The organism is Paraburkholderia strydomiana (assembly GCF_031456815.1).
GTDB classification, from domain to species: domain Bacteria; phylum Pseudomonadota; class Gammaproteobacteria; order Burkholderiales; family Burkholderiaceae; genus Paraburkholderia; species Paraburkholderia caledonica.
In genome coordinates this window covers 514739-572116 of sequence record NZ_JAVDVL010000004.1, presented here as the reverse complement: position 1 = coordinate 572116, position 57378 = coordinate 514739, and the positions used below count along the sequence as shown (strand labels likewise).

At 63.2% G+C, this 57378-nt stretch carries 48 protein-coding genes (2 of these 48 only partly in view); 23 read left to right on the top strand and 25 right to left on the bottom strand.

The genetic code is table 11. The features are described 5' to 3' along the window. The 3 genes from J2W46_RS15025 to msbA form a co-directional block, all read right to left on the bottom strand. Window positions 1–58 carry the beginning of a glycosyltransferase family 9 protein gene (locus tag J2W46_RS15025; RefSeq protein WP_310354674.1) on the bottom strand. It extends 1070 nt beyond the left edge of the window, so only the first 58 of its 1128 coding nucleotides appear in the window; the start codon lies at window positions 56–58; its stop codon lies beyond the left edge, outside the window. A 361-nt stretch (window positions 59–419) separates the two neighbouring features. Further along, window positions 420–1496 carry a glycosyltransferase family 4 protein gene (locus tag J2W46_RS15020; protein ID WP_310354708.1) on the bottom strand — a complete coding sequence of 359 codons (1077 nt, stop codon included), beginning with the start codon at window positions 1494–1496 and terminating at the stop codon, window positions 420–422. Between the two features lie 129 nt (window positions 1497–1625). Then, window positions 1626–3419 (bottom strand): lipid A export permease/ATP-binding protein MsbA, encoded by a 1794-nt coding sequence (gene msbA / locus J2W46_RS15015; RefSeq protein WP_020065342.1) that lies wholly within the window; start codon window positions 3417–3419, stop codon window positions 1626–1628. A gap of 249 nt (window positions 3420–3668) precedes the next feature. Between msbA and J2W46_RS15010 the strand changes: the two genes are divergently transcribed. Then, window positions 3669–4433, top strand: a complete 765-nt coding sequence (locus tag J2W46_RS15010) for a glycosyltransferase family 2 protein (protein ID WP_020065341.1) — start codon at window positions 3669–3671, stop codon at window positions 4431–4433. A 52-nt stretch (window positions 4434–4485) separates the two neighbouring features. On the opposite strand, the gene dnaE is transcribed toward J2W46_RS15010, so the two are convergent. Then, the gene (dnaE, locus tag J2W46_RS15005; RefSeq protein ID WP_310354671.1) at window positions 4486–8076 is read right to left on the bottom strand and encodes a DNA polymerase III subunit alpha; all 3591 of its coding nucleotides are present in this window, start codon (window positions 8074–8076) and stop codon (window positions 4486–4488) included. Between the two features lie 361 nt (window positions 8077–8437). On the opposite strand from dnaE, the gene J2W46_RS15000 reads away from it, so the two are divergent. Together J2W46_RS15000 and gluQRS are read left to right on the top strand one after the other, a co-directional pair. Beyond that, window positions 8438–9301: a sulfurtransferase gene (locus tag J2W46_RS15000; RefSeq protein ID WP_310354669.1), complete on the top strand. Its 864-nt coding sequence runs from the start codon at window positions 8438–8440 to the stop codon at window positions 9299–9301. Between the two features lie 20 nt (window positions 9302–9321). Then, window positions 9322–10218 carry a tRNA glutamyl-Q(34) synthetase GluQRS gene (gene gluQRS, locus J2W46_RS14995; RefSeq protein ID WP_310354667.1) on the top strand — a complete coding sequence of 299 codons (897 nt, stop codon included), beginning with the start codon at window positions 9322–9324 and terminating at the stop codon, window positions 10216–10218. A 134-nt stretch (window positions 10219–10352) separates the two neighbouring features. Here gluQRS and J2W46_RS14990 read toward each other — a convergent pair whose 3' ends face one another. The 6 genes from J2W46_RS14990 to purT all read right to left on the bottom strand — a co-directional run bounded on the left by J2W46_RS14990 (window position 10353) and on the right by purT (window position 17526). Continuing rightward, entirely contained in the window at window positions 10353–11813 is a 1461-nt protein-coding gene (locus tag J2W46_RS14990) for a DEAD/DEAH box helicase (RefSeq protein WP_087751231.1), read from the bottom strand. A 371-nt stretch (window positions 11814–12184) separates the two neighbouring features. After that, window positions 12185–13621, bottom strand: coding sequence for an aldehyde dehydrogenase family protein (locus J2W46_RS14985; RefSeq protein ID WP_310354665.1), 1437 nt, complete (start codon window positions 13619–13621; stop codon window positions 12185–12187). Between the two features lie 60 nt (window positions 13622–13681). After that, the gene (locus tag J2W46_RS14980) at window positions 13682–15334 is read right to left on the bottom strand and encodes an acetolactate synthase large subunit (RefSeq protein WP_020065334.1); all 1653 of its coding nucleotides are present in this window, start codon (window positions 15332–15334) and stop codon (window positions 13682–13684) included. 270 nt (window positions 15335–15604) lie between these two features. Beyond that, window positions 15605–15961 (bottom strand): MliC family protein, encoded by a 357-nt coding sequence (locus tag J2W46_RS14975; protein WP_310354663.1) that lies wholly within the window; start codon window positions 15959–15961, stop codon window positions 15605–15607. A gap of 22 nt (window positions 15962–15983) precedes the next feature. Beyond that, on the bottom strand, window positions 15984–16211 hold the full coding sequence (locus J2W46_RS14970; RefSeq protein ID WP_310354706.1) for a DUF6726 family protein: 228 nt from the start codon (window positions 16209–16211) through the stop codon (window positions 15984–15986). A 91-nt stretch (window positions 16212–16302) separates the two neighbouring features. Next, window positions 16303–17526: a formate-dependent phosphoribosylglycinamide formyltransferase gene (purT, locus tag J2W46_RS14965; RefSeq protein ID WP_310354661.1), complete on the bottom strand. Its 1224-nt coding sequence runs from the start codon at window positions 17524–17526 to the stop codon at window positions 16303–16305. 239 nt (window positions 17527–17765) lie between these two features. On the opposite strand from purT, the gene J2W46_RS14960 reads away from it, so the two are divergent. Then, on the top strand, window positions 17766–18305 hold the full coding sequence (locus tag J2W46_RS14960; RefSeq protein ID WP_310354659.1) for an META domain-containing protein: 540 nt from the start codon (window positions 17766–17768) through the stop codon (window positions 18303–18305). A gap of 154 nt (window positions 18306–18459) precedes the next feature. Further along, window positions 18460–22485 carry an FtsK/SpoIIIE family DNA translocase gene (locus J2W46_RS14955; protein WP_310354657.1) on the top strand — a complete coding sequence of 1342 codons (4026 nt, stop codon included), beginning with the start codon at window positions 18460–18462 and terminating at the stop codon, window positions 22483–22485. 173 nt (window positions 22486–22658) lie between these two features. On the opposite strand, the gene J2W46_RS14950 is transcribed toward J2W46_RS14955, so the two are convergent. Next, the gene (locus tag J2W46_RS14950) at window positions 22659–23963 is read right to left on the bottom strand and encodes a lactonase family protein (RefSeq protein ID WP_310354655.1); all 1305 of its coding nucleotides are present in this window, start codon (window positions 23961–23963) and stop codon (window positions 22659–22661) included. 277 nt (window positions 23964–24240) lie between these two features. Between J2W46_RS14950 and J2W46_RS14945 the strand changes: the two genes are divergently transcribed. Further along, window positions 24241–24393 (top strand): DUF3096 domain-containing protein, encoded by a 153-nt coding sequence (locus tag J2W46_RS14945; protein WP_007175701.1) that lies wholly within the window; start codon window positions 24241–24243, stop codon window positions 24391–24393. 259 nt (window positions 24394–24652) lie between these two features. Here the strand turns inward: J2W46_RS14945 and J2W46_RS14940 are convergent, their stop codons facing one another. Beyond that, window positions 24653–24898 (bottom strand): hypothetical protein, encoded by a 246-nt coding sequence (locus tag J2W46_RS14940; protein ID WP_006048362.1) that lies wholly within the window; start codon window positions 24896–24898, stop codon window positions 24653–24655. A 237-nt stretch (window positions 24899–25135) separates the two neighbouring features. Here J2W46_RS14940 and J2W46_RS14935 point away from each other — a divergent pair, with 237 nt between their 5' ends. Next, window positions 25136–27016, top strand: coding sequence for a glycoside hydrolase family 15 protein (locus tag J2W46_RS14935; RefSeq protein ID WP_310354652.1), 1881 nt, complete (start codon window positions 25136–25138; stop codon window positions 27014–27016). 181 nt (window positions 27017–27197) lie between these two features. Continuing rightward, complete coding sequence (locus J2W46_RS14930; protein WP_020065325.1) at window positions 27198–28475, top strand: polyhydroxyalkanoate depolymerase; 1278 nt, start codon at window positions 27198–27200, stop codon at window positions 28473–28475. Window positions 28476–28682: 207 nt separating this feature from the next. Here J2W46_RS14930 and J2W46_RS14925 read toward each other — a convergent pair whose 3' ends face one another. Further along, complete coding sequence (locus tag J2W46_RS14925; protein WP_020065324.1) at window positions 28683–29315, bottom strand: TetR/AcrR family transcriptional regulator; 633 nt, start codon at window positions 29313–29315, stop codon at window positions 28683–28685. Between the two features lie 234 nt (window positions 29316–29549). On the opposite strand from J2W46_RS14925, the gene rsxB reads away from it, so the two are divergent. The 3 genes from rsxB to J2W46_RS14910 all read left to right on the top strand — a co-directional run bounded on the left by rsxB (window position 29550) and on the right by J2W46_RS14910 (window position 31774). Next, window positions 29550–30482 carry an electron transport complex subunit RsxB gene (gene rsxB, locus J2W46_RS14920; RefSeq protein WP_310354649.1) on the top strand — a complete coding sequence of 311 codons (933 nt, stop codon included), beginning with the start codon at window positions 29550–29552 and terminating at the stop codon, window positions 30480–30482. Between the two features lie 19 nt (window positions 30483–30501). Next, entirely contained in the window at window positions 30502–31146 is a 645-nt protein-coding gene (gene nth, locus J2W46_RS14915) for an endonuclease III (RefSeq protein ID WP_310354647.1), read from the top strand. 193 nt (window positions 31147–31339) lie between these two features. Then, window positions 31340–31774 carry a DUF1841 family protein gene (locus tag J2W46_RS14910; protein WP_020065321.1) on the top strand — a complete coding sequence of 145 codons (435 nt, stop codon included), beginning with the start codon at window positions 31340–31342 and terminating at the stop codon, window positions 31772–31774. 174 nt (window positions 31775–31948) lie between these two features. Here J2W46_RS14910 and J2W46_RS14905 read toward each other — a convergent pair whose 3' ends face one another. Together J2W46_RS14905 and J2W46_RS14900 are read right to left on the bottom strand one after the other, a co-directional pair. Then, the gene (locus J2W46_RS14905) at window positions 31949–32332 is read right to left on the bottom strand and encodes a c-type cytochrome (protein WP_020065320.1); all 384 of its coding nucleotides are present in this window, start codon (window positions 32330–32332) and stop codon (window positions 31949–31951) included. Between the two features lie 58 nt (window positions 32333–32390). Further along, the gene (locus J2W46_RS14900; RefSeq protein WP_013338619.1) at window positions 32391–32759 is read right to left on the bottom strand and encodes a c-type cytochrome; all 369 of its coding nucleotides are present in this window, start codon (window positions 32757–32759) and stop codon (window positions 32391–32393) included. A gap of 265 nt (window positions 32760–33024) precedes the next feature. Between J2W46_RS14900 and J2W46_RS14895 the strand changes: the two genes are divergently transcribed. The 5 genes from J2W46_RS14895 to J2W46_RS14875 all read left to right on the top strand — a co-directional run bounded on the left by J2W46_RS14895 (window position 33025) and on the right by J2W46_RS14875 (window position 38314). Continuing rightward, the gene (locus J2W46_RS14895) at window positions 33025–33867 is read left to right on the top strand and encodes an AAA family ATPase (protein ID WP_310354644.1); all 843 of its coding nucleotides are present in this window, start codon (window positions 33025–33027) and stop codon (window positions 33865–33867) included. 36 nt (window positions 33868–33903) lie between these two features. After that, window positions 33904–35079, top strand: coding sequence for a vWA domain-containing protein (locus J2W46_RS14890; protein ID WP_310354643.1), 1176 nt, complete (start codon window positions 33904–33906; stop codon window positions 35077–35079). A 40-nt stretch (window positions 35080–35119) separates the two neighbouring features. Then, complete coding sequence (locus J2W46_RS14885) at window positions 35120–36340, top strand: benzoate/H(+) symporter BenE family transporter (RefSeq protein WP_310354641.1); 1221 nt, start codon at window positions 35120–35122, stop codon at window positions 36338–36340. A gap of 293 nt (window positions 36341–36633) precedes the next feature. Beyond that, window positions 36634–37587 (top strand): transaldolase, encoded by a 954-nt coding sequence (gene tal, locus J2W46_RS14880; RefSeq protein WP_087752976.1) that lies wholly within the window; start codon window positions 36634–36636, stop codon window positions 37585–37587. A 310-nt stretch (window positions 37588–37897) separates the two neighbouring features. Beyond that, a complete protein-coding gene (locus tag J2W46_RS14875; RefSeq protein WP_020065315.1) occupies window positions 37898–38314 on the top strand; it encodes a VOC family protein in 417 nt (138 codons plus the stop codon). Between the two features lie 55 nt (window positions 38315–38369). On the opposite strand, the gene J2W46_RS14870 is transcribed toward J2W46_RS14875, so the two are convergent. The 6 genes from J2W46_RS14870 to J2W46_RS14845 all read right to left on the bottom strand — a co-directional run bounded on the left by J2W46_RS14870 (window position 38370) and on the right by J2W46_RS14845 (window position 44024). Beyond that, window positions 38370–39539, bottom strand: coding sequence for an FUSC family protein (locus J2W46_RS14870; protein ID WP_310354638.1), 1170 nt, complete (start codon window positions 39537–39539; stop codon window positions 38370–38372). A 160-nt stretch (window positions 39540–39699) separates the two neighbouring features. Continuing rightward, on the bottom strand, window positions 39700–41250 hold the full coding sequence (gene mctP, locus J2W46_RS14865) for a monocarboxylate uptake permease MctP (protein ID WP_310354635.1): 1551 nt from the start codon (window positions 41248–41250) through the stop codon (window positions 39700–39702). Beyond that, the gene (locus tag J2W46_RS14860) at window positions 41250–41489 is read right to left on the bottom strand and encodes a DUF3311 domain-containing protein (protein WP_020065312.1); all 240 of its coding nucleotides are present in this window, start codon (window positions 41487–41489) and stop codon (window positions 41250–41252) included. Before J2W46_RS14860 ends, mctP begins: the two co-directional genes overlap by 1 nt. A 443-nt stretch (window positions 41490–41932) precedes the next feature. Further along, window positions 41933–42844: a class I SAM-dependent methyltransferase gene (locus J2W46_RS14855; protein ID WP_310354633.1), complete on the bottom strand. Its 912-nt coding sequence runs from the start codon at window positions 42842–42844 to the stop codon at window positions 41933–41935. Further along, on the bottom strand, window positions 42841–43314 hold the full coding sequence (locus J2W46_RS14850) for a DNA-deoxyinosine glycosylase (protein ID WP_020065310.1): 474 nt from the start codon (window positions 43312–43314) through the stop codon (window positions 42841–42843). The genes J2W46_RS14855 and J2W46_RS14850 overlap by 4 nt, the downstream gene beginning before the upstream one ends. Next, window positions 43314–44024, bottom strand: coding sequence for a chorismate--pyruvate lyase family protein (locus tag J2W46_RS14845; RefSeq protein ID WP_310354631.1), 711 nt, complete (start codon window positions 44022–44024; stop codon window positions 43314–43316). The genes J2W46_RS14850 and J2W46_RS14845 overlap by 1 nt, the downstream gene beginning before the upstream one ends. A gap of 238 nt (window positions 44025–44262) precedes the next feature. Between J2W46_RS14845 and J2W46_RS14840 the strand changes: the two genes are divergently transcribed. Further along, window positions 44263–44769, top strand: coding sequence for an OmpA family protein (locus tag J2W46_RS14840; protein WP_087751296.1), 507 nt, complete (start codon window positions 44263–44265; stop codon window positions 44767–44769). A gap of 102 nt (window positions 44770–44871) precedes the next feature. On the opposite strand, the gene J2W46_RS14835 is transcribed toward J2W46_RS14840, so the two are convergent. Both J2W46_RS14835 and J2W46_RS14830 read right to left on the bottom strand, forming a co-directional pair. Beyond that, entirely contained in the window at window positions 44872–46617 is a 1746-nt protein-coding gene (locus tag J2W46_RS14835; protein WP_310354629.1) for a tetratricopeptide repeat protein, read from the bottom strand. Then, window positions 46617–48509: a tetratricopeptide repeat protein gene (locus J2W46_RS14830; RefSeq protein ID WP_310354627.1), complete on the bottom strand. Its 1893-nt coding sequence runs from the start codon at window positions 48507–48509 to the stop codon at window positions 46617–46619. Before J2W46_RS14830 ends, J2W46_RS14835 begins: the two co-directional genes overlap by 1 nt. 280 nt (window positions 48510–48789) lie before the next feature. On the opposite strand from J2W46_RS14830, the gene J2W46_RS14825 reads away from it, so the two are divergent. Continuing rightward, entirely contained in the window at window positions 48790–49059 is a 270-nt protein-coding gene (locus J2W46_RS14825; RefSeq protein WP_020065305.1) for a hypothetical protein, read from the top strand. A gap of 140 nt (window positions 49060–49199) precedes the next feature. Here J2W46_RS14825 and htpG read toward each other — a convergent pair whose 3' ends face one another. Both htpG and J2W46_RS14815 read right to left on the bottom strand, forming a co-directional pair. After that, the gene (gene htpG, locus J2W46_RS14820) at window positions 49200–51098 is read right to left on the bottom strand and encodes a molecular chaperone HtpG (protein WP_310354625.1); all 1899 of its coding nucleotides are present in this window, start codon (window positions 51096–51098) and stop codon (window positions 49200–49202) included. A gap of 149 nt (window positions 51099–51247) precedes the next feature. Then, a complete protein-coding gene (locus tag J2W46_RS14815; RefSeq protein ID WP_020065303.1) occupies window positions 51248–52699 on the bottom strand; it encodes an aminotransferase-like domain-containing protein in 1452 nt (483 codons plus the stop codon). A gap of 453 nt (window positions 52700–53152) precedes the next feature. Between J2W46_RS14815 and J2W46_RS14810 the strand changes: the two genes are divergently transcribed. The 5 genes from J2W46_RS14810 to J2W46_RS14790 all read left to right on the top strand — a co-directional run. After that, window positions 53153–53857, top strand: coding sequence for a VOC family protein (locus J2W46_RS14810; protein ID WP_310354620.1), 705 nt, complete (start codon window positions 53153–53155; stop codon window positions 53855–53857). A 75-nt stretch (window positions 53858–53932) separates the two neighbouring features. Then, complete coding sequence (locus J2W46_RS14805; RefSeq protein ID WP_310354618.1) at window positions 53933–55129, top strand: aminotransferase-like domain-containing protein; 1197 nt, start codon at window positions 53933–53935, stop codon at window positions 55127–55129. A gap of 55 nt (window positions 55130–55184) precedes the next feature. Continuing rightward, window positions 55185–55649, top strand: a complete 465-nt coding sequence (locus J2W46_RS14800) for a RidA family protein (RefSeq protein WP_020065300.1) — start codon at window positions 55185–55187, stop codon at window positions 55647–55649. 166 nt (window positions 55650–55815) lie between these two features. Further along, complete coding sequence (locus J2W46_RS14795) at window positions 55816–56718, top strand: PhzF family phenazine biosynthesis protein (RefSeq protein ID WP_310354616.1); 903 nt, start codon at window positions 55816–55818, stop codon at window positions 56716–56718. A gap of 587 nt (window positions 56719–57305) precedes the next feature. Next, window positions 57306–57378, top strand: the beginning of a protein-coding gene (locus J2W46_RS14790; RefSeq protein ID WP_020065298.1) for a bifunctional diguanylate cyclase/phosphodiesterase. It continues 2279 nt past the right edge of the window; only the first 73 of its 2352 coding nucleotides appear in the window; the start codon lies at window positions 57306–57308; its stop codon lies beyond the right edge, outside the window.

The window sequence follows — 57378 nt, the reverse complement described above, 5'->3', positions numbered from 1 at the left end:
CGAGCAGTCGCGGAATAGCCGACCTGAAGGTAAGAAGACGCCCGGCAAGCCGACTCATAGGCTCATCGGCGCGTTTATTTCCGCCGCGATCTTGCTGTACGCCGATACCCGGCGCGAGGTCGCGTTCGCCATGCACAATCTCCAGCGTATTCTTTTCGACAGATCAGTGCGGCGGCTGCGGCCCCGTCGTGACGGGTAGGCGCGCCCCGGCGACGGCGCTGCTGGCCCGCCGCCTGTCCTCGCGGGCATCGAAGCCCGGTGAAGTAAAGGGGGTGTTCGGCTCGAATGAGATCAAGCCGAATTCAAGCGTTAATTTCAAGCGTCGATATCGCAAAATTATAACATGTGGCCCTCGCGCAAAACGACGCCAGACCGTGCCTGGCGGCGCGCGCGCGCCGTCCCGCAAAGAGTGGCGAGACCTACGAGGCCGGTGCGATCTGCTTTGCCAGGCTCAGCAACGCATCGACGTGAGCGGCCACGCTCGGGTCATAGCGGACCGCGGCGGCGTCGGTGAGTTCGGGCGGCGCGAGGCGCGCGTGGTCGCGATGTGCCGCGACCGCTCGCGCCAGCGTTGCCCGCAGGTCGGCCACGTCGCCCGGCTCGAAGACAAACTTTGCATGTGAGGCGATAGCGTCGCAGCAACCGATGTTCGACGGGAAAATCACCGGCGTGCCGCACATCACCGATTCGATGCCGACGAGGCCGAAGGGCTCGTACGTCGATGCAAGAATAGTGAAATCGGCGGCCTGATAACACTCCGCGAGTTCCTTGACGTAGCCGATGTAGCGCAGCCGTTCCGAAGTGCGCGCGGGCGGGCGCCCCGCCACCGCCACCACGATCGGCAGCGACGTATCCCGCAACGCCGCTTCGATGAGCGGCAACCCCTTGCGCTCGTGACTGCTGGATGGAAACAGCAGAACGATCTCGTCATCTGCAAAACCGTATTTACGCCGCAGGGCGGCGCGACTGGCCGCATCGGTCGGCTTGAAACGTGTTCCATCGACGGGCGGATACAACACACGGATTTTTGCTTCGTCGACCTCGTACAGTCCGCGCAATTCGTCGTGCATGAGTTGCGAATGGGCGACGACGACTTTGGAGCGCGCGTATTGGCGCCGCTCAAGTTCGATCTGCCAATGGTCCGAGCGCTTCTGCGTGCGCCCCGTCGCCTGAAGAAAACCAAGATGCGTACCGCCGCAGATGGCGATATCCGACGAGTCAACGCGGTTGCAGCCAATCAGCAAGTCGACGTGCGCCGCTCGGCGCGCCGAGCGCAAACGCCATGAGAACCAGCGGTCGCGCAGTTTGCCCGGCAGGAACGACACATTGATGCGGTGCCGTTCGACCATGCCGCTTTCGGGCAGAGACGTATCGAAACGACGCGCAAAAAATGCAAGCTCGACGCCGCGTGCCGCGAAGCCTCGCACGAGATCCATCGCATAGCGCTCTAGGCCGCCGCTGTGCTGCAATGCGTTGCTGGAAAGTCCAAGTTTCATCATTCAGACAGCGCGCGCGAGCGCCTCGTCAAACGTTATCGGAGATGGGGCGCGGTCCGGCAAAACGGACCGCCTGGTGGCGGACCGATTCGTGGCAGACAAGACCGCCGGAGGCTGACGTCGTGCGCGTTACGCCGCGCTCTGCTGAAACTGAATGCGATGCAGATGTGCATACAGTCCGTTTTGCGCGAGCAACTCGCGATGGCTGCCGCTTTCGGCGATTCGCCCCGCCTCCATCACGAGAATCCGGTTTGCGCGCTCGATGGTCGACAGACGGTGCGCAATGACGAGCGTCGTGCGGCCTTTCATGAGCGTTTCGAGCGCGGCCTGCACGTGGCGCTCAGACTCGGAATCCAGCGCTGAAGTTGCTTCGTCGAGAATCAGGATGGGCGCGTCCTTGTAGATGGCACGCGCGATTGCGAGACGTTGCCGCTGGCCGCCGGAGAGCATCATGCCGTTGTCGCCCACGAGCGTGTCTATGCCGTTGGGCATAGCCTCGACCGTGTCCCACAAATTGGCCGCCCGGAGCGCCGCGTTGACCTTGTCCCGATCTGCGGTCTGGCCGTAGGCGACGTTGTTGGCCACGGTGTCGTTGAAGAGCACGACGTCCTGGCTAACCATTGCGATCTGGCTGCGCAGCGCGTGAAGGTCGTAGTCGCCAATCGGAACTCCGTCGACCAGAATCTCGCCGCCGGTCGGATCGAAAAAGCGCGGCAGCAAATTCACCAAGGTAGTCTTGCCGCTGCCCGACGGGCCCGCGAGCGCCACCATCTCGCCTGGCGCAACCTTGAACGACACATGGTCGAGCGTGTGACGGTTATGCGTGGCGTTGGTGCTGTACATAAACGAGACGTTGCGGAACTCAACTTCGCCGCGCGCGCGTTCGAGCGGCTTGCCGCCGCCCGCAGGCTCCGCAGGCTCGTCGATCAGACCGAAGATCAGCTCGGCCGCCGTCATGCCGCGCTGCAGCGGCTGGTTCACATCCATGAGGTGTTTGAGCGGCGAGATGATCAGCAGCATTGACGTGACGAATGCGACAAAGCCGCCGACCGTGGTCTGATCCGACGACGACTGCACCACCGCGATCGTAATCACGACGGCGAGCGCGATAGACGCGAGGAACTGTGTCAGCGGTTGAGCAAGGCCGCCCGACACGGTCATGCGCATTGCATAGCCACGCAGGCGCTTGCTCATGGACGTAAAGCGGTCCATTTCGTACTTTTCGCCGTTATGAACCTTGACGACCTTGTAGCCGCCCACGGTCTCCTCGACGATATAAGACAGCTCGTTCGTGAGCAGCTGATGCTCGCGGTTCAGACGCCGCAGCCGGCGGTTGATCTTGCCGACCAGCCAGCCGATGCCCGGCAGCAGTACCGCCACGATCAGCGTCAGACGCCAGTTCAGATAGAACAGATAGCCGAGCAGGAAGATCACAGTGAGCGAGTCGCGCACTAACGTCACCATCACGCCCAACAGCACGTTGAGAATCTGGTTGACCTCGAAGACGATCGCGTTGATCACCGTGCTCGCGGTTTCGCGCTGAAAAAACGCGACGCTCGTGTGAATCATGCGGTCGAACATTCTCAGGCGCAGTTCGAGCAGAATCTTGTTAGATACGTATGCGAGCAGGTAGCCCGACGCATATTGCGATACACCGCGGATCAGCGCGAGGCCGATGACAGCGGCCGGCACGAACCATTTTGCGTTGTCGCTCGCATGCGCGCCAAAGCCTTTGTCGAGCAGCGGCTTGAGCAACGCGGGGATGGCCGCGTCGGTGCCGGCGCTGACCGCCATTGCGACGATCGCCCCGACGATCACCCACAGGAGCGGCTTGATGAACGGCCACAGGCGGCGGAAAACGACGGCGGGGGACGACGCCTCACCTTCACCGATGGGTTTGCTTAACGTTGGCTTCGCGCTCAAGGAATCCTCTGGGAATGCGGTACGAGATTCGCGCCGGCAACGGGCCGCCCGCCGCGCGAAGATCGAAAAGAAGCATTGTAAACGGTTGGAGTTGACGGTCGGCTGACGTTTTGGCGCGACGATCCCGGTTAGCGAAGGATCGGACAGGCTGTGTATACTTCCGCGACCCGTTGCGCTCCATCGCGCGCTTTTGCGCGATCCGTCCGGTCATTCCGCCTCCAGTCCATTCCGCGATCAGGCAATTCAGGTATGCAAGAAATCACCCTCGGCGTCGCCATCATCACCAGAAACGCGGCGGCGCGGCTGGCCGAATGTCTGCAGTCCGTGGCCTTTGCCGATCAGATCGTCGTGATCGACGGCGGCAGCACCGACGGCACAGCTGAAATCGCGCGGGCACACGGCGCGCAGGTGATCGAACAAACGGACTGGCCAGGGTTCGGCCCGCAAAAGAACCGCGCGGTGGACGCGCTCACCACCACATGGATTTTGTCGCTCGACGCCGACGAAATCGTTTCGCCGGAACTCGCGGCCGCTATCCGTGCAGCGCTCGCAGCACCCACCGCGGACGTTTATGCAGTGGACCGACTGTCGAGTTTTTGCGGGCACTGGATTCACCACAGCGGCTGGTATCCGGACTGGATTCCGCGTCTCTTCAAACGCGGCACCGCGCGTTTTTCCGACGATCTGGTTCACGAACGTCTGGTGTTCGATACACCGGCGCAACGCCTCGCCGGCAAGCTGATGCACTACTCGTACGAAAACTTCGAGGGCGTATTACGCAAGCTCGACGCCTATTCGACCGCCGGCGCGCTGCAGCGTCACGCCGCGGGTCAACGCGGCAGCTTCGGCAAGGCGCTTGGCCGCGGCGCCTGGGCGTTCGTGCGAACCTACCTGTTGCGGCGCGGTTTTCTGGACGGCCGCGCCGGCTTCATGATCGCCGTGTTCAACGCCGAGACGGTGTACTACCGGTTCCTCAAACTCGCGAGGCTCGGCGAAGAGCGGCGCTCGCAGTAGCGCCTGCAGGGCGTACGCGGCGGCGCCCGCATCGGCGCCAGCGGCGCTTGCATCAATACACGATTTCGATCGCGCTGCCGGCGAACTGGCCGCGCAGGTCGGCAAGCAGTTCGTCGGTTGGCTTCACGCGCCAGGCGTCGCCAAGACGCATTTCGCCCTCCGCGTTCTCGCTGCGGTACACCACCTGAACGGCGAGGCCGTTCGGGATCTGGACCGGCTGACGTTGCCGCCCATTGTCGCCGCCATAGCCGCCACCAAATCCGCCGCCGCCGTTTCGCCCACCGCCGTTGCCGCCGCGCGATGAAGCCGCCGGCGCCGGCACTGCCTGCGGCTCATCTTTACCCGCGCTATGTGCTTCGAGCACGCGCCGCAATGCCAATGCGTCAGCGTTGCCGTTCATCTGCACTTTCACGGCCTCGGCATAGCGGCAACGCGCGCGGCCCAGATCCATGACCGTGTCGACCGTGAAGCGGATACCGCCCGTGAACGCGTCGTTGCGTGCCTGGCCCTGCACGACCAGCAACTCGTCTTCCTTGAACAGTTGCTTGTTCGCTTCGAAGGTCTCGTTGAAGACCGTCACTTCGCATTGACCGGTGCCGTCGTCGAGTAGCGCAATCAGCATCTTGCCGCGCTGGGTCATCTGCGTGCGCAGCGACGCGATGATGCCGGCAACCAGCTTGTCGCGCCCTTCTTTCAGCTCGCCGATTTTCTGGCGCACGAAGCGACGCACTTCGGCCTTGTACGCATCGAACAGATGGCCCGACAGGTAGAAGCCGAGCGCGGCCTTCTCTTCCTGCAACTTCTTTTTTTCGGGCCACTCCGGTTCGTCCACCAGTTCGTGGCCTTGCGACGGCGCGTCGCCCATGTCGAAGAGTCCCGCTTGCAGCGCATTCGCGCTCGCCTGCTCGGCAGCTTCCATGGCGAGCGAAACCGACGCGATCAGCTGCGCGCGATTCTGATGCAAGGTGTCGAACGCGCCTGCGCGAATCAGCGCTTCAACCGTACGGCGATTCACGACGCGGCGGTCGATCCGGTTGCAGAAATCGAAGATGTCGATAAACGGACCGTCTTCGCGCGCGCGCAGAATTTCCTCGATCGCATTCTGGCCGCTGCCCTTGATCGCGCCGAGACCATAGCGGATGGTCTTAGAGCGCTTGCCGTCGGCTTCCGCCACCGGCTCGAAACGATACGCCGACAGATTGATGTCCGGCGGCAGCACCACCATCTTGTTGGCGAGACAGTCTTCGAACAGGATCTTGACCTTGTCCGTGTCGTCCATGGCGAGCGACATATTCGCCGCCATGAATTCCGCCGGATGGTGCGCCTTCAGCCACGCGGTGTAATACGCGAGGAGCGCATACGCGGCCGCGTGCGACTTGTTGAAGCCGTAACCCGCGAACTTCTCCATCAAGTCGAAGATTTCGTCGGCCTTCTCGCCGGTCAGCCCGTTCTTCGCGGCGCCCTGGCGGAACAGCTCGCGATGCTGGGCCATTTCCTCGGCCTTCTTCTTACCCATCGCGCGACGCAGCAAGTCGGCGCCGCCCAGCGAGTAGCCGCCGATGATCTGCGCCATCTGCATCACCTGCTCCTGGTAGACCATGATGCCGTAGGTCTCTTTCAGAACAGGTTCGACGCGCGGGTCAGGATACTCGACCACTTCGCGGCCATGCTTACGCGCGCAGAAGCTCGGGATCAGGTCCATCGGGCCCGGACGGTACAACGCGACGAGCGCGATGATGTCCTCGAAGCGGTCCGGCTGCGCGTCTTTCAGCATGCCCTGCATGCCGCGGCTTTCCAGCTGGAACACGGCGACCGTATTCGCTTTCTTCAGGATCGAGAACGACGCCGGGTCGTCGAGCGGCACTTGCCCGAGCGACCAGTCTTTCTTCGACGGATCGAGACGGCGGATATAACGCTCGGCCCAATCGAGAATGGTCAGTGTGGTGAGACCCAGAAAGTCGAACTTCACGAGGCCGACCGCTTCGACGTCGTCCTTGTCGTACTGGCTCACGACGCCGCTTTCGTCGCCCTGCGTGTAGAGCGGGCAGAAATCGGTCAGCTTGCCCGGCGCGATCAGCACGCCGCCCGCGTGCATGCCGACGTTACGCGTGAGGCCTTCCACGCGTTGCGCGAGTTCGAGCAGCTGATGCACTTCGTCTTCGTTGTCGAAGCGCTCCTGCAGAAGCGGCTCTTCCTTCATCGCGTCGGCGATCGTGACGTGCTTGCCCGGCTTGAACGGAATAAGTTTCGCGATGCCGTCTGTGAACATGTAGCCGAGATCGAGCACGCGGCCGATGTCGCGCACCGCCGCCTTCGCCGCCATCGTGCCGAACGTCGCGATCTGCGACACGGCGTCTGCGCCGTATTTCTCCTTCACGTACTGGATCACGCGGTCGCGGCCGTGCTGGCAGAAGTCGATGTCGAAGTCGGGCATCGACACGCGTTCCGGATTCAGGAAACGCTCGAACAGCAGGTTATAGCGCAGCGGATCGAGGTCGGTCACGCCGAGCGCATAGGCGACGAGCGAACCCGCGCCCGAACCGCGGCCGGGGCCGACAGGCACGCCATTGTTCTTCGCCCAGTTGATGAAGTCCGCGACGATCAGGAAGTAGCCCGGAAAGCCCATCTTGATGATCGTGCCGCACTCGAACTCGAGCCGCTGATAATACGTGTCGCGCTGCGCGGCGCGCTCCGCTTCGTCCGGGTACAACTGCTCGAGACGCTTTTCGAGCCCTTCTTTCGACAGATGCACGAGGTAGTCGTCGAGCGACATGCCGTCGGGCGTCGGAAAGAGCGGCAGTTTCGGCTTGCCCAGTTCGAGCGTGAGATTGCAGCGCTTGGCGATTTCCACCGTATTGGCAAGCGCCGACGGAATATCCGCGAAGAGCGCGGCCATTTCCTCTTGCGTGCGGAAATACTGCTCGGGCGTGAAGCGCTTCTGGCGCCGCGGATTGGCGAGAATGTCGCCTTCCGAAATGCACACGCGCGCTTCGTGCGCGGTGAAGTCGTCGGGCGTCATGAACTGCATGGGATGCGTGGCGACTACCGGCAGCTTCAACGAAGCTGCGAGCGCGACCGCCTGCTGGACATACTGCTCGCCGCCCGGCTGACCGCAACGCTGCAACTCGATGTAGAAGCCGCCCGGGAAGACCTTTGCCCAATGCAGCGCGTTGCGCTTTGCCGCTTCCTGATTGCCCGCGGCAAGCGCGAGTCCGACGTCGCCCTGCTGCGCCCCCGACAATGCGAGCAAGCCCTCGCCCAAACCGGATTCCAGCCAGCCAGCCTCGACTTCCGCGCGACCGCGATACTGGTTCGTGAGGGAAGCCTTGCTCAGCAACTCGCACAGGTTCAGGTAGCCGCGACGGTCTTTAACCAGCAGCAGCAGGCGCGAAGGCTTGTCGCGGTCGTCCGGATTGGTGATCCAGACGTCGCAGCCGGCAATGGGTTTGACCCCTTTGCCGCGCGCTTCCTTATAGAAACGGACGAGGCCGAACGCGTTGCCGAGATCGGTGAGGGCGAGCGCGCCCTGACCGTCCTGGGCAGCCGCCTTGACGACGTCGTCAAGACGCACGATGCCGTCGGCAATCGAGAATTCGGAGTGGACGCGGAGATGAACGAAGCGGGGATCTGACATGGGCGACATTGTAACTCCACCCTCCCGGAGATTTCAGCGCAAAACCCCGTGTTAGCCATCCGGCGTAGGACGCTGACTTCACAGCGCCGCGCCTTGGCGTTTTCGGGACTTTTGCAAGGTCTCCCCCAGCCTTGTACGGACCGATGCGCGCAAGTTTGCAGGCCATTTGCGCTAACGCAACTGACTGGCCATTCGGCCGAGTCGGGGAAAGCGCCGGCTTGAGGGATAATACGGGTTTTGCCGCGTTCGACGTGGCCGCGGCTTCGGGCACCGGGCTTCACGCTGCGGGCTTTCCCCGCACGCGACCATCCGGCAGCAGCCCACCGCGCCCGTCACGCACAACGCCGCCACTTATTACCGCTGGACATTCATGAGTATCGTCAATCTCGCCGCGTACCATTTCGCGACCATCGAAGACACTGCCGCATGGCGCCCGCACGTCACGGAGCGCTGCAACGCGCTCGGCCTGCGCGGCACCATTCTGCTGGCGCCGGAAGGCATCAACCTGTTCGTCGCGGGCACGCGCGAGGACACCGACGCGTTCATCCACTACATCCGTCACGATCCGCTCTTCGAGGGCAAGTTCGCGAGCCTGCAATTCAAGGAAAGCCTGTCGGAGAAGCAGCCGTTCACGCGCATGCTGGTGAAGCTCAAGCGCGAAATCATCACAATGAAAAAGCCGGCCATCCGGCCGGAGCTGGGCCGCGCGCCGTTCGTCGACGCGCCTACGCTGAAAGCCTGGCTCGACCGCGGCCACGACGACGAGGGCCGCCCGGTCGTCATGCTCGACACGCGCAACGCGTTCGAAGTAGACGTCGGCACGTTCGACAACGCCCTCGATTACCGCATCACGAAATTCAGCGAGTTTCCGGAAGTTATCGAGCACAACCGTGCCGACCTGGAAGGCAAGACCGTCGTGTCGTTCTGCACGGGCGGGATTCGCTGCGAGAAGGCCGCGATTCACATGAAGGAAGTGGGTATCGAGCACGTGTATCAGCTCGAAGGCGGCATCCTCAAGTATTTCGAGGAAGTGGGCGGCGCGCATTATCACGGCGACTGCTTCGTGTTCGATTACCGCACTGCGCTCAATCCGCAACTCGAGCCCACCGCGACCGCGCAATGCTTCGGCTGCCGCGCGGTGGTCACGCCTGAAGCGCAGAAGTCGCCAATGTACGTGCCTGGCAAGACGTGTCCGGCATGTCATCCGGACAGCAAGGCGGCTCGCGCTGCCTGAACGGCGGTGCTTGCCGACTCATGAACTATCGCGGACGCTTCGCGCCCTCGCCCACCGGCCCGCTGCATTTCGGCTCGCTGGTGAGTGCGCTCGCAAGCTGGCTCGACGCCCGGGCGCATCACGGCGCATGGCTGGTTCGCATTGAAGATATCGACGGACCGCGCACCGTGCCGGGCGCCGCGCAAGACATTCTCGCCACGCTCGAACGCTTCGGCATGTACGCCGACGAGCCACCCGTCTGGCAAAGCACACGCATCGCGCGTTATCAGCAGGCCTTCGACCAGTTGAAGGCGGCTGGCCTAGTCTATCCGTGCGGCTGCACGCGCAAGGAAATCGCCGACTCGCTGCTGCACGCACATACGCGTAACACCACGCTCGCCTATCCGGGCACGTGTCGCAACGGACTGCACGGCAAGCCGGCGCGCGCGTGGCGCCTGCGCGTGCCGGACGACGACGCGGCCGTGATCGCCTTCGAAGATCGCTGGCAGGGCAAGCAGACGCAGAATCTCGCCACCGACGTCGGCGATTTCGTGCTGAGACGCGCGGACGACCAGTGGGCGTATCAACTGGCGGTAGTAGTCGACGACGCCGACGCGGGCATCACGCACATTGTGCGAGGCGCAGATCTGATGGATTCAACGGCAAGGCAGATTTACTTGCAGCGATGCCTCGGCGTGCCAACGCCACGGTACTTGCACGTGCCTGTGGTGACGAACCAGTATGGTGAAAAGCTCAGCAAACAGAATGGAGCGAGCGCGCTCGACTGCGATAAGCCGCTCGAAGCGCTGAACGCGGCCGCGCGGCATCTGGGATTGAATCTGGATGGTGACGCAAGCGTCAAAGCCTGCACGACGCTGGACGATTTCTACACTGCGGCGACCGCGGCGTGGGCAAAGCGCATGCGCTCGGCGATATGACCTGGCGCTGCGCTGCATGCAAGCCATGAAGCCCAAGGCCGCCATTCGCATGAGCGCTGAAAAGCTACTTCCGCCGGTCTAAATCAAGCGCCCGGCGCAACAGCGCCAACCCTGAAACTGTCGGCCGCCCTCTTTTACGACGATTTGCGCGGCATGCCAAAGCCGCCCAGCAATGCCGCAAGCGGCTGCTTCGAAGACGACTTCTGCGGCGCCGACCCGGCGGCCTCGGCCTCTTCGCCCTTGCGAACCGAAGCAGGCGACGGTTCATAAGGCTTCAGGAAGAAGTCGTCCACAGGCTGCGCACGATGATGATGCGGGCGGTCGAACGAACCCGACGGCGCGCCCGAGCGGCGGCGACCACCCCGCTCGTCACGGCCCTCGCTGCGCTCACGCCGCGGTGCGCGCTCTTCGTGATGATGACGCACGGGCGCCTCGACGGTCAGACGCAGAACTTCCAGCGGACGCTTGATCAGTTTCTCGATATCCGCCAGCTGCTTGCGCTCGTTCGGGCTGCACAGCGACAAAGCGTCGCCGGAAGCGCCCGCGCGGCCCGTACGGCCAATGCGGTGCACATAATCTTCGGCGTTGAACGGCAAATCGAAGTTGATCACAGCCGGCAGTTCGGCGATGTCCAGACCGCGGGCGGCGACGTCGGTGGCAACCAGCGCTTCGATCTCGCCTCGCTTGAATGCGTCGAGCGCCTGCATCCGCTCGTTTTGCGAGCGATCGCCGTGAATCGCGGTCGCGACCACGCCGTCACGTTCCAGACTGCGCGCAAGTCGGCTCGCGCCGATCTTGCTGTTGCAGAACACGATTACCTGCTTCAGGCCGCGCTCGCGGATCAACTGAACCACCGCGCCAGTTTTGTCGCCTTCGGCCACTTCGTAGACGATCTGCGTGACATTGGTCGCGGTCGAGTTGCTGCGCGCCACTTCGATAGTCTGCGGATTGCGCAGATATGTGGCAGCCAGCTTCTTGATTTCGCCGGAGAAAGTGGCCGAAAACAGCAGCGTCTGACGCTCTTTCGGCAGCAGATTCAGAATGCGCTGCAAGTCCGGCAGGAAGCCCATGTCGAGCATCCGGTCGGCTTCGTCGAGCACGAGGATTTGAACCTGCCCGAGGTTGGCGGTTTTCTGTTGCACGTGGTCGAGCAGGCGGCCCGGCGTGGCGATCAGAATTTCGACGCCGCGGCGCAACTGCTCCGACTGCGGGTTCATGTCCACGCCGCCGAAAACAACGGCGCTGCGCAGCGCCGTGTGCTTCGCATACGACTGAACGTTCGCCGCAACCTGATCGGCCAGTTCGCGGGTCGGCGTGAGAATCAGCGCGCGCACCGGATGGCGGGCGGGCGAAGCGCTCGTGCTGGCCTGCGGCAACAGGCGCTGGATGATCGGCAGCGAGAAGCTTGCGGTCTTGCCGGTGCCGGTTTGCGCGGCGCCCATGACGTCGCGGCCTGCCAGCACGACAGGAATCGCCTGCTCCTGAATCGGCGTGGGCGTGGTGTAGCCCGATTCTTTGACCGCTTTCAGGATGTCGGGTGCGAGACCGAATTGATCGAAGGTCGCAGTGCTGGGGGTGACGGCTGTGTCGGACATGGTGGCTTTCGCTAAAAATGCGCTTGGCGCGTGCGCGCGGCAGCGGTCGGAACCGCAGAAGGCATCAGGATGAAGGCGGAGCCACGGCGTTCCGCACAGGACCCGTCGTTGCGGGAAAGGATGCGGCCGGCTCCGGCCGGCGGAAACACCCACCGGAAAGGCCGGTATTGTAGCACTTCAGCAAAAACACTCATGGCGCAGGCGCCGGCTTTCTGCTTATGCGGCGAAAGCCCGGCGGCGCGTGCCGGCGCGCGCGGCCGTGCGCCGCCGTGCGCCGCCGTGCGCCTCGCTCGGCGAGCGTAGTGCGTTCAAACGACAGTCGCATGACAGAGGGAAAAGCGGTTTTGCGCCGCCGCACCAACTCCCGCACCTCACCAGGTCTCGCGCATCACCATCAGACGCAGTTCTGTCATGTCTTCGATCGCATAGCGCACGCCCTCGCGTCCGAGCCCCGAGTCCTTCACGCCGCCGTACGGCATGTTATCGACGCGAAACGACGGCACGTCGTTAATCACCACGCCGCCCACTTCGAGTTCGTCCCACGCGCGATGCGCGTGCGCCAGAGAATCGGTAAACACGCCCGCCTGGAGGCCGAAGTCGCTGTCGTTGACGGTCGTGAGCGCGACGCCGAAATCGTCGAAACGCTCCAGAATGGCGACCGGCCCGAACGCTTCCTTGCGATACAGGTCGGTGTCGCGCTTAACGCCTTCGAGCAGCGTGGCCTCGAACATTGCGCCGTCCACCTTGCCGCCCGCGACGATCGTCGCGCCCGCCTGCACCGCGCTTTCCATCCAGCCGGCGAGCCGCTTTGACTCGGATTCGGAAATCATCGGCCCGACGAAAGTCTTTTCGTCCTTCGGGTCGCCCATCACGAGCGACCTGGTTTTGGCGATCAACTTCTCGCGCAGCGCATCGTAGATGCTTGCGTGCACGAGAATCCGCTGCACGCCGATACAGCTTTGCCCCGACTGATAGAACGCGCCGAACGCGAGCCGGTCGACGACATAGTCGAGCTTGCCGCCCTGATCGCCGTCGACAATCGCTGCCGCGTTGCCGCCGAGTTCCAGAATCACCTTCTTCTTGCCCGCCTTTTTCTTCAGTTCCCAGCCCACCGCCGGCGAGCCCGTGAACGACAGCAGCTTGAAGCGTTCGTCGGTCGTGAAGAGATCTGCGCCGTCGCGGTGCGCGGGAAGAATCGAAAAGGCGCCCTTCGGCAAGTCGGTTTCGGCGAGAATCTCGCCCATGATCAGCGCGCCGACCGGCGTGCGGCTCGCCGGCTTCAGCACGAACGGCACGCCTGCGGCAATTGCGGGCGCGACCTTATGCGCGGTCAGGTTCAGCGGAAAATTGAACGGCGAGATAAACGAACACGGACCGATGGGCACACGCTTCACATAGCCGTGGTAACCGTTGGCGCGCGGCGAGATTTGCAGATTGACGATCTCGCCGTCGATCCGCACGGCTTCCTCGGCGGCTACCTTGAACGTGTCGATCAGGCGCGTGACCTCGCCCTTCGAGTCGTTGATCGGCTTGCCTGCCTCGATGCACAGCGCGAGCGCCAGCTCGTCGTAACGCTCTCGAAAGCGCTTCACGCAATGCTCGAGCACCGCCTGGCGCTTGAACGGAGCAAACGCACGCATTGCGGGCATCGCTTCGACGGCGAAGCCGATTGCCTTGTCGATCGCGGCCGCGTCGGCCATTGCGACACGCGTTGCGACTTCACCGCTGAATTTGTCGGTGACTTCGAGATCCGTGTTCGCCGCCACGGCTTCGTTCGCGAGGTAGTACGGGTAAGTCTTGTTCAGCATGACGCATTCTCCTTCCGATAGGTCACAGCGACAGCGCGGCGCCGAAGCAGCCCGCACCGCTCACAGTTGCGCGGAAAGCCGCTTGATCTCGCGGTTCAGCACGCGCTCGTTATCCGAATAGTCGATGGGCACGTCGATCACATGCACGCCCGGCGTGGCAAAACATTCGCGCAGCAGCGGTGCGAATTCCGCCGCCGCTTCGACCCGGTGCCCCTTCGCCCCATAGCTCTGCGCGTACGCGACGAAGTCCGGATTGGCGAGCGTCATGCCGTAATCGGGGAAGTTCATGTTCTCCTGCTTCCAGCGGATCATGCCGAACGCGTCGTCGCGCAAAATCAGGATCACGAGATCGAGCTTCAGCCGCACCGCCGTTTCCAGTTCCTGCGAATTCATCATGAAGCCGCCGTCGCCGCACACGGCCATGACTTTGCGGTCCGGGTGCACGATCTTGGTGGCGATTGCGGACGGCAGGCCGGCGCCCATCGAAGCAAGCGCGTTGTCGAGCAGCAGCGAATTGGGTTCGTGCGCACGGTAGTAGCGCGCGAACCAGATTTTGTACATGCCGTTGTCCAGACACACGATGCCGTCAACGGGCGTGGTCTCGTACACGTCGTTGACGAGCCGCACCGGGTACATCGGAAAGCGGTCGTCGTGCTGGCCTTTCACCAGATGCGCCTCGAAGTGCTCCTTGATCTCCTTGAAGCGCGTGAAATCCCAGTGTTCCTGGCGCTCCTTCAGGCTCTCCTTTAGCTGCCACACCGCATTGGCGATGTCGCCGACCACTTCGATCTGCGGGAAATACACGGTATCGACTTCCGCGCCGAGGAAGTTGACGTGAATCACCGTTTTCTCGCCGGCTTCGCCGCTGCGCATGAAGAACGGCGGCTTCTCGATCACGTCGTGCCCGACATTGATGATGCAGTCGGCGTGATCGATCGCGCGGTGCACGAAGTCGCCGTCGGACAACGTGGCGTTGCCGAGCCACATAGGATGCGATTCGTCGATTACGCCCTTGCCCATCTGCGTGGTGAAGAACGGAATGCCGGTCTGGTCGACGAATTCGCGCAGCATCTTCGTCGTGGTCTTGCGGTTGCCTCCTGCGCCAATCATCAGCAACGGATGCTTCGCTTTCATGATGGCTTCAACGGCTCGCGCGACCGCTTTTTCCTCGGCGACCGGACGCCGGCTGTAGCTCTTCGGAATCGGCTTGCCGTCGCCCTCTTCGTGCGCGACGTCTTCGGGCAACTCGAGGTGCGTGGCGCCCGGGCGCTCTTCCTCGGCCTGCCTCACGGCCTCGCGCACCGCGGCCGGAATATTGGCGATGGACACGATCTGGCGCGTGTACTTGGTGAGCGGCTCCATCATCCGCACGACATCGACAATCTGAAAATGGCCCTGCTTGCTCGACTTGATCGGCTTCTGGCCCGTGACCATCAGCATTGGCATACCGCCCAGCTGCGCGTAGGCCGCCGCCGTCACGAAGTTGGTCGCGCCCGGGCCGAGCGTTGCAAGACACACGCCGGTGCGGCCCGTCAGACGTCCGTAGGTCGCGGCCATGAAGCCCGCTGCCTGTTCATGACGCGTAAGGATCAAGCGGATTTTCGAGCGGCGCAGCGATTCGAGCAGATCGAGATTTTCTTCGCCGGGGATGCCGAACACATACTCGACACCTTCGGCTTCCAGCGATTTGACGAACAGGTCGGATGCTTTCATGGAGGGTCTCGCTTGATGGTACGGACGCGGGCGCAAGGCCTGGCCGTGGGTGAGCGGAAACGGACGATCGGAGACTCAGGACGACCGCAGAGACAGCAACGGCGACAACAGTCACGACGACACGCGCAATGCCACGCCGGACAGCTTACTACTCGGGAAGAAATGATGCGCGCACGGAGACACTGCAGCGCGAGAGAACAAAAGGCCGACGGCTTCGGCCGGCCGCTCGATGATATCGAGCCGGGATTCCGGCACGGCTTCGGCCGACCTTCAGCGATTGAGGGTGATGCAGTCGGACAGAACTGGCGGCGCGCCTTCGCCAGCCATGGCGTCGTAGAGATCGGCGCGCGGACCCTTGGTCCACCATGTAAAGCTGCCGGCCTGATATTTCACGCCGGACGCGGCGATCGTGTTGACGAATAGCAGTTGTTTGCCCTTCACGGGCACGAGCGCGAAGCTCTGGCCGTTGGCCGTATTCCAGTAGGTGACGTGCAGGATCCTGCCGGTCGCGCAGGTGTATTTACGCGTTTGACGATTTTTCGCCTGAACGTCGTCGAGATGCAAGGGCGCGGCGAACGCATAACCACACATTGCCGCGAGGCTCACTGCAACCAGCCTTTTCTTCATTGAATGCCCCGCTCGTTGCTGATCAAGGGTCGATGACGTCGGCGCAGGCGTCGGTCGGCGCGGCGGCCACGTGCCCGACCACCGGCACGATCTTCAGACCGGCGGACGCAATTCGGCACGGTGCAGCGGCGAGCCCGCAGCCCGTCAACGCCGCGCAAAGCGCGACCAACACGCCAAGAGCGCCGAGACGAACGGCGTTGCCGTGCCGGGTTGAGCCGCGCGTCACTGTGCTGCCGGATTCCTGCGACATTCGTGCCTCGACTTCGGTGAGACCATTCATTCGTGGGCTCGGACAATCAGGCTGCGATCGCCCCGGGCTGGCCGGCACGCTCGCGAGCGCGTCATTGCGCAGACTTTCCCGACACCGGACGCACCGCCGCCGCGGCCTCTTTCGCGCGCGAGCGTGCTTCGTCGATGTCGCCGCCTGTTGCCAGCGCCACGCCCATGCGGCGCTTGACGAAGCTCTCCGGCTTGCCGAAAAGGCGCAGGTCCGCATTCGGCACGGCGAGCGCTGCAGCAACGCCTTCGAAGGCGATGCCCGCTTCATCGAGCCCGCCGTAAATCACCGCCGACGCACCAGGCGCGCGCAACGACGTATCGACCGGCAAACCCAGAATTGCGCGCGCGTGCAATTCGAATTCCGAAAAGCGTTGCGAGCACAGCGTAACGAGACCCGTGTCGTGCGGACGCGGGCTCACTTCCGAGAACCATACGTCATCGCCGCGGACGAAAAGTTCCACGCCGAAGAGGCCACGGCCGCCGAGCGCGGCCGTCACCTTGTGCGCGACTTCACGCGAACGTTCGAGTGCGAGCGGGCTCATGGGCTGCGGCTGCCACGATTCGACGTAGTCGCCCGCCACCTGCACATGACCGATCGGATCGCAGAAGTACGTGGCGACTTCACCAGTCGACGGATCGACGGCGCGCACGGTCAACTGCGTGATTTCGTAGTCGAAGTCGATAAAGCCTTCGACGATCACGCGGCCGTGATTCACTCGCCCGCCGGCCATTGCATACTGCCAGGCGGGCTCGACGTCGGCGTCGCTTTTCAGCACCGATTGCCCCTTGCCCGACGACGACATGACCGGCTTCACCACGCACGGATAACCGACCTTGGCGATGCCCGCCCGCAGTTCATCGAGCGAATCGGCGAACGCATACGGCGAGGTGGGCAAGCCGAGTTCTTCGGCGGCAAGACGGCGGATGCCTTCGCGGTTCATTGTGAGCTGCGTGGCGCGCGCGGTCGGAATCACCTCGGCAAGACCGTCGCTTTCGATAGCGGCAAGCGCGTCGGTTGCGATCGCCTCGATTTCGGGGACGATCAGATGCGGGCGTTCCTGCTCGACGAGCGCGCGCAGCGCGGCGCCGTCGGTCATGTCGATCACGTGCGTGCGGTGCGCGACCTGATGGCCCGGCGCGTTCGGATAACGGTCGACGGCAATGACCTCGACGCCCAGCCGCTGCAGCGAGATGATCACCTCCTTGCCGAGTTCACCGGCGCCGAGCAGCATGACGCGCGTGGCGGATTCAGAAAGCGGCGTGCCGATCCGTTGGCCGATCTGCATGGGGTCTCCAGATAAAAGTCGGATGAGGGTGGGATTGGGTAGAGCACGATGTTAACATGCGGGCCCCTCGCCGCGCCTTGCTCGCGGCGACCGCTCCGATCTGCGCGGTGCGCTCGAAGAGCTGCCGCGCGCTGACCTCAAATGCGGCGCAATAGGGGCGCTGCCGCAATCTGCGTGAGCGCTCGACGCACCGAGTGCGTTACCCTTACGCCTTTGCCAGTTTCAAGAGGAACGACGCCATGCATCCAAGCTTCTCCACGCGACGTCTTGCGGGCATTGCTCCATTTGCGCGCACGGTCCTCGCCGCGTTGAGCGTCGCGGCGCTGCTCGGCGCCTGCGCGATTCCGAAGCATCCGGATTCGGAAGCCCCCGCGCCCGACCCGTTCAACCCCGCCGCAACTCAATTACTCGACGACACGAGCTGGGTTCTCACCGGATGGAAGCAGTCGGACGGCACGGCCCGCACGATTCCGTTCGCGAATCTCGGCGCGCCGATCACACTCACGCTTTCGACCGCGACGGGCCAGCGCCACGCGAGCGGCTTTTCCGGCTGCAATCGCTATATGGGCTCGTACTCGCTGAAAGACGGCAAGCTCAGTTTCGGCACGCTGGGCGGCACGCGCATGGCTTGCGCGACGCCGGGCGGGCAGATTGAAAGCACCTACCTGAGCGCGCTGACGCACATCGAACGGACCGGCGTGCAGATGCGTGAGCCGCAGCAAATGCAGCTGGTGCTCGATAACGGCGATACGCTGGTGTTCGAGCGCAGCGCGAAGTAGCAGTAGCTCGGGCGGCGTGCGGATTAGTCGGCGCGCCATCCGGTTTGCATGAGGACGCAGGCATACTTGTGTCCGCCTTCGGAGCCCTCGGGCTTCGCCGGTTTAAACTCGACGGATTGCGTTTCCCTCAATCCGTCATTTGTTGATGTCGAGTATGCACACGGTAGTTTTCGGCTGGTTCGGCGGGTCGGCCGTCTGGTTCATTCCTCTCATATGGCGGCTCGTCAAGTCGATGCTGCCGGGCGGCGCGGGTTTGCGCGGCCCCGGCACGATCCGGCTCTGGCTCGGCTTCGTCTGCGTGATGGTGGCGAGTTGCACGCTGGAGGCGTCGCTGATCGGCGCGGCCGGCACGAACGCGATCGGCCATGTGCTCGCGGCGGGCTTCGGCCATCTGCTCGGACATATCGGCACGCCGCTGGCAGCGCTGGCGCTGCTGCTGGTCAGCCTGCCCTGGCTGATCGGTTTCCACTGGCGCGAGTTTCTCGCGTGGGCCGACGGCGCGTTCGGCCTCGGCCTCGCCTCGCGCGGTCTCGCAAGGCGTGACGATGAAGCGCGCCGCCATCGCATAGACGACGGCGCGTCGCCGCACATTTCCAGTTCCATGAACACGATGGCGCCCAAGACCAAAGGGCGTTATTCGCGGCCCACCGTTTGGCGACCGCCTGTCAAGGCACGCGCTGCGGGTGGCGCCGGCGCTGCAGGCGTCGGCGCTGCCGGATCTGCCGCTGGCAGGGACGCGCCAACGCGCGCGACTAGCGAAAGCTGGCGAGCCGGGCGAGTTGCGCCGCGCAGCCGAAGCTCGCAAGCCGAGCCGGTTCTGGTTACAGGCAGCGCGAATCCGGGGCGGCACGCAACGTCACAGACGCCTATGCATGGGTCGTCTGCCGGGAAGGCGACTTGGGCGCCGACGGAACCGGTCGCGCCGGCTGGTTGGCTGCGCGAGACCACGTCGCAGCCGCGTGCGTCTACTGTGAGCACGGCAGCGCAAAACGCGGCGGCCGATAACGGCTCGCTCGGCACAGGCCGCCCAACTCGTGACCCGCGAGGCAGTGGATCGTTGGGAACCGGCACGGGTGCCGCGGGAGTGGCCGCCGGTATGCAAGGCGCTGATGCGCATGCCGCGCGCCTTGCAGCGAGCACAGCCGCGGGTCAGCGTGCGTCTGCCGGTACCACGTCGCCGAGCGGATCCGGCGATGGCCGCGCCGCGCTCAACCCTGCTTCGACGCCGTTCAATCGCGCGGCATCGCCGGCGCAAGTGCCGCCATCGGCCCCGCGCACCCAGGATGTCGCTTCGGTTTCGGGCACGCGTCGTCCGTTGTCGGCCGCGCCGAGCTACACGCGGCCCTTGCCTGCAACACAGAAGGTCACGCCGCCAGCCAGCGTCCAGGAGACGCTGCGCAGCATTGCCGAGAACGCCGCCCGCTGGACGGATATCGCCGGCGTCAGCCTCGCGCGAAGCACCGGCGCGGACGTTGCGAAGATCGCGGAGCCGAACATGCCGACGTCGGGTGCGAGCGCCGCTTCAAGCGGGGAAGTTTCGCACTACGGCAACGTCGAACCGCCTCCATTCGCGGATCAGGCAGAGTCTGACGATGTGGCAAGTCCGGCGGCCAGCGATGCGTCGCAAGTCGATGCGATCCACGCCGATGAAACGCCGTTCGAGCGGCCCGTTGGCATGCAGCCTTCAATGTCGGTGGAACAAACTGCACTGGAAACGCCGCATGAAACGCCGGTTGTCGCGCACGCTCACACGCTGCGGACGGAACCCGAGGCGCCGGCTGCGAGCAGCACGGTACCAGTGGTGCAATGGCCGATTGAGCCGCCGGTCATTCAGTCGCCGATAAGCTTGCCGACTGAACTTGCAACGCCGTCAACGCCGGCGATCGTGCCCGCAGCGGGGATGGCATCGACGGTCGTGCCAACACTGCCGGTTGCCGCACCACCGCTCAATCGCACGCCGTTCGGCATCTTTGCAACCCGACTGCAGGAGCCCGACGCGCCGTCGCAGACGCCGCCCTGGGAAGAAGACCAGCCTTCATCGGCGCAACAGCCGGATGACTGTCCGGACAGCCCGACCACGCTTGCAAGTCAGCACCGCGACGAGCGCGTCGAACACCCCGCTACGCCGCTCGTGATCAGGCCGGTGTCGGTCGCTCCGGACATTGCGCCAGACAACGCTCCGGTCCACGCTCCACAGGTCCACCACGCGGCAATCACAAGCACAAACACAGATACGAGCGAAACCACCGCAGGCTTGGCATCCCCAGCCACTGCCGACCTGCACACGCCCCCTACCCTCGCGGATCAAGCGACCACATCGGTCGAACCGAACGCCGCACCTGTGGCAGATACAACCGGCGCGCCGGAGCCAGGCGCTGCGACGCCGGCGCCGTCTAAGGTGGTTCGTTTCCCCAGCCTGGTAACCCAAGCGCACACGGCAACGCGCGACCAGGCGGTACCGCAACCGCATGCGCAACCGAATAACGAGGAAAGCCTCAGCGCACCTTCGACCGCACCGTCGATCCACGCTCCCGCTCTGGACGTGGACGCCACCTATTCCGCGCCGCCCTCTCCACCGCCGGCGGCATCGAACGCCGGGCACGAACCGGTGCCCGCGGCCGAACCGCCCGTGCAGCGCACGCCGCTGCGCGGCCACAGCCCGACTAACGGCTTCGAGTTCCACGCGCCGGCCGCGTCGATGGTCGAATTGCCCACGCTCGATCTGCTTGCGCCCGCCGATACCGACGTCGAGCCCGTTTCCGAGGAAAAGCTCATCGAGACCGGTCTTCTGATCGAACAGCGCCTGCAGGAATTCAAGGTGCCGGTGACGGTGGTCGGCGCATCGGCAGGTCCCGTCATCACGCGTTTCGAGGTCGAACCGGCGCTCGGGGTGCGCGGCAGTCAGATCGTCGGGTTGATGAAGGACCTGTCGCGCGGTCTCGGACTCACGTCGATCCGCGTCGTCGAAACGATTCCCGGCAAGACGTGCATGGGCCTCGAATTGCCGAACGCGAAGCGCCAGACGATCCGCCTGTCCGAGATTCTCGAAGCGAGCGTCTATCAGAACTCGCATTCGCAATTGACGCTGGCGATGGGCAAGGACATTACCGGCCATCCGGTCGTCGCCGATCTGGCAAAGGCGCCGCACATGCTGGTTGCGGGCACGACGGGCTCGGGCAAGTCGGTCGCGATCAACGCGATGATCTGCTCGCTGCTCTACAAGGCGACGCCCGAGGAAGTGCGCCTCATCATGATCGACCCGAAAATGCTGGAGCTGTCGGTCTACGAGGGAATTCCGCATCTGCTCGCACCGGTCGTCACCGACATGAAGCTCGCGGCCAACGCGCTGAACTGGTGTGTCGGCGAAATGGAAAAGCGCTACCGCCTGATGTCCGCGGTCGGCGTGCGCAACCTCGCAGGCTTCAATCAGAAAATTCGCGACACAGAAGCGAAGGGCAAGAAGCTGGGCAATCCGTTTTCACTGACTCCCGAGGCGCCCGAGCCGCTCGCGCCTCTGCCGCTGATCGTCGTGGTGATCGACGAGCTCGCCGACCTCATGATGGTGGCCGGCAAGAAGATCGAGGAACTGATCGCGCGGCTTGCGCAAAAAGCGCGCGCCGCCGGCATCCACTTGATTCTCGCGACGCAGCGCCCTTCGGTGGACGTAATCACCGGGCTCATCAAGGCGAACATTCCGACGCGCGTCGCGTTCCAGGTATCGTCAAAGATCGACTCGCGCACGATTCTCGACCAGATGGGCGCGGAGTCGCTGCTCGGCCAGGGCGACATGCTGTTCCTGCCGCCAGGCACGGGCTATCCACAGCGCGTGCACGGCGCGTTCGTCGCGGACGAGGAAGTGCACGCGATCGTCGAGTATCTGAAGCAGTTCGGCGAGCCGCAATACGAGGAAGGCATTCTCGACGGCCCCGCGACCGACGGCGGCGCGGCGCAGGACCTGTTCGGCGACTCGCCGGATGCCGAAGCCGATCCGCTGTACGACGAAGCCGTTGCGTTTGTCGTCCGCACGCGGCGCGCGTCGATTTCATCGGTGCAGCGGCAATTGCGCATCGGCTATAACCGTGCGGCGCGTCTTGTCGAACAGATGGAAACCGCTGGGCTGGTGTCGGCCATGGGTATCAACGGAAGCCGCGAAGTGCTCGCGCCTGGACCTGCGGAATAAGCCTGTCTGACTGGCGGTCAGATTCGACGACGCATCGAATGCGCGTTACGAGGCGAGCCAGGCTTGCGACAAAACAACGGGCCGCTCGAAGCGGCCCGTTTTTCATGCAGCATGCATGCTCGCACGCATGATTCAGTGGCGCCCTCACCTGCGCACAGATTCGGGCAACTTCCTCACGACGGCGACACGAGCTTGAAGTCAACCGGCGAGCCGATCTCGATACGCTTCGGGTTCGCTTCGAGCAAGCCGCTCTGCAGGTCGCGCCTGAACACGTAGACCGTGTCGCTGTTCTGATTGCCGACGATCAGCCATTTACCCGTGGGGTCGATCGCGAACTCGCGCGGCGACTTTCCGAGGCTCGATTGATGACCGATCTTTTTCAGATGTCCGTTCGTCGGATCGACGGAGAAGATCACGATCTCGTTCGCGTCGCCGCGATTGGTCGCGTACAGGAAGTGTCCGTCCGGCGACAGATGGATCGCCGCCGCCCCGACCGCGCCCTTGAAGCCGGGCTCCGTTAGCGAGACTGTCTGGACCTGCGTGAGCTTGCCGTCGTCGTAATTGAAGATGCTGACGGTGGCGGCGAGCTCGCTCGTCAGGTACGCATGCTTGCCGTCGGCGCCGAACACCAGATGCCGGGGGCCCGTGCCCGGCTTTTCCTGCGTATAGCGCCAGTCGGTCGGACCGAACAGGCCGCGACTGCCGTCGGGCGTGTAGCGGTACGAATAGAGCTTGTCGGCGCCGAGATCCTGCGCGAACAGATAACGTCCGTCCGGCGAAAAGACAGTGGAGTGCACGTGCGAGTTGTCCTGGCGTCCTTTCACCGGGCCGCCGCCTTCATGATGCACGGTCAACACCGACGCGCCGAGCTGGCCGTCCGCCTGCACCGGAAACACCGCGAAGCTGCCGCCCGGGTCGGCCGCAACCGAATAGTTCGCGGTCAACAGATATTTGCCATCCGGTGAGAGACTCAGGTAGCACGGATCGTTGCCGTCGGCGGAAACCTTGTTGAGGAAGCTCAACTGGCCGCTCGCGGCGTCGAAGCGAAATGCGCTGATGCCGCCGCGCTGGCTGGCCGGTCCGTTGTCGCCAGGCAATTCGTTGACGGCATAGACGAACCGGCGGTCGCGGCTCACCACCAGATACGACGGGTTGACCGTCTGCGCGACCGAGACGCGCGTCGCGTCGCCGGTCTTCGTGTCGAAGCGATAGACATACAAGCCCTCGCTCTTGCCGCCGGTATAGGTGCCGACCAGCATGTCATAGACGCCGTCGGCGGGAGCGGGGCCGGCGTCCTGGGCGAACGCGGGCGAAGCGACAATCGAGACCATGAGCGCGAAACCTTTTATGATCGAGCCGGCGGAGTGCATGGGAGCCCATGTGCGCGCGCGCCGTGAAGGGGAGCCCGCATCGGCATACGAAGAAGGCTGAGTAACACCTGAGGCGGCGCGCACTGCGGCCCGGTGACGACGAAGCATATAACCTCCTCTACATCGTTTATTTGCATGAACTGGTTGTAATGGCGTCTCTGGTCTGCCGCGCGACGGTCGAGCGTTGCTTACGTCGAGCAAGTATAAAAGTGTTGCAACGGATGATGCAGCGATCAGGGCCGCGAGAACCTGTCGGCAGCTAGTCAGTCGGGTAGCGGACTGTTTTAGAACTCGGATGCTGCAACGCCGGCCGCTGCATGGGTAGCAATTGTCCCGCCTGAACGGGATCTTTTTTAATCGCGTATCACCACACTACGGAGTATTCATGAACGTCACACTCAGCCTGGGCCCGCTGGTTTCGTTGATCGCCGGCATACTGATTCTCGTGATGCCGCGGCTGTTGAACTATATCGTCGCGCTCTATCTGATCATCATCGGGATCATTGGGATTTTTGGCGTGGGGTCTTCGCACTTCTGAGCGCGGCAGCCGGGCGCAAGACGGCCCGGCATATTTCGATGCGAGGTGGATGGGCGGTCGGTATGCGAGCGTTGCCGACACTGCCGCCCGGCGACAGTGCTCAACGTGCACGAACGCATGGGAGCACGCAAGCGCAAGTGCGCACGGCCGGACAAGACCGTGCGGTCACTGCAGCATGGCAAGAATAGACGTCAGGCGTTCACGCAAGGCAAGGCCGGGCGCCGCCCGGTGTCAATGCCGCTCGCGGAAAACGCCGGCGTTAGCCGTTCGAAAGCTGTTCAAGACGCCAGCGCCCCTGCAGCGACAGCGCGCCGACGGCATAATGGCCGTCACCTTCCTGATAACGCCGGAAGCAGGCTCGTTCGATCAGAAAGCTCGCGGCGGTCTGCATGCCGTTGCGGCTCAGACCAAGGCGGCTGTGATCGAGAGGCAACATTGAATCGTCCGCAAGCTGGCTCGCGGCGGAGAGAATCGTGATGCAGTCGGATTTTGACGGATTCAGCATGGCTTTCGTCCTCGAAACGGCGTGTGCATGCGCGATGGGCAAGCCGGTTCGCAAAACAGTGAAGATTTCTGCGCCGGCCAGATTACTGATTGTAGGCATAGGCTCGAAATTTACCAACTCGCGTTTTGCCGCATTGCCGACCAAGCCGAAAAACCGCCAGCGAGTCCGGAAAGAACAACGAACAGGTGGGGCCCGTTGCGCCCCACCCGCTACTCAAACGCACTGATACGCAACCTCATGCCCGCACCCATCGAAGACTATGCGCTCATCGGCGACGGCCACACCGCCGCGCTCATTTCCCGCGAAGGTTCCGTCGACTGGCTTTGCTGGCCGCGATTCGACTCCGGAGCATGCTTCGCCGCGCTGCTCGGCACGCCGGACAACGGCCGATGGCTGATTTGTCCCGATACCGACGCGCCCGTGAAAATCACCCGCCGGTATCGGGGCGAAACGCTGATACTCGAAACCGACTTCGAAACGCCCGAAGGCGCGGTGACGCTCGTGGATTTCATGCCGCCGGGCAACGGCTGGTCGGAAATGGTGCGTATCGTCGTCGGCAAACGAGGCACCGTGCGCATGAAGATGGAACTCGTGCTGCGCTTCGACTACGGTTTTTCGATTCCGTGGGTCCAACGCCTGAAGAACGAGAGCGGCATCCGCGCGATCGTCGGCCCGGATAACGCGGTGCTGCGCACGCCCGTTGAACTCGTCGGCGAGAACATGAAAACGGTGGCCGAATTCACCGTCAAGGAAGGCGAACGTGTGCCCTTCTCGCTCGCCTACGCGGCTTCGCACTTGCGGCTGCCGCCGGCACGCGATCCGCACACGGCGCTCGCACGCACCGAGAACCATTGGCTCGAATGGTCGGCGCGCGGCAGCATCCAGGGGAGATGGGCCGAGCCGATCCGCCGCTCGCTGATCACGCTGCGGGCGCTCGCCTACGAGCCGACCGGCGGAATCGTCGCCGCGCCCACCACGTCGCTACCCGAACAGCTGGGCGGCACGCGCAACTGGGACTACCGCTACTGCTGGCTGCGCGACGCGACCATTACGCTGCTCGCGCTGATGCGCGGCGGCTATTACGACGAAGCGCGTGCATGGCGCAGCTGGCTCGGCCGCGTCACGGCCGGCGCGCCCGACCAGTTGCAGATCATGTATGGGCTCGCCGGCGAGCGGCGCCTGCCCGAGTTCGAGATCGACTGGCTGCCCGGCTATCAGGGCGCGAAGCCCGTGCGGATCGGCAATAACGCGGTGGGACAGCTTCAACTGGACGTGTATGGCGAGGTGATGAATGCACTGCATCTGGCGCGCGTCGGCGGCTTGCAGGCAGACGACACCGCGTGGAACGTGCAATGCGCGCTGCTGCGCCACCTGACGACGATCTGGCAGCAACCCGACGAGGGCATCTGGGAGACGCGCGGCGGGCGCCAGCATTTCACTTTCTCGAAGGTCATGGCGTGGGTTGCGTTCGACCGTGCGCTTGCATCGGCGGAAATGTTCAAGCTCGAAGGCCCGCTCGACGAATGGCGCGCCACCCGCGCGCAGATTCACGCGGAAGTCTGCGAAAAGGCGTGGAATCCGTCGCGCAACGCTTTTGTGCAGGCGTACGGCAGCGACCAGCTGGACGCGAGCGTGCTGCTCATGCCACTCGTGAGCTTCCTGCCGCCGAACGATCCACGAATCAAAGGTACGGTGGAGGCGATTGAACGCGACCTGATGCACGACGGTTTCGTGATGCGCTACCGCACGACCGAATTCGACGACGGCCTTCCGCCGGGGGAAGGCACGTTTCTGGCTTGCTCGTTCTGGATGGTGGACAACCTGGCGCTCCAAGGCCGGCTTGACGAAGCGATCGCCATGTACGAACGGCTGCTCGGACTATGCAACGACGTCGGGCTGCTCGCGGAGGAATACGATCCGGCGGCGAAACGCCTGGTTGGCAACTTCCCGCAGGCGTTTTCGCATGTGTCGCTCGTCAATACCGGCCTGAACCTTATGAAACACGAACAGGCGATGGCGCGGGCCACGGGTCAGCCGTCTCATAACGGCATGCACAAGGCGGAACTTGAGGCTGCTGCAAGCCCGGATAGCGGCACAGCAACATCGCCAGTAGCATGATTCAATGACACTTTCACGGATCGACACCATCAGATTGCTGCATTGCACAACACCACTTGTTTCTATATCATCGAACCGTCTGTCGGCCCAAAAATAGTGTGCCAACAACCAAGAATGGCCTGCCGCAACGCCACACGCGTGTTTGCGAAGCCCCATGCGAACCGCTTAAAACGGAGCACCCATGCTCTACCAATTGCACGAATTCCAGCGGGCTATGCTGAGCCCGCTTACCGCCTGGGCTCAGGCCGCGTCCAAATCGTTCGCGAATCCTGCCAGCCCGCTGGCCTACGTGCCCGGTGCCACGCGCCTTTCCGCCGGCTACGAACTGCTCTACCGGCTTGGTAAAGATTACGAGAAGCCGGAGTTCAATCTGCATCAGATCGTCAAAGACGGTCACAACATCCCGATCATCGAGCAAACGATCATCGAAAAGCCGTTCTGCCGTCTGATGCGCTTCAAGCGTTTCGCGGACGACAGCGACGCCGTGACCCAGCTCAAGGACGAACCGGTCGTGCTGGTCTGCGCGCCGTTATCGGGCCACCATGCCACGCTGCTGCGTGACACAGTGCGCACGTTGTTGCAGGACCACAAGGTCTATCTGACCGACTGGATCGACGCGCGCATGGTGCCGCTCGAAGACGGCGAGTTTCATCTCGACGATTACGTCGCCTACATTCAGGAATTCATCCGCCACATCGGCGCGAAGAATCTGCATGTGATCTCCGTGTGCCAGCCGACGGTGCCGGTGCTCGCCGCCATTTCGTTGCTGGCGAGCCGCGGCGAAGACACGCCGCGCACCATGACCATGATGGGCGGGCCTATCGACGCGCGTAAGAGCCCGACCTCGGTCAACTCGCTCGCCACGCAACACTCCTACGAGTGGTTCGAAAACAACGTGATCTTCACGGTGCCGCCGAACTATCCGGGCGTGGGCCGCAAGGTGTACCCGGGCTTCCTGCAACACACGGGCTTCGTCGCGATGAACCCGGAACGTCATGCGGCTTCGCATTGGGACTTCTACCAGAGCCTCCTGCGTGGCGACGAAGACGACGCGGAAGCGCATCGCCGCTTCTACGACGAGTACAACGCCGTGCTCGACATGGACGCCGATTACTACCTGGACACGATCCGCGTGGTGTTTCAGGAGTTCTGTCTGGCCGAAGGCACCTGGGACGTGGCCGGCGAACGCGTGCGTCCGCAGGACATCACGAAAACTGCGCTCTTCACGATTGAAGGCGAACTGGACGACATTTCCGGCGACGGTCAGACCTATGCCGCTCACGGGTTGTGCACCGGCATTCCGGAGAACAACAAGCGTCACTTCACGGCGGAAAAGTGCGGGCACTACGGTATCTTTTCGGGCCGCCGGTGGCGCACGATCATTTATCCGCAGTTGCGCGACTTCATCCTCGAGCACAACAAGGCGCCGAAGGTTGTGAAGGAAAAAGCCGAAGTGTGACGCGTGTCATGCGGACTTCGCGCAAGCGTCATGCAGGCTTTTTCGGCCAATCATGAAGTCACACGAAGTCCTCGCGAAACAGATAAGAACGGCCTCCTGATTAGGAGGCCGTTTTTTTGGCCCGTCTCAAACGGCCCGTTGAAAAGCAAGCAAGGTTGAGAAGCGTCTTAGCACTTCTCAACTTTGCAGACCAACACCGAGGCCGTCCTACTTTCGCAACAGATAAGCGAGCAATAGTTCGGTGTTCATCTGAATCACCTCACTGCGTTCGCTCGCACTGCTGAAATCGCGACCAAGCGTGGCTTCGAGCGTGAAGCGATTGGACACGATGTAATAGCCCATGCCCGACAGCGTGACGTAGAAGCGCAGCGGATCCACGTTCGTGCGAAAGAGCCCTGCGCGTTGACCACGCTCGAGAATGCTGCCAAGCGTGGCGACGATCGGCGAAATCATTTCGCGGATGCGCGTGGACTTCTGCATATAACGCGCCTCGTGCAAATTTTCGTTATTGACGAGGCGCAGCAGTTCAGGATGGTCGCGGTAGTAATCCCAAACAAAATGCGCGAGACGCGTAACTGCCTCGACCGGCGCAATGCCGTTCAGTTCGAGCGTGCGTTCCGCTTCGTTGAGCGCGCTGAACGCGTGCTCGAGTACTGCAGTGAAGAGCTGCTCCTTGCTACCGAAGTAGTAGTAGAGCATGCGTTCATTCGTCTCCGCTCGGCGGGCGATCTGATCGACGCGCGCGCCGAATAGCCCACCATTTGCAAACTCTTCGGCTGCCGCAAGCAGAATGCGGCGCCGGGTGCCTTCAGGATCTCTTTTGATTTTCGGCTGATTCATGGTGGCATGGTCTTCGTGAGCCGCGTTTTCCAGATCGTGCCGCCGGCCTCTCCTCGGGCCTTGCATAGACGGCACTGAACGGGCTGGTTGGGGGAAACCCTTCTGCGGTCTTTCGAAAAAGGCGCTTCGATTATGGCACATGGATTGCCGATGGCAATTGGGGAAATCGGCGATAATGTGCTATTTAGTTCAAGCTGTGCGGCCGCCCCGCCGAGCCCCGCTTGGCCCCACATCGTGACCGTGACACAGATCAAAACACTCGCAGATCGCATTGAAGATCTGCTTCCCCAGACGCAATGCACCAAGTGCGGTTATCCGGCGTGCCGTCCGTATGCCGAGGCCGTCGCATGCGGCGAAGCCAATTACAACCAGTGCCCGCCGGGTGGTGAAGAAGGCGTCGCGCGCCTCGCCGCCTTGCTCGGCAAACCGGTGATTCCGCTCAATTCCGCCAATGGCGTCGAACGCCCACGCCCTCTGGCGGTTATCGACGAACAGGTGTGCATCGGTTGCACTTTGTGCATGCAAGCGTGCCCGGTCGACGCAATAGTTGGGGCACCGAAACACATGCACACGGTAGTCGCCGAGTTGTGCACGGGCTGCGACCTGTGCGTGCCGCCCTGCCCGGTCGATTGCATTTCGATGCCGCCTGTCACCGGCGAGGCGACCGGCTGGGACGCATGGAGCCAGCCGCTCGCCGACGCCGCTCGCGAGCGGCATAACCGGCGCGAAGCGCGTCTCGCACGCGAGCGCGAAGCCGCCGAAGCACGTGTTGCGGCGCGGCGAAGCAGCGCAGCCGCTAGCGGCGCTACTACTGCGGCTGCCACTGCGCCGGCAGGCAACGTGCCGACGCCATCGGCATCGCCTGCAAGCACTGCTGAGAATGCGGACGCCGAAGCGAAGAAACGCGCGATTATCCAGGCCGCGCTCGAACGCGCGCGCAAGAAGAAGGAAGAGCTGGCCGCCAAAGGCCAGGTCCCGTTGAACACCGAGCAGGTGAGCGCCGACGTGCAGGCGCAGATCGACGCGGCCGAAGCGCGCCGCCGCCGTCTCGGACTTACCGGCACAGGCACCGACCAACGTACCGATCAACGTACCGATAAGCCCGCCGACGATGCCGCCGGCAACCCGCCGCCGTCGACGCCGGCCGGCACGCGCAATCCGCGCTAACAGCATCCGCCCGCTCAGCATGAACGCGAACAAACGCCGCGCCATCTACGAAACGCTTCAGAGCATCAATCCGCATCCCACGACCGAACTGGAGTACACCACACCGTTCGAACTGCTGATTGCCGTACTGCTTTCGGCGCAGGCAACTGACGTCTCGGTCAACAAGGCCATGCGCAAGATGTTCCCTGTGGCCAACACGCCGCAAAAAGTGTTGGAGCTCGGAGAAGAAGGCGTTGCCGACTACATCAAGACGATCGGGTTGTACAGGAACAAGGCCAAGAACGTGATCGCGACTTGCCGCATCCTGCTCGATCAATACGGCGGCGAAGTGCCGGAGGACCGCGAGGCGCTGGAAAGTCTGCCGGGCGTCGGGCGCAAGACGGCTAACGTGATTCTGAACACGGCGTTCGGCCATCCGACTATCGCCGTCGACACACACATCTTTCGGGTTGCGAATCGAACCGGGCTGGCTCCCGGCAAAGACGTGCGCGCGGTTGAAACAGCGCTCGAAAAATTCACGCCCGCCGAGTTCAAGAAGGACGCGCATCATTGGCTGATCCTGCATGGCCGTTATGTGTGCAAGGCGCGTCGGCCGGAGTGCTGGCACTGCGCGATCGAGCCGCTTTGCGAATTCCGGCCAAAGACGCAGCCGCCCGATCTTTGAGCGGGCGCGTCCCCAGCAAGCCGCAGCACCGGCGCGTAAAATGCCGCGTTATATATAGAGCGGCGCCGGCCTGAGTTATACGCGGCGGCACCGGCCAGCGTGAGCGGCTCCGCATGGCGCGTTCTCACAGCAACGCCTCACCGCACGCAACCGTTGCGTCCTCTCACTTTCCACTCGATAAACCGGTCCCACGATGTTCAATCCAAGCCGCGACGAAGTCCGTCAATTTTTCACCGAGACCTGGCGCAAGCAGCGTCAGGGCGAGATTCTGACGCCGCTCGAAGCGATTGCCGCCGACTGGATCACTGAGCATCCCGAGTATCACGCGGAACTGACCGATACCGAGGCGGCCCAGGCTCAGGACTACTCGCCCGAGCGCGGACAGACCAATCCGTTCCTGCATCTGTCGATGCACCTGGCCATCACGGAACAACTGTCGATCGACCAACCGCCAGGCATCCGCGCCGCGCACGAGCGTCTTGCCGCCCGTCTCGGGTCGACGCACGACGCGCAGCACGCGATCATGGAATGCCTCGGCGAAACCATTTGGGAAGCGCAGCGCACAGGCTTGCCGCCCGATACGGACGCGTATCTGCAGCGCATCGAACGGCGCGCGACGCGCGACTAGCCGCAAGCGTGCGCGGATCGCAACGCGAATAGGAGCATCGAAGGGAACGCGCAAAAGAGCGCGCGGGCCGCGAACTCAACCACGCACGCAAACTCCGGCGTCAAAAAGCACGACACCCCGTCGAAGCGGGGTGTCGTTGAGACTGCCAGGCAGCGCCGAGGCGGCGCGGCGTGCTTACTTCTTCTGCACGAGATCGCCGTTCAGCGATTCGATGTAAGCCGCGATGTCTTTCATGTCAGATTGCGACAGGCTCTGCACCTGCGCCTGCATGATCGCGTTATTGCGACCCATGTGCGGGTTGCCGTTACCCATCTGATACTGACGCAGCGCCCAGTAGACGTAATCGGAATGCTGACCCGCGAGCTTCGGATATTCCGGGCTTACGGGCTTGTTCAGGTTCGGGCCGTGACATGCCGCGCAGTTGTGGCTCTCGGACAGCACCTTGCCGTTGCCGGCGTCGGCCGCATGGGCGACGCTCGTTGCAACCAGACCGATTACTGCCGCCGACGCGCATGCAGCCTTGAACACCGTGTGGAGTGCCTGTTGGGGCTTATTCATGAATTCTCCTATCCCGCGAATTTATTAGCCGTGTGACTGGTTGGATAACCGCAGCCGGTCACTTGTCGGGATTGCTCTTCGATGAGGAATTTTGCGCCGCGTAGTAAGCAGCAATGTCGGCGATGTCCTGATCCGATAGCGACGCGGTGATCGCGTGCATCGTTTCGAAGTGGCGATCGCCCTTCTTGTAGCCGCGCAGGGCGTTTTCGAGGTACGCCTGATTCTGGCCGCCCAGCATGGGCACGCGGTAGACCTCAGGATAAGCCGTGCGATATTCAGGGATGCCGTGGCAGCCAATACACATCGCGACCTTGCCTTGGCCCGCTTTCGCGTTGCCGACGACATCCGCTGCCTGCGCACTGGCCGCATAGCCCGCGAGCACCGACAGCGCTGCGATCACGACGTGTTTGCCGACGAATTTATTCATAGCATGTAACCTGGCTTGAGGGGAAACGGGCGCCCAAAAAGGCAACGGCCCGCGCCGTTATTCTTATAGGGAGCCACGCAGGCCAAAAAAATCGGGCTAATTGTACCGCGACGCCGCGCCGAACGTCCACCGCGCGGGGCGCGCCGGCCGGCGGGCCTGCATTGCGGCCGGGCCGCACCGCGGCTGAAACCATACGCGAGCCCGTTTCAGGCCAACAGGGCTTCTGACTTATACTGGGTTTTTTCCGCCCAAAGAGCATCTCGCCATGCGTTTCGAAGGCTCATCGCAGTACGTCGCCACCGACGACCTCAAGCTCGCGGTCAACGCCGCGATGACGCTCAAGCGCCCGCTGCTGATCAAGGGCGAGCCCGGCACCGGCAAGACCATGCTGGCCGAAGAAGTCGCCGCCGCGCTCGGCATGCCGCTGCTGCAGTGGCATATCAAGTCCACCACCAAGGCCCAGCAAGGCCTCTACGAATACGACGCGGTGTCGCGCCTGCGCGATTCGCAACTCGGCGACGAGCGGGTGAAGGACATCCGCAACTACATCGTCAAGGGCGTGCTGTGGCAGGCGTTCGAGTCGGACGAACAGACGGTGCTGCTGATCGACGAGATCGACAAGGCCGACATCGAATTTCCGAACGACCTCTTGCGCGAACTCGACCGCATGGAGTTCTACGTGTACGAGACGCACGAGTTGATCCGCGCGAAACAGCGTCCGCTCGTCATCATCACGTCGAACAATGAGAAGGAACTGCCCGACGCGTTCCTGCGCCGCTGCTTTTTCCATTACATCAAGTTTCCCGACCCGGCCACGATGCAGCAGATCGTGGAGGTGCATTATCCCGGCATCAAGAAGGATCTGCTGGCCGCGGCCATGCAGAGCTTTTTCGAGCTGCGCAACGTGGCCGGGCTGAAGAAAAAGCCGTCCACGTCCGAACTGCTCGACTGGCTCAAGCTGCTGCTCGCCGAAGACATCTCACCGGAAGCGCTGCGCTCGTCGGATCAGAAGCAGATCATCCCGCCGCTGCACGGCGCGCTTCTGAAGAACGAACAGGACGTAAGCTTGTTCGAGCGGCTCATTTTCATGAACCGCAATAATCGTTGAATTTCTAGTGAGTGCCCGCGCCGCGGAGAACCCAGCATGCTGATCGACTTCTTCTACTCGCTGCGCGCCGCGAAACTGCCCGTGTCGGTGAAGGAATACCTCACGCTGCTCGAGGCGCTCAAAGCCAACGTGATCGCGCCGTCGCTCAACGAGTTTTATTACCTCGCGCGCATGACGCTCGTGAAGGACGAACAGTACTTCGACAAGTTCGACCAGGCGTTCGGCGCGTATTTCAACGGCGTCGCGCAGGCCTCCGAACTTGCCTTCGACGTCCCGCTCGACTGGCTGAAGAAAAAGCTGCAACGCGATCTGTCGCCGGAAGAAAAGGCGCAGATCGAGGCGATGGGCGGCATCGACAAACTGATGGAACGCCTGAAGCAGCTGTTCGACGAACAGAAAGAGCGCCACGAAGGCGGCAGCAAGTGGATCGGCACGGGCGGCACGTCGCCGTTCGGCAATGGCGGCTACAACCCGGAAGGCGTGCGCATCGGTGGCGACGCGGCGGGCAATCGCACTGCCGTGAAGGTCTGGGAAGCGCGCGCCTATCGCGACTACGACGACCAGGTCGAAATCGGCACGCGCAACATCAAGGTGGCGTTACGCCGCTTGCGCCGCTTCGCGCGCGAAGGCGCGGCCGAAGAACTCGATTTGCCCGACACGATCCGCAGCACGGCCGCGAACGCCGGCTGGCTCGATCTCAAGATGGTGCCCGAGCGGCACAACAAGGTGAAAGTGCTGATGCTGCTCGATGTCGGCGGCTCCATGGACGATCACATCAAACGCACGGAAGAACTGTTCTCCGCAGCGAAGGCCGAGTTCAAGCACCTCGAGTTCTACTATTTCCACAACTGCGTGTACGACTTCCTGTGGAAGAACAATCGTCGCCGTCACACCGAGCGCATGCCGACGTGGGACGTGCTGCACAAATTCACGCCCGATTACAAGCTGATCTTCGTCGGCGACGCAACCATGAGCCCCTACGAAGTGCTGCAGCCGGGCGGCTCCGTCGAATACAACAACGCCGAAGCCGGTGCCGTGTGGCTGCGACGCCTCGCCGACCACTTCCCGCATTACGCGTGGCTCAATCCGGAACCTGAAGGCCTGTGGGCGTACCGCCAGTCCGTCAGCGCGATCCGCGAAGTGCTCGGCCAGCGCATGTATCCGCTCACGCTCGCCGGGCTCGAGTCCGCCATGCGGATGCTGAGCAAATAGAACCGACCGCTCCACCCTCCAACGACAAGAAAGTTTTTGCATGAGTCGCTCGTCATCGTCTGATCTCGCGCCTGCCGGCATTCCGCCCGGGCGCTTCAACCCATTGGCCGACACCTCGCTGTCGGCGATCGTCGCGGGCTTCGTCGCGATGATGACGGGCTACACCAGTTCGCTCGTGCTCATGTTCCAGGCGGGTCAGGCCGCACATCTGACGAATGCGCAGATTTCGTCGTGGATCTGGGCGTTGTCGATCGGCATGGCCCTCTGCACGATCGGACTGTCGTTGCGGTTCCGCGCCCCGATTGTGATTGCGTGGTCGACGCCCGGCGCGGCGCTTCTGGTGTCGTCGCTGCCGCATGTGCCTTACGGGCAGGCGATCGGCGCGTTTATCGTCTGCGCGCTGCTGCTGACCATTGTCGGACTGACGGGCTGGTTCGACACGCTCATGAAGAAAATCCCCGCTGGCATTGCGGCCGCACTGCTGGCGGGCATCCTGTTCGAGATCGGCATCGAGATCTTTCGCGCCGCGCAGTTCCAGACGGCGCTCGTTCTGACGATGTTTCTGACCTACCTGGTCGTCAAACGCATCGCGCCGCGTTACGCGATTCCAATGACGCTGATTGCCGGCACGATTGCTGCGGGCGCCCTCGGCCTGCTCGACTTCAGTCACTTTCAGGTGGCGCTCGCGCATCCCGTCTTTACGATGCCGGCGTTTTCGCTCGCCGCGAGCGTCAGTATCGGGATTCCGCTTTTCGTCGTCGCCATGGCGTCACAGAACGTGCCCGGCATCGCGGTGCTGCGCGCGGACGGCTATACCACGCCGTCGGCGCCGCTGATTTCCGCGACGGGAATCGCGTCGCTGCTGCTCGCGCCGTTCGGCTCGCACGGCGTCAACCTTGCCGCGATCACGGCGGCGATCTGTACCGGCCCCGAAGCGCACGAAAACCACGGCAAGCGTTACATGGCCGCGGTGTGGTGCGGTATCTTCTATCTGATCGCCGGCGTTTTCGGCGCGACCATTGCGGCGCTGTTCGCGGCGTTTCCGCGCGAACTCGTCGTGTCGGTCGCGGCGCTGGCGCTGTTCGGCTCGATCATGAGCGGACTCACCAACGCAATGCAGGACGTCAGGCAGCGCGAAGCGGCACTCGTGACCTTCATGGTGACGGCGTCGGGGCTGACGTTGCTCTCTATCGGGTCGGCCTTCTGGGGGCTGGTGGCGGGCGTGCTCACCCAGGTCGTCCTGAATGCGCGGCGCGCATGAGTACGTGCGATGGCCCGCGCGTTGCGGGTGTTCCTGCATGCGGCGCATAGCGGCACCTTAGCTCGCCCGCAACCGCGGTGAATGCCAGTGAAATAGCTGTGAACGGATCGCCGCTGCCAACTGTCAACACTACATCCGACGATCCGCCATAAAATAGAAGCATCCGGCAGCGTTTCCCGGCAACATCGGGCAAATGTTGCAGCGTGACTCGCGGCCGCCGGGCCCGGTCTTTCATTCCGGCGGCGACCTCGTTCTCCTGAACCACGGCGCATGCGCCCTCTGAAGGCACGAATATGACAACCGCACTCGAGCAACTCAAGCAATACACCACGGTCGTGGCCGATACCGGTGACTTCCAGCAACTCGCGCAGTACAAGCCGCAGGACGCGACCACCAATCCGTCGCTGATTCTGAAGGCCGTCCAGAAAGACGACTACCGGCCGCTGCTCGAAAAAACGGTGAAAGACCATGCGTCGAAGCCGATGGGCGCGATCATCGACCAGTTGCTGATCGCTTTCGGTACTGAAATCCTGAAAATCATCCCCGGGCGCGTGTCGACCGAAGTGGATGCGCGCCTGTCGTTCGACGTGCAAGGTTCGATCGCCAAGGGCCGCGAAATCATTGCGCTCTACAAGGACCACGGCATCGACCGCGAACGCGTGCTGGTCAAGCTGGCCTCCACCTGGGAAGGCGTGCGCGCGGCCGAAGTGCTGCAGAAAGAAGGCATCAACTGCAACATGACGCTGCTGTTCTCGCTCGCCCAGGCCGCCGCCTGTGCCGACGCCGGGGCGAAGCTGATCTCGCCGTTCGTCGGCCGCATTTACGACTGGTACAAGAAAAACGCCGGCAGTGCGTGGGACGAAGCTAAGGACGGCGGCGCGAACGACCCGGGCGTGCAGTCCGTGCGCCGCATTTACGCGTACTACAAGAAATTCGGCTACAAGACCGAGGTCATGGGCGCGAGCTTCCGGACCACGGGCCAGATTCTGGAACTGGCAGGCTGTGATTTGCTGACCATCAGCCCGGATCTGCTGCAAAAGCTGCACGAAAGCACCGAGAAGGTCGAGCGCAAGCTCTCGCCGGACAGCGCGAAAGACGCCGACATTGAACGCGTGCCGGTGGATGAAGCGTCGTTCCGCTTCCTCGTCAACGACGAGGCCATGGCAACCGAAAAGCTCGCCGAAGGCATCCGCGCGTTTGCGGCCGACGCAGTGAAGCTGGAAAAACTGATCGAAGCGCTGCGTTAAGCGTCCGCGTCAGTCGCGGCGGTCGTCGTACGTCGGCAAGACTCGGCGACCCAAGCAGGCGATCACAACTCGCGGCCCCGAACCTCATGGTTCGGGGCCGCGTTCCGTTTACCGGGAATCCGGGATTCCGGGTATCCGCTCATTCTTTCATCCGCTGACGCGGCCTTCGGCCGTTTCCGGCGAGCCGTCTTTTCCTCACGACACAAAGTCACAATCGCGCGAAAACCGTTGCCTAAAATGGTCTGCACGCCTGCTGCTTTGCCCGCCATACGGCGCGAAGGCGTTCATATCCACATTTCGGGAGACGATGATGGAAGTTCAACCCTACGTTTTTTTCAACGGACGCTGCGAAGAAGCGCTCGATTATTATCGTCAGCACCTCGGTGCCGAGGTCACGTTCATGATGCGCTTCAAGGACGCCCCGCCCGACTCGCAGAATCAGCCGCGGGCCGGCGTCGAAGACAAGATCATGCACGCGAACGTTCAGATGGGCTCGACACAGTGGATGGCGTCCGACGGCAATTGCGACCAGGACGCGAAGCCCATGAGCGGCTTCAGCCTGTCGCTGACGGCGGACGACACGGCATCGGCGCAAAAATACTTCAACGCCCTCGCCGACGGCGGTCAGATCGTGATGCCATGGGGCGAGACCTTCTGGAGCAAAGGCTTCGGCATGACGGTGGACCGCTTCGGCCTGATGTGGATGGTGACGTTGCCGCAAGAGTGATCGGCCCGAGCCCTCGCGAGGCACCATGACCGGACATCACCGGCATCATCTCTAACTAAGCCTTCTGCAGAACCCGCGAGCGCCGCTCGATGTTCCAGTTCACCTCTGTCTCGAGTAACGCTGCGCGCAGGCGGTCCACCTGTTCCGCGAGCCGCTGCCCGAGCCAATACGGCCCTTGCAGGTCGGGCGGGAGTTTAGACGCGACGTTTCCCGCGGTTCGCACGTGCGGCGACGCGGCCGGAGTGCAGTCCACCGGCCCGCCGCCCGCCGGATCGCCGGCCGCCGGAATCCCAAAATGCGTCGCGCGGCCAAAGCGCAGGCCGCGCGCAATCGCCAGCAGCATGGCGCGCACCGCCCGCACCTCCGCGCCGCACTGTTCGGCATACGCGGTGCGCGCGGCCGCGCCGGCCTGCATCAATGGACCGGTGGCAAGCAGTTCGAGCGAACTCAGCACCGAGCGATGCAGCCGCTGAATCTCCTCGAGCTTCGCCTGCGGCACGTCGATCTCCTTTGCCACCGAAGGCATCAGCGAACGCAATTGCACGAGCCGCCGGTTGATCGCGAGAAACCGCTTCACCTGCTCTTCCTCGCCAATCGTCTCGCCCTCCAGCAAACGCGTGTAGATTTGCGCGCACTCGCGCAGATTGGCCGCAATACCGTAGCGCCATGAATAAGTGGCGTGTAGCGGCAGCGCGAATGAAAAAGCCAGCGCAATCACAATGCCGATCAGCACGTTCAGCGTGCGCCATAGTCCGACGTCGATCAGATTGTCGCCATGCCCCGCGACGATGCACATCGTGATGGCCGTCAACAGCCCGATATAGCCGGACGAGCCGATCGCGAACCACGCGCAGATCGCGGCGAAGATCGACATCAACACGTAGGTGAGCGGCAGCGAGCCAAGCAGATTCTGCTGCACGATCAGCAGCAGACCGATCGACGCCCCGAGCAAGGTGCCCGCGGCCCGCTCCGCCGCTTTCTTGCGGATATTGCCGTGATGCTGCAAACCGCCGATCACCACGAGCAGCGTCACCGACGACCAGATGCCGTGCGGAATGTCGATACCGGTTGTCGCGAGAATCGAGAACAGCATTGCCAGTCCTACGCGCAGGCTGTGCAGGACCTTCGCGTGTCGATAGCGGTAATACGGCGACGTGATCGCGCGAACCATCCGGCTTACCGCCGAACGGCGCGGAATCACGGTGCGGGAATCGGCAGGAGCCATGGCGGAGTTGAAGACGCTTGTGAGAGACGGTCCCGCTATCGTGCCCTGGAGTGCGCTGCAAACACAAACGCCCGCAGACTTTCATCTGCGGGCGCTGCGTTTGAGTTGCATCGTTTCGCTTGCCGGCCGGCATGCCCGGCCGCCAACAAGCTTGCGACGCTTAGCTTTCGACCACGTCCAGATAGTCTTCCGGACGCGTGCGGTCTTCGGCGCGCTGCATGCCGAACGCGCGCACCAGCAGGCTCACCACCACGGCCACCACCAGGTTCACGATCAGCGACCAGACAGCCGCGTAACCCGGAATCGCCATGCCGAGCAGGTGGATCGTAAAGATCGAACCGGCGAGCTTCAGCGAAACGGCCATCCACGTGCCGGTCGCGATGCCGACCGCCCAGCCGAGCAGCAAGCCGCGATAGTCGAGCACTCGCGTGTACAGACCGAGCACGATCGCGGGCAGCGTCTGGATGATCCAGATGCCGCCGAGCAATTGCAACTGGATCGCATACGTGAGCGGCAGGCCGAGAATGAACGCCACTGCGCCGACCTTCACGATCAGCGACACCAGCTTCGCGACGTTGGTCTCCTGTTCGTGCGTCATGTTGCGATTCACGAACTCCTTGTGGATGTTCCGCGTGTACAGGTTCGCTGCCGCAATCGACATGATTGCCGCCGGCACCAGCGCGCCGATGCCGATCGCCGCGAACGCCACGCCGACGAACCACGACGGGAAGAAGTGCAGGAACAGCGCCGGCACCGCGAAGTTCGGACCGAACGCCTTGAAGTACGGTGCGAATTCCGGCATGTCCTTCACGCCCGAGGCAAGCGCCATGAACCCGAGCAGCGCGAGCAAACCGAGCACCAGCGAGTAAGCCGGCAGCATCGCCATATTGCGGCGGATCGTATTGCCCGATTTCGACGACAACACCGCCGTGATCGAGTGCGGGTACAGGAACAGCGCGAGGGCCGAACCCACCGCGAGCGTCGCATACGCGCTATAGCCGTTCAGACTCGACACGTCCGGCGCCTTCAGCAGCAGCTTGGCCGGCGGCACCGTTGCGAAGATGTGGCCGAAGCCGCCCAGTTGCGGCGGAATCACAATGATCGCAGCGAAGATCGTAATGTAGATCAGGACGTCCTTGACCACGGCGATCATGGCCGGCGCGCGCAAGCCCGACGTGTACGTGTAGGCAGCCAGGATCGCAAACGCGATGATGAGCGGCAGATCGCCGACGAAGCCCTTCGTGTCGAAGCCGAGCGCGCCGATCACCACTTCGATCCCGACCAGTTGCAATGCGATGTACGGCATGGTCGCGACGATACCCGTCACCGCGATTGCGAGAGCGAGCATACGGCTGCCGTAGCGTGCCGATACGAAGTCCGCCGACGTCACGTAGCCCTGACGTTTCGCGATACTCCACAGTTTCGGGAAGACGACGAACGCGAACGGGTAGATCAGGATGGTGTACGGCAGCGCGAAGAAACCGGTTGCGCCCGCACCGAATACCAGCGCCGGCACCGCGATGAAGGTGTACGCGGTATAGAGGTCGCCGCCCAGCAAAAACCAGGTGACGATGGTGCCGAAGCGCCGGCCGCCGAGACCCCACTCTTCCAGATGCGCAAGATCGCCGCGCCGCCAGTGCGCCGCGATAAAACCGAGAATGGTGACGCCGATAAAAAATAGAACGAAGACGAAAGTCGCGATGGCGTTCATTATTGTGCGTCCCCCTGAGGACGGCCCGACGAGCGCGCCTTGGTCTTCATATAGACGAGCGCCGTAATGACTGCGCTGATCAGCACCCAGAGGAGCTGATACCAGTAGAAAAACGGAAAGTCGAACAATACCGGTTCGACCTTGTTGTACGACGGCACCCAGACCATGGCGATCCAGGGCAACAGCAACAGCCAGAGCCAGTGCTTGCTGGCTTTATTCGCGTCGGCGTCGTGAGCCATGACGTCTCCTCTTCCCTATTATTGAAATGTTGGCCCGTGTTCGACGGGTGCTGGACCGCCACGCGGAAAACCGCCTCGCGGCAGCAAGCCCGCGGAGGATCGCCCCGCGTGAGACACGAGTGCCCCGAAAGCCTCGAAAGAGTATAGGAGCCGCGAACGTGCGGTCAAGCAGGGAGGACCCGAGGCATTGACACTGCCGCAAGAGCCGACAGGACGGTGTTTCAGCGGATGTCGGGCGGGAGAAGTGCCTTGGCGAGAACCTGGTCAGGACCCACGCGCAGCGCGGGTCTTGAGGCCTCGGCGCGTTCGCGTGCGGAGGAGAAAACAGCGGATTTCCGGCGCAATGCCGGATAGATAGCAGATCTGAATTCCGTCGCGCGGATGCGACGCTCGTCAGGGTGAGGCCGGTCAGTTATGGCCCGGCCCCTTGCGGCGCTATGCGATCAGATGACGAACGACGCGCCCGTCTGTCCGGTCGACTCCTGCAGACCCTTGATCCATTTGCGGGCGGGCAAGCCGAGTTCCGCTTCGATCAGTTTCGCGCGTGTTTGCAGCGCCGTGAACGGCACGTCGAGCGCGGGGCCGGAAAACGCAATCGCGATGCGGTTGCCGTCGTGCACTTCCGGCAGCGCGACGACGCGACCGTCGAACGCTTCGTTCAGACGCTTCATGTTGCGCACAAAGCTCGGGTGATCGCCGAACAGATTGACCGTTGCGACGCCCGCATCGCTCAGACACGCGCGAGCCGCACGGTAGAAGCCGACGCTGTCGAGCACCGGGCCGCGCGCCGTTGCATCGTAAATATCGATCTGCAATGCGCCGATCGTGCCGTGGTTCGCGCGGTCGTTGACGAAGTCCCACGCGTCCGTCTCATGCATGGTGAGGCGTGCGTCGTCCGGCGGCAACTCGAACATTGCGCGAGCGGCGATGACCACCGCCGGGTTTACTTCGACCGCCTCGACTTTGGCGCGCTTCAGGAAGCGATGTGCGAACTTGGTGAGCGCAGCCGCGCCAAGGCCGAGCTGGACGATGCGCCTGGGCGTTTCGATGAACAGCAGCCACGCCATCATTTGCTGAGCGTATTCGAGTTCGATGTGGTCCGGCTTGCGCAGACGCATCGCGCCTTGCACCCATTCCGTGCCGAAATGCAGATAACGCACGCCGCCCTCTTCCGAAAACGTGACGGGCGCAAAACGCGGCTTGCGCGGCGTTTCGATTTGCGGCGCGTCGTGCAGATCGTCGTCGTGCGGCGACTTTTTCTTGTTGCGCGCCACCTCGCGCTTGCCCGCACCGTCGGCATTGCGGTTGCGGAATGCACGCGCTTCAGCCGAAGCGCGCTTGATGAGTTTCGTCATGTCAGGATGTCGCGCCACAGGCGCAATTTTTGATCGAACGAGAGCATAGCATTGGCCGGACTGGACGAAGGCAATACGAGGGTCGTGTAGCCCGCCTCGCCGATCACCGGCGCGAAGCGGCCCGCCGTCTTGCCGTTGAAGCAGACCTTGCGCAGCTTCGGCGCGTGTTCGCGTAGCGATGCAAAGTCGTTCGGCTGCGCGTTGCGAATGGCCGCATCGAGACTGCCTTCGCGATGGCACGCGGCGAGCACGTCCCACACACCGATCCCGTGAGAAAGCACGCGCCGCAGCCGCTCTTCGTAGGCGAGTTCTGCGAGTGGGTCGTCGAGCACGGCGCCAAGCAGACGCCAGAACTGGTTGCGCGGATGCGCGTAGTACTGGGTCGCGGCGAGCGACGCCTCGCCGGGAAAGCTGCCGAGAATCAGCGTATGTGTGTCGGCGGCGACAACCGGAGGAAAGCCGATCAGCATTATCTGCTCCGCTCGCTGGCCGCATGGGACACGGGATGCGCGCGCGATGCCGTGTGCTCGATCGGCCGGCCATGTTCGCGCATGCGCGGGTGACCTGCGGGAGTGGAGTCGACGGAGGGAGCGAGTGAGCGGCGAGCGCCGCCTGCGTTCGCTAATGACGCAAGATGCGTCCACAGTGCCGGCAGGAAACATTCGGTGACCATCAGCGGCTCGCCATGCCGCTCGAACACCGAGCGGCGCGCCGACAGTGCGTGCGGCGGCACCCCGCCGACTTCACGCGCCGCCAGCCGGTACAGCGGATGCCGCGCGGTCACGCGGCGGCTGACAAGCGCCGATCGCGCGACGCTGCTATCGCTATACAGCAGCTCGGCAAGCGGCCGCGTGCGCAGGCGTCGCGTGGCTTGCCATACGCCGACGCTCGCGGCCAGAGGCGCAACACTGTGCGCGGCGACGAACGGCACGGCATCGACCGACAAGACGACCTCGCGCACCCACACCGGCGCGCGCGCGGGCAGACCCAACGCGGCATGCTCGTCGGCCCAGGCCAACGCCACGCCTTCACGCGTGACACGCACCGCGACTTCGCCGAGCGCGCGCAGATGCGCGGTCAGCGAACCGCCACGGGTCAACCAGTCTTTCTGCGCGGCGCCGAGGCCAGGCGAGGGAGCGACGCGCCAGTGCGCGTCGGCAGCATCGAAACGGATAGGCATGGGTTCGGATTATAACGGCGCGACTGTCGGACGATTGCCCGGCCCGCACGCGTCTTTTCCGACGATCCGGCTGCACCGCCGCATCGGTATCGAAATGCCCAATCGGGTCGCCGATTTCGGAAAGGTCCGATTCTCCAACGCCGCGACCCACGATAAAACCTCCGTGCTTTACGAACCGGCGATTCGCCCGCTGTCGACGGGCGCGCCATCCGATGTGCAAACGAACGAGAGAGCAAACATGAAGAAAATTCTGAGCATGAGCGCCTGCGCAATATCGGTGCTGCTGATGGCTGGCTGCGCCGCGCCGTTGAACCGCGATACTGAGACGTCGTTGAACAAGGCCGTGGGCATCGAGGTTGCACCGGTCGCGGATGGCGTCGCCGTGAAGCTGCCCGAGAAAGCGCTGTTCGATTTCAACAAATCGGAAGTGCGCGGCGATGCGAGCGCGGTGGTCGACCGGTCCGCGGTGCTGCTCAAGCGCAGCAAGAAGCCGGTCATCGTCGAAGGCTACACGGACAATGTCGGCACGCTCGACTACAACCAGCAACTCTCGGAAGCGCGCGCCACCGCGGTGGGTTACGCGCTCGTGGCGCGCGGCGTGACGATGGAGCGCATTCGCACCAAAGGCAACGCGTACAACAATCCGGTTGCAAGCAACGACACGCCCGAAGGACGCGCGCTCAATCGCCGCACTGAGATCGTGGTGCGCGGCGAAACCATGGAAACGTTGATGGGCAAGAAGTAGGCACCAGCCTCTTCAGGCGGATTACGCTAGTCACACCCAGGGCCGGCTGCGCCGCGCGCGCCCGGCTCATCTGCCGATTCATTCGCCAACTCAGCTGCAGACTCAGCTGCCGACGTACTCCTGCAGCGCCTGCGCGACGTCAGCGAGCACCGTTTCCCATTGATTCAACTCACGCTGTCTGAAAAGACGCATTGACGGATACCACGGACTATCGGCGCGTCCGGCCATCCAGCGCCAGTCTGTAAAGGTGGGCACCAGTACCCACACCGGCGTGCCGGAGGCGCCGGCAAGATGCGCGACCGCAGTGTCTACGGTAACGACCAGATCGAGCGACTGAATGATCGCCAGCGTATCCATGAAGTCGTGAATCTCCGGTCCGAGAACATGCATGTCGATCTCCTCGGACAAAGCCGCCGCGTCGTGCTGCGCCGCCCCTTTTTGCAGCGAGAACCAACGCACGCCCGGCTGCTCCAGAAAAGGCGGCCATTGCTGAAGCCCAATGGACCGATAGCGGTCGAGCGCATATGCGGGATTGCCCGCCCAAACGATCCCGACGCGCTTCGTGAACGGCCCTTGCGCCTTGACAGAACCAAGTGCGTCCATGCGGTCACGCCAGCGCTGCATCGCTGCAGGCTGTGCCTGCACATAAGTCGTGGCAAGCGGCAACATCGGCAATTCGAGTTTCATATGCGCAGGCATGCTCAACATGCGGCACCAGTAGTCGTACGGGCCGGGCGGCGCTGTGGTCCATGCCGCATGCACGCCCGCCGCATGGCGCGCCACATCGCCAAGCGGCTCTTCGATCCAGACGTCCACCTGCGCGCCACGCCGATGCAGCCAGTCGGCCATACGCAGAAACTGGATCTGATCGCCAAGGCCCTGTTCGCCGATCAGCAGGAAACGGCAACCGAGCACGCGCTCGCCTTGCCACTCCGGGAAATCCGGGCGAACCAGATCGTGATTTTCCGGTAGTGCGTCATGCCACCGGTATTGCTTCCAGCCTCGTTCGAAATCGCCCGCGCGGAGCTGTGATGCCGCGAGGTTGAACTGCATCGACGGGTTGTCCGGCATGAGCCGGGCGGCCTCGGTGGTATGCATCTGCATGTGCTCGAAGTCGCCGAGCATATTGAGCGCGAACGACGCGTTGTGATGCAGCCAGGCGTTGTTCGGTTCAACGCTGATTCCCTGCCTCGCGACGCTGACCGCGTCCGCAAAACGATGCGCGCTGTTCAGAGTGAATGCGAGTTGCTGCAGAGCTGCTGCGTCGGAACTGCAGCGTGCGCGCAGGGCCGGCAACAGATCGCCGATCTCGGCATCGCGCTGCGCCTTCGACAAAGCCGCGATCAGCATGAACGCATCTGCAATGTTCGCGGAGTCGAGCGCCCATGCTCGCGCCCAATAGTTCGCTGCATCGGCGTGCTGCTCCTGTTCCGTGCAGATCTGCGCGAGCGCGCGAACCGCATGGTGCAAAGTGGGCTCGAAGCGGATCGCGGTCTGATAGTGTTGGCGCGCCTCGGCGAGTCGCGCGGAGAGCTTCAGGCAATCAGCAAGATTCCGATGAATGCTGGCACTCTCACCACTTAAGTTCAGCGCGCGATGGTAGAACGCCTCGGCCGCGATCCGATTGCCGCCCAGTACCGCAAGCAGTCCGCGATGTTCCCAGATATCAGCACGATCGGGCGCGAGGTTTAGCGCGCGATCCAGCAGCTCGCAGGCACGCTCGAGCGCGCCGTCGCGAAAGTATGCAAGCCCTAGTTGATGCAGTGCGTCTGCGTCTGAATCTGCATCTAGGTCGGCTGGCAGGGCCTCGCTGCGTGATAACCCCGAATCGCCCGTGTCAGTTGTCATCAGCCGGTTACTGCCGGATGCGCTGCGTGGCTCGATTCCTTGTTGGTCGCGCCGGCCGCCATCAGCGCTTGCAGGCGCGCCGTCACACGCTCGATGACGGGAGCCCAGTGCCCCGGCTGCGGCTGCCTGAAGAGCTCCACCGAGTAGTACCAGGGTTGCGCCTCCTCGTTGCCCCACGCCCAGTGCGACACGTGGTCGAGCATCGCCAACACCGGCCGCCCTAACGCGCCGCCAAGATGCAACGGTGCACTGTCGACCGTGACTAGCGCGTCGAGCGCACCGAGATGGGCGGCAACGTCGTCGAAGCCGGCGTGATATTGCGCCGTCATGTCGCACACGCTGTAACCCTGCGCGGTCAGCACCGCGACATCGGCCGCACGTCCTGGCGTAAGCGAATAGAACATGACATCTGCAAGCGACAGCAACGGTTCAAGCGTTGCCCGCGCAATCGAACGCTTTTCGTCGCGACGATGCGTAGGGCTTCCCGCCCACACGAGCCCAACATGCAGTCTCGCCTGCGGCGCCTGTCTGCGTAGCTGCTCACGCCACGCGCTCACCTTGTCCGGATCTGCGTGAAGATACGCATCGCCCCGGATATGCTCCGGCTGCAGGTCCAGCACAAGCGGCAAGCTCATGATGGGCAGGCTGTAATCCGGCGCGCCGAGCGGGCCGTCTTCGATGGACACGCAGTCCGCGTAAAAACGCGTGAGTAGCGCGTGCAACGACTTGCGCACGCAGAGCACGAGCCTGCCGCCTTCCTGACGCACGCGGTCGGCAAGTTGCGGGACATAGCGCACCATGTGAATGTCGTCGCCGTTGCCCAGTTCGCTGTGCACGACAAGCGTCTTGCCGGCGAGCGCCTCCCCTTGCCAGCGCGGACAAAGGCGAGCCATAACCGAAACGATATTGTTCGGCTCGCGGTCGTCGCGTGCGAGGCGTGCCTCGAAACGCTTCCAGCCGCTTGCCCATGCGCCGCGCCGCAGATCCAGGTCTGCAAGATCGACTGCCGGCGTCACCGCGTGCGGATTGACCGCGAGTGCTTCTCGCAACATCGCGGCACTATCCTCGTAGCGCGCCTGTTCGCATAGATAGAAGCCAATCGCGGCGAGCACGTCCGCATTGCCTGGCGACGCAGCATTCGCGGCGCGCATGGTCGCCTCGGCCGCCGCGGCGTCGTTACACTGCCATTGCGCGTGGCTGAGCTGCCACGCCATTTCCGCGTCTGCGGGATTGCGCGCCAGCGCCTCGCGGCACACGTGCTCGACCGCAGTCCAGTCGCGAACCTCGCGCAATGCCAGCACGAACTGCAACGGCAACGCCGGATCGACGGCCGGATCGAGCGAATATGCGCTCGCGAGCGCGGCACGCCGCTCCTCGCGCGCGCCCGGACCGCTGGCCCCGCCCGCCCCACCCGCCGCACCGAGCGAAATAGCCAGCCACCACGGCGCGCGCGCGTCATGCGGCGCTCGCTGCCGATAGGCGCGCAACATATGCGCCGCCGCGGAATGCGCGCCACACCCGTTGATGAGCCAGACGATCCATTCGAGCGTGGTGGCAAGCGGCTGCGCGGCGACCGCGATCTCGCTGTGATGCCGCGCGACCTCGGCGCGGGCGAGCGCGTCGGCAAACAGCGCAAGGCGAGCATGGCGCGCGCCGCCGGCTTCAGCTTGTGCCTGCGATGCGCTGTGATACGCCTCTTCAAAACGCCCGGCGCTCGCGTGCAGATCGGCATGCAACTGCCATGTCACGCCAGCGGCGGCCAGTTCGGCCGCACGCAGCACTGCCGCGTGGTGGCCCTCCTCGCGCAGAACCGACCAAAGAAGATGAACCGTCTCGAGAGGCGTTGTGACATTGATCAGTGCCGCCGGAGCGGCCAAAGCGGAATCGGACATGAAAACTCAGAAAGTGCCGCAACGCGCAGGCGCTTCAATCGCCAAAGAGATTCCACGCGCACGGCTTGTACAAAAAGTGGCTCGAAGAACGTGCCCGATCTTCGAGCCGCCCAGTTTCGAAGCGCGACGGTCAAGATAATGCCGTGCCCTGTGTCTCATAAACTAATCTCAATTTATGGTCGTTGATTAGTTTTAGTTAGTTAACCATAATTAATTTTGCACGACGTCGAAATAAACCCAAGGCGCCGAGCAAATCTATAACTAGCAGCAGGGAGTCAGCTTGAGTACTACAAACGTAAAGGAAACTTCTGACCGTATCGCGCATCTTGCGTCGGTCGTATTGGCTCGTCAGGGCGCTACCCATATCGAGAAAGAGCTAGCCGGCTCCGCGCTCGCGCAACACCACACTGCTAAACAGACGAGCGCGGCAATCGGCAGCCTCGCGGCGCAGGTGCTCGGCGATCATCATTCCAGTTTCGAGGCGAAGGAGCTGGCCGGGAGCGTGCTTGCGCAAGTGCGTCACCTGCACGGGCTAACATTCGCCCATTAATGCACATGCAGTGACCGATCCGGATTTCTCTCGGTCGGCCCATAACACCACAAAGCGCGCGGCAAAAAAAATGCGCTGCCGAAGCAGCGCATTTTTCTTCCACTAGGGTTTAGCGTCGGTTCGACGCTAAACGATCAGGCTCAGTTCGCGCGCGCAAGCAACAACGCGTTCGTACGCTTCACGAAGCTCGCCGGATCTTCAAGCGCGCCGCCCTCGGCCAGCAAAGCCTGGTCGAACAGCAGGTGGCACCAGTCGTCGAAGTTCGCGCTATCGGCATGCAAGCCCTTGACCAGTGCGTGCTCCGGATTCACTTCCAGAATCGGATGGAACGAAGGCGCCTGCTGTCCTGCGGCCTTCAGCATGCGCTGCAGGTAACCGCTCATCTCGCCGTCGTCGGCAACGAGGCACGACGGCGAATCGGTCAGCCGGAACGTGAGGCGCACGTCTTTTGCCTTGTCCTTCAGCGCTTCCTTCATCTTGTCGACGAGCGGCTTAAGCTCCTCGCTCACCTTTTCCTGCGCCTCTTTTTCCTCGTCGTTCAGCGCGCCCAGATCGAGATCGCCGCGCGCCACGCTTTGCAGCGGCTTGCCGTCGAATTCGTTCAGGAACGATAGCATCCATTCGTCCACGCGGTCGGTCAGCAGCAGCACTTCCATACCCTTCTTGCGGAACACTTCGAGATGCGGGCTGTGCGTCGCGGCCTGCCAGGTGTCGGCGGTCACGTAGTAAATCTTGCTTTGCTCCGGTTTCATGCGCGCGACGTAATCGGCGAGCGACACATTCTGCTCCGGCGTTTCCGTATGCGTGGACGCAAAGCGCACGAGCTTGGCAATGCGCTCGCGATTCGCAAAATCTTCGCCGATGCCTTCCTTCAGCACCTGGCCGAACTCTTTCCAGAAGCCGGCGTACTTCTCCTTGTCGGCGTCGTTATCCGAGTTGGCCAGATCTTCCAGCATCGACAGCGCGCGCTTGGTCACGCCCTCGCGGATCGCCTTGACGTCGCGGCTTTCCTGCAGGATCTCACGCGAGACGTTAAGCGGCAGATCGCTCGAATCGACCACACCCTTGACGAAGCGCAGGTACGCGGGCAGCAGTTGCTCGGCGTCGTCCATGATGAACACGCGCTTCACGTACAGCTTCAGCCCGCCGCGATGATCGCGGTTCCACAGGTCGAACGGCGCGTGGCTCGGCACGTAGAGCAACTGCGTGTATTCGCTCCGGCCTTCGACGCGGTTATGTGTCCACGTGAGCGGATCCTGATGATCGTGCGACAGATGCTGATAAAACTGCTTGTACTGCTCTTCGGTGATGTCGTTCTTCGCACGGGTCCACAGCGCGCTGGCCTGATTGACGGTCTCGTCCTCGTCTTTCGTGACCATCGCGCTCTTTTCCGCGTCCCACTCTTCCTTCTTCATCAGGATGGGCAGCGCGACGTGATCGGAATACCGCTGAATGATCGACTTGAGCCGATGCGACGACAGCAGTTCGTCTTCATCTGCACGCAGATGCAGCGTGATGGTCGTGCCGCGCGCGGCGCGCTCGATCTGCTCGACGGCGAAATCGCCCTCGCCGGCGCTTTCCCAGCGCACGCCTTCCGACGCCGGCAATCCGGCGCGGCGCGTCTCAACGCTGATCTTGTCCGCGACGATGAAGCCCGAGTAGAAGCCCACGCCGAACTGCCCGATCAGTGCAGCGTCTTTCTGCTGATCGCCCGACAGCTTGCCGAAAAATTCCTTGGTGCCCGAGCGCGCGATCGTGCCGAGGTTCGCGATAGCTTCGTCACGGCTCATGCCGATGCCGTTATCGTCGATCGTGATGGTGCGCGCGTCCTTGTCATACGACACGCGAATGCGCAGATTCGGGTCGTTCTCGTACAACCCGCTGTTTTCAATTGCTTCGAAACGCAGCTTGTCGGCCGCGTCGGACGCATTGGAAATCAGCTCGCGCAAAAAAATTTCCTTGTTGCTGTACAGCGAATGGATCATCAGTTGCAGAAGCTGTTTCACTTCTGCCTGAAAGCTCATGGTTTCTTGTGCCATGGTCGGACTTCCTCTCTGTTGCGAATCGGTTTTTGCGAATCGGGTGTTGCAGATGCGCTTCGGGTCAGGCGTGGCACGGGGCCGGATTGCCGACGTGCGGTGCCGTGCCGCCGGATCGTCCGCCTAAATAAGGGCGATGCGGCGCCGTTTCAAGAGGCGCGGCGCGCAACGCCGTCCAGGTAACGGCAGAGGAACGTCGCCAGTTCCGGATCCCCGCAATTGGCGATGTTGAAGCGCATCCACGTGGTAGGCGACTGCTGCGGCGAAAAAAGGCTGCCGGGCGTCAGCAGAAACCCGGCTTCGTGGCCGGCGGCCGCAAGGCCGTCGGCGTCGACTCCGGTGTCGGCCCACACGAACATACCGGCCGTGGGTGTCAGGAACAGCTTCAGGCCGGTCTTTTCCAGCATCCGCACGGATTTTTCGCGTACGCCGTCTAGCCGCGCACGCAACCGCTCGACGTGGCGTCGGTAATGACCCTCGGTGAGGATTTTGTACAGCACCCGCTCGTTCAATTCCGGGCTCGTCATGCCGACCAGCATTTTCTGATCGCTGACCGCCTTCGCGACTTCCGGCGCGCACGCGATGAAACCAACGCGCAGATTCGGCGCGAGCGTCTTCGAAAAACTTCCCAGATAGATCACGCGCTTGAGCTGATCGAGGCTTGCCAGCCGCGTGCCCGCATAGCTCGGCGGGCAGAGATCGCCGTAAATGTCGTCTTCGACCACGATGAAGTCGTACGCCTCGGCAAGCCGCAAGATGCGGAACGCCTGCGCCGCCGTCAGTGACGTGCCGGTCGGATTCTGCAGCACCGAATTGATCACCAGCATCTTGGGCCGCCACGTCTGCACCAACGATTCGAGCGCGTCGAGATCCGGGCCGTCCGGCGTATAGGGCATGCCGACAAGCCGTGCGCCTTGCGACGCGAAGCGCCCGAACATCTGGAACCACGCCGGATCGCCGACGATCACCGAATCGCCCGCCTTCACATAAATGCGCGAAATCAGGTCGATCGCCTGCGTGATGCCCGACACCATCACGATCTGCTCGGGCGACGCGCCAATCTCCAGTTCCTCGAGCCGCGTCTGCAATTGCTGGCGCAGCGGCAGAAAACCGAGCGGCGTGCCGATCCCCAGCATCTGCGCGCCGCTTTGCCGGCCCAGCGTGCGCAGCGCGTTGGTGATCAACTCGCCGTCGAGCCAGCGCGCCGGCAGATAGCCGAGACCCGGACTGCGCTCCGGGCGCGCCCCGGTATGCAGCATGTTGCGCAGCAGCCAGACCACGTCGATGGTCGCCGGCGCGGGCGCCTGCGTGACCGGACGCATTTCCGAAACCGCCGCGCCCGCCAGACGCTCGCGCACGAAGAAACCCGAGCCGCGCCGCGACTCCAGGTAACCCTGCGCGACTAGCCGCTCGTACGCCTCGACCACCGTGAAACGCGACACGCCTTTGTCGAGCGCCAGCTTGCGGATGGACGGCATACGCATGCCGGGGCGAAACACCCGCTCTTCGATGCGGCGGCGGGCCCATTGCACGAGTTGCTCGACCAGCGTCAGCGACGCCGTGTCGTGCGGGGCGGGAATTTGTGTAAGCGGGACGGACATAGACGCACTCCAACTGTACCGAACGGTATCGAATCGATTGTACCGTTACTGTGCAGGTCGCCGCCGCTACATTTGAGACAGAAGAAGCGCGCCGGCCGGATTCGCGGCGTCTTCGAAGTACCGAGCCTGGCGGCGATCCCGCCGAGCAGGCTACCGGATGCGTGAGCGCCGTTTTGCAGCGGCGAGCGAACCGATAAGGGCAAGCCGGCAAGCTAACCGGCACGCGCCCCCAGACAGACTCACGGCCAGTCGCCGTGAAGTTGCCGTGAAGCCGCCGCAAAGACCTCGCACCGCACGTTGATCGCCCGTTAAGGGCACGTCGATCGCCCGTCAAGCGCACGTTCGCGGGTCGTCGTCGCCCCGTGACCGGTTATGCTTACGTGCCCGGGCCCCCGCACACGCTGCGCGTGGTGCGGGTCCGGCCCGATGTGAAACCCGTTTTCCCGATCCGCAATGACCGCACATTTGCTTCGTCTCGATCATCTCGTTGTCTCCGCCCGCACGCTCGACGAGGGTACGCAGTACGTCGCCGACGTTCTCGGCGTGGCACCGGCCGGCGGCGGCGCGCATCCGTTGATGCGGACCCACAACCGCCTGCTGAACCTGTGGGACGGCGCGTATCTGGAAGTAATCGCAATCGATCCGCATGCCGACGCCACGCAGGAATCGGCCGCCGCCGCGCCGCGCGCGCGGCTCTTCGCGCTCGACGACCCCGCCACGCACGCGCGCCTCGAGAACGGGCCGTATCTGTCGCATTGGGTCGTCCGCGTCGACCGCCCGAAGCATCTGCCGACGTGGCAGGCCCAGTACCCGCAACGCATCCCGCCGATCGTGCCTCTCACGCGCGGCGAGTTCAGCTGGGGGCTGTCCATTGCGGACGACGGCGCGTTTCCCTCCTGGCAAGGCGCCGGCGACGGCGTGCTGCCCTCGCTCATCCAGTGGGATACGGCGCGGCATCCGTCGGAGTCACTTCCGGAAACCGGCATCGCACTAAAAGCGCTGAACGGCCAGCATCCGCAAGCCGGGACGGTGGCCGCGCAATTGCAGTGGCTAGGCGCCGCGCATCTGATAAAGCTGCATCCGACGGACGACGCAGCGGCCCCGCCCGCGCTCACCGCCGAGTTCGAAACACCCAACGGTCTACGGACCCTTAAATAGCCAGCGCGCGCGGGTCGCCGACTCGCGCGATAATCGAAGTTTTGACAGGTTCCAGACACACCAGCAGAGGAGACCATGGACCAAAGCGACTTGAAAGCCCCCACGTGGCATTTGTCCGAACGCGCACGCAAGCTCACCAGCTCGGCGATCCGCGAGATCCTGAAGGTCACGGAGCGGCCCGAAGTCATTTCGTTCGCGGGCGGCCTGCCCTCGCCGGCCACCTTCCCGGCCGAACGTATGCGCGAAGCGTCCGACCGCATTTTGCGCGACTCGCCCGCCGCCGCGCTTCAGTACAGCGCAACGGAAGGCTATGCGCCGCTGCGCGAGTGGGTCGCGAAGCGCTACTCGGTGAACGGCGCGCAGATCCGCCCGAGTCAGGTGCTCATCACCACCGGCTCACAGCAGGCGCTCGATCTGCTCGGCAAGGTGCTGGTCTGTCCGCAAAGCCCCGTACTGGTCGAAACGCCGACCTACCTCGGCGCGCTGCAATCGTTCTCCATGTACGAACCGCACTACATCCAGGTGCCGACCGACGAACAAGGGCTGATTCCCGAAGGACTCACGCCCGAACTTACCGCCGGCGCCCGCCTGTTGTACGCACAACCGAATTTCCAGAATCCGACTGGCCGCCGCCTGCCGGTCGAGCGCCGCCGCGCGCTCGCCGAATTCGCGAAGACCGCGCCGTTCCCGGTAATCGAAGACGATCCCTACGGCGCGCTGGATTATGCGGGCGAACCGCTGCCGACCATGCTGTCGATGGCGCCCGACCACATCGTCCACCTGGGTTCTTTCTCCAAGGTGCTCGCGCCGGGTCTGCGGGTCGGCTACATCATCGCGCCCGAAGAGTTGATCTTCAAACTCGTGCAGGCCAAGCAGGCCACCGACCTGCATACGCCGAGCTTTACCCAACGCATCGTCCATGAAGTGATCAAGGACGGCTTTCTCGACACGCATGTGCCGACCATCCGCGAGCTTTACCGCGACCAGTGCGCGGCAATGCTCGCCGCGCTCGAGCGTTACATGCCCGAAGGCGTGCAGTGGAACCGTCCCGAAGGCGGCATGTTCATCTGGGTGAGCCTGCCTGCGCAAATCGACAGCATGAAGCTGCTCGAGGAAGCGGTCGCACAGAATGTCGCGTTCGTGCCGGGCGGTCCGTTCTTCGCCAACGAAGCGCAGCACAACACATTGCGCCTGTCGTTCGTCACGGTGCCGCCGGCGAAGATCGACGAAGGCGTGTCGCGTCTCGCGACGCTGGTCCGCGCCAAGCTCTGAAACTAGCCGGCCCGTTCGCCGCAACCACCTCTCATTACCGACCCGAGGACACAACATGGCTCAAACTAATGTTTATGACAAGCTGAAGGAACTGGGCATCGAATTGCCGAACGCCGGCGCGCCGGCGGCCGCCTATGTGATGAGCGCGCAAAGCGGCAATACCGTGTACCTGTCCGGCCACATCGCGAAGAAGGACGGCAAGGTGTGGGCGGGCAAGCTCGGCGCCGAGCTCAGCACCGAAGACGGCAAGGCCGCGGCGCGATCGATCGCCATCGACCTGCTTGCCACACTGCACGCGCATGTGGGCGATCTCAACCGCGTCACGCGCATCGTCAAGCTGATGAGTCTGGTCAATTCCACGCACGAATTCACCGAGCAGCACCTCGTCACGAACGGTGCGTCGGAACTCGTCGCCGACGTGTTCGGCGAGCGCGGCAAGCACGCACGCTCGGCATTCGGCGTCGCGCAGATTCCGCTCGGCGCATGCGTCGAAATCGAAATGATCGCGGAAGTCGAGTAACGCATCGCGATTTAAGGCCGGCTCGTCCGGCCTGTCGCATTGAACGCGTCGCGAGGTGTCGATCACCCGCGGCGCGTTTTGCATTTGTGGCGAGGTAGCCCGTTCCCGCAGCAGCAGATAGAATCCGCGAACCCTATCAACCGCAGGAATCGCCGGACCGCCCCCGATGCCCGCTAACACAGTTCGTTTCAAACAGGTCGACGTGTTCACGTCGGTGCCGTTCAAAGGCAATCCGCTTGCTGTCATATTCGACGCCGACACGCTCAGCGCCGATCAGATGCAGGCGATCGCGCACTGGACCAATCTGTCCGAAACAACCTTCCTGTTGAAGCCGACGGACTTGGCCGCCGACTATCGCGTGCGCATTTTCACGACTCAAGGGGAATTGCCCTTTGCCGGTCATCCGACGCTCGGCACCGCGCACGCCCTGCTCGAAAGCGGCTATCAGCCGAAACAACCGGGCAAGCTCGTTCAGCAGTGCGGCGTGGGGCTCGTCGAATTGCAGTCCGTTCGTGAGGACTCCGGCCACATGCATGGCGCGTGGGCCTTCGCCGCACCGCCTGCGCGAATTTCGCCGCTGCCGGAACAGCAATACGCCGCACTGTCTACGGCTTTGCGTAGCGACGCGATAGACTTCGGCGCCACGCCGAGCGCCGTCGACAATGGCGCGCCGTGGCTCGTCGTCCGCGTGAATTCGGCGCGCGATTGTCTCGCGCTGCAACCCGACGCCGCAGCGCTCGCGCGCATCGTGCAATCGGTCGGCACGCACGGTCTCGCCGTTTATGGTCCGCACGAGGCCGGCGGCCCTGCCACGCTCGAAGTGCGCTGCCTGATGGCGGGCGGCGCGTTCGGCGTCGGCGAAGACCCTGTTACCGGCAGTGCCAATGCGGCGCTCGCGGGTTTGTTGAGTGCGCAGAATCTACGGCCGGGCGCGAGCTACACCGCGCGCCAGGGCACCGCGCTCGGACGCGCCGGCCAGGTCTTCGTGCGCTACGACGACACGAACAGCAAGACGTGGATCGGCGGCTCCTCGGTGACTGTCGTCGACGGTACGTTCCGGATGCCGTGACCGGCCCATCGTTTGCTTACATCTCACCGCATTGAATGGAGCAATCGCAAGGCTCCTGCAAGGCAGTGAAGAAGCAAACGCACGCAACTTGCCCCATTCGCCACGCTTAACCACGTTTAGCCACAAAAAGCCGCTCGCTGTGCTGAGCCGATGCAATTCGCATAAAGACCGCCCGAAAAGACCACGCACGTGACAGCCGCCATGCCGGAACGCCGAACCTCGATGCAGCATCCGAATACCAGTTCCAACGCCGTTCTATCCCGCTCATGCTCCGACTCGCGGACCGGCGGACTATGGAGCGCGCCAAGGAACCAAGCGGAAAACCGCAGCCCGGACGGACCGCAAAACAGCCTCGATACAGGCGCGGACCGCGCCAGCGTATACCCGATGCCGGGACCCTTCCTTAATCCAGTGGCATTAAGTAATATCGAAACGTACTCGACAAAGTGCGAACGATCAGGCGCCAGGCCACGCCCTTTCTTGCGCAGTAGTTCCGGCAACTTGGTCACCATGCAGCCATCCATGAAAACAGCGCCGACGACCCTCGCGCGTTCGCAACCGGCCCCCAGTCGGGTACGGGCCGCCTGATGAGCAAAACCCGCTTCTCCGATCAGCGCGAAGCCAAAAGCCGCCGCGATCCCGCTGCGTCCAGACGGCGTG

What these genes read in the sequence shown, in the direction of transcription:
- J2W46_RS15020 (WP_310354708.1), bottom strand. Translation starts at nt 1,496, where the DNA reads ATGAAACTTGGACTTTCCAGCAACGCATTGCAGCACAGCGGCGGCCTA.
- J2W46_RS15010 (WP_020065341.1), top strand. Translation starts at nt 3,669, where the DNA reads ATGCAAGAAATCACCCTCGGCGTCGCCATCATCACCAGAAACGCGGCG.
- dnaE (WP_310354671.1), bottom strand. Translation starts at nt 8,076, where the DNA reads ATGTCGCCCATGTCAGATCCCCGCTTCGTTCATCTCCGCGTCCACTCC.
- J2W46_RS15000 (WP_310354669.1), top strand. Translation starts at nt 8,438, where the DNA reads ATGAGTATCGTCAATCTCGCCGCGTACCATTTCGCGACCATCGAAGAC.
- gluQRS (WP_310354667.1), top strand. Translation starts at nt 9,322, where the DNA reads ATGAACTATCGCGGACGCTTCGCGCCCTCGCCCACCGGCCCGCTGCAT.
- J2W46_RS14990 (WP_087751231.1), bottom strand. Translation starts at nt 11,813, where the DNA reads ATGTCCGACACAGCCGTCACCCCCAGCACTGCGACCTTCGATCAATTC.
- J2W46_RS14985 (WP_310354665.1), bottom strand. Translation starts at nt 13,621, where the DNA reads ATGCTGAACAAGACTTACCCGTACTACCTCGCGAACGAAGCCGTGGCG.
- J2W46_RS14980 (WP_020065334.1), bottom strand. Translation starts at nt 15,334, where the DNA reads ATGAAAGCATCCGACCTGTTCGTCAAATCGCTGGAAGCCGAAGGTGTC.
- J2W46_RS14975 (WP_310354663.1), bottom strand. Translation starts at nt 15,961, where the DNA reads ATGAAGAAAAGGCTGGTTGCAGTGAGCCTCGCGGCAATGTGTGGTTAT.
- J2W46_RS14970 (WP_310354706.1), bottom strand. Translation starts at nt 16,211, where the DNA reads ATGTCGCAGGAATCCGGCAGCACAGTGACGCGCGGCTCAACCCGGCAC.
- purT (WP_310354661.1), bottom strand. Translation starts at nt 17,526, where the DNA reads ATGCAGATCGGCCAACGGATCGGCACGCCGCTTTCTGAATCCGCCACG.
- J2W46_RS14960 (WP_310354659.1), top strand. Translation starts at nt 17,766, where the DNA reads ATGCATCCAAGCTTCTCCACGCGACGTCTTGCGGGCATTGCTCCATTT.
- J2W46_RS14955 (WP_310354657.1), top strand. Translation starts at nt 18,460, where the DNA reads ATGCACACGGTAGTTTTCGGCTGGTTCGGCGGGTCGGCCGTCTGGTTC.
- J2W46_RS14950 (WP_310354655.1), bottom strand. Translation starts at nt 23,963, where the DNA reads ATGCTTCGTCGTCACCGGGCCGCAGTGCGCGCCGCCTCAGGTGTTACT.
- J2W46_RS14945 (WP_007175701.1), top strand. Translation starts at nt 24,241, where the DNA reads ATGAACGTCACACTCAGCCTGGGCCCGCTGGTTTCGTTGATCGCCGGC.
- J2W46_RS14940 (WP_006048362.1), bottom strand. Translation starts at nt 24,898, where the DNA reads ATGCTGAATCCGTCAAAATCCGACTGCATCACGATTCTCTCCGCCGCG.
- J2W46_RS14935 (WP_310354652.1), top strand. Translation starts at nt 25,136, where the DNA reads ATGCCCGCACCCATCGAAGACTATGCGCTCATCGGCGACGGCCACACC.
- J2W46_RS14930 (WP_020065325.1), top strand. Translation starts at nt 27,198, where the DNA reads ATGCTCTACCAATTGCACGAATTCCAGCGGGCTATGCTGAGCCCGCTT.
- J2W46_RS14925 (WP_020065324.1), bottom strand. Translation starts at nt 29,315, where the DNA reads ATGAATCAGCCGAAAATCAAAAGAGATCCTGAAGGCACCCGGCGCCGC.
- nth (WP_310354647.1), top strand. Translation starts at nt 30,502, where the DNA reads ATGAACGCGAACAAACGCCGCGCCATCTACGAAACGCTTCAGAGCATC.
- J2W46_RS14910 (WP_020065321.1), top strand. Translation starts at nt 31,340, where the DNA reads ATGTTCAATCCAAGCCGCGACGAAGTCCGTCAATTTTTCACCGAGACC.
- J2W46_RS14905 (WP_020065320.1), bottom strand. Translation starts at nt 32,332, where the DNA reads ATGAATAAGCCCCAACAGGCACTCCACACGGTGTTCAAGGCTGCATGC.
- J2W46_RS14900 (WP_013338619.1), bottom strand. Translation starts at nt 32,759, where the DNA reads ATGAATAAATTCGTCGGCAAACACGTCGTGATCGCAGCGCTGTCGGTG.
- J2W46_RS14895 (WP_310354644.1), top strand. Translation starts at nt 33,025, where the DNA reads ATGCGTTTCGAAGGCTCATCGCAGTACGTCGCCACCGACGACCTCAAG.
- J2W46_RS14890 (WP_310354643.1), top strand. Translation starts at nt 33,904, where the DNA reads ATGCTGATCGACTTCTTCTACTCGCTGCGCGCCGCGAAACTGCCCGTG.
- J2W46_RS14885 (WP_310354641.1), top strand. Translation starts at nt 35,120, where the DNA reads ATGAGTCGCTCGTCATCGTCTGATCTCGCGCCTGCCGGCATTCCGCCC.
- tal (WP_087752976.1), top strand. Translation starts at nt 36,634, where the DNA reads ATGACAACCGCACTCGAGCAACTCAAGCAATACACCACGGTCGTGGCC.
- J2W46_RS14875 (WP_020065315.1), top strand. Translation starts at nt 37,898, where the DNA reads ATGGAAGTTCAACCCTACGTTTTTTTCAACGGACGCTGCGAAGAAGCG.
- J2W46_RS14870 (WP_310354638.1), bottom strand. Translation starts at nt 39,539, where the DNA reads ATGGCTCCTGCCGATTCCCGCACCGTGATTCCGCGCCGTTCGGCGGTA.
- mctP (WP_310354635.1), bottom strand. Translation starts at nt 41,250, where the DNA reads ATGAACGCCATCGCGACTTTCGTCTTCGTTCTATTTTTTATCGGCGTC.
- J2W46_RS14860 (WP_020065312.1), bottom strand. Translation starts at nt 41,489, where the DNA reads ATGGCTCACGACGCCGACGCGAATAAAGCCAGCAAGCACTGGCTCTGG.
- J2W46_RS14855 (WP_310354633.1), bottom strand. Translation starts at nt 42,844, where the DNA reads ATGACGAAACTCATCAAGCGCGCTTCGGCTGAAGCGCGTGCATTCCGC.
- J2W46_RS14850 (WP_020065310.1), bottom strand. Translation starts at nt 43,314, where the DNA reads ATGCTGATCGGCTTTCCTCCGGTTGTCGCCGCCGACACACATACGCTG.
- J2W46_RS14845 (WP_310354631.1), bottom strand. Translation starts at nt 44,024, where the DNA reads ATGCCTATCCGTTTCGATGCTGCCGACGCGCACTGGCGCGTCGCTCCC.
- J2W46_RS14840 (WP_087751296.1), top strand. Translation starts at nt 44,263, where the DNA reads ATGAAGAAAATTCTGAGCATGAGCGCCTGCGCAATATCGGTGCTGCTG.
- J2W46_RS14835 (WP_310354629.1), bottom strand. Translation starts at nt 46,617, where the DNA reads ATGACAACTGACACGGGCGATTCGGGGTTATCACGCAGCGAGGCCCTG.
- J2W46_RS14830 (WP_310354627.1), bottom strand. Translation starts at nt 48,509, where the DNA reads ATGTCCGATTCCGCTTTGGCCGCTCCGGCGGCACTGATCAATGTCACA.
- htpG (WP_310354625.1), bottom strand. Translation starts at nt 51,098, where the DNA reads ATGGCACAAGAAACCATGAGCTTTCAGGCAGAAGTGAAACAGCTTCTG.
- J2W46_RS14815 (WP_020065303.1), bottom strand. Translation starts at nt 52,699, where the DNA reads ATGTCCGTCCCGCTTACACAAATTCCCGCCCCGCACGACACGGCGTCG.
- J2W46_RS14810 (WP_310354620.1), top strand. Translation starts at nt 53,153, where the DNA reads ATGACCGCACATTTGCTTCGTCTCGATCATCTCGTTGTCTCCGCCCGC.
- J2W46_RS14805 (WP_310354618.1), top strand. Translation starts at nt 53,933, where the DNA reads ATGGACCAAAGCGACTTGAAAGCCCCCACGTGGCATTTGTCCGAACGC.
- J2W46_RS14800 (WP_020065300.1), top strand. Translation starts at nt 55,185, where the DNA reads ATGGCTCAAACTAATGTTTATGACAAGCTGAAGGAACTGGGCATCGAA.
- J2W46_RS14795 (WP_310354616.1), top strand. Translation starts at nt 55,816, where the DNA reads ATGCCCGCTAACACAGTTCGTTTCAAACAGGTCGACGTGTTCACGTCG.